General features: G+C 60.2%; 52 protein-coding genes (1 of these 52 running past the window's edge). 21 read left to right on the forward strand and 31 right to left on the reverse strand.

Going from position 1 to position 56,555, the window contains the following annotated elements; genetic code table 11:
- Positions 1-362 precede the first annotated feature (362 nt).
- Positions 363-1,058: an aquaporin Z gene (gene aqpZ, locus ACIPL2_RS22735; RefSeq protein ID WP_401359949.1), complete on the forward strand. Its 696-nt coding sequence runs from the start codon at positions 363-365 to the stop codon at positions 1,056-1,058.
- A gap of 15 nt (positions 1,059-1,073) precedes the next feature.
- Here the strand turns inward: aqpZ and ACIPL2_RS22740 are convergent, their stop codons facing one another.
- Positions 1,074-2,198, reverse strand: a complete 1,125-nt coding sequence (locus ACIPL2_RS22740; protein ID WP_401359951.1) for a GNAT family N-acetyltransferase — start codon at positions 2,196-2,198, stop codon at positions 1,074-1,076.
- A 285-nt stretch (positions 2,199-2,483) separates the two neighbouring features.
- Here ACIPL2_RS22740 and ACIPL2_RS22745 point away from each other — a divergent pair, with 285 nt between their 5' ends.
- A complete protein-coding gene (locus tag ACIPL2_RS22745) occupies positions 2,484-3,800 on the forward strand; it encodes a putative porin (protein WP_401359953.1) in 1,317 nt (438 codons plus the stop codon).
- 221 nt (positions 3,801-4,021) lie between these two features.
- Here ACIPL2_RS22745 and ACIPL2_RS22750 read toward each other — a convergent pair whose 3' ends face one another.
- From ACIPL2_RS22750 to aceK, 3 genes are all read right to left on the reverse strand, one after another.
- Complete coding sequence (locus tag ACIPL2_RS22750) at positions 4,022-5,143, reverse strand: beta-ketoacyl-ACP synthase III (protein WP_401359955.1); 1,122 nt, start codon at positions 5,141-5,143, stop codon at positions 4,022-4,024.
- Between the two features lie 432 nt (positions 5,144-5,575).
- Positions 5,576-9,487 (reverse strand): ATP-dependent RNA helicase HrpA, encoded by a 3,912-nt coding sequence (gene hrpA, locus ACIPL2_RS22755; RefSeq protein WP_401359957.1) that lies wholly within the window; start codon positions 9,485-9,487, stop codon positions 5,576-5,578.
- A gap of 185 nt (positions 9,488-9,672) precedes the next feature.
- Positions 9,673-11,391 carry a bifunctional isocitrate dehydrogenase kinase/phosphatase gene (aceK, locus tag ACIPL2_RS22760; RefSeq protein ID WP_401359959.1) on the reverse strand — a complete coding sequence of 573 codons (1,719 nt, stop codon included), beginning with the start codon at positions 11,389-11,391 and terminating at the stop codon, positions 9,673-9,675.
- A gap of 177 nt (positions 11,392-11,568) precedes the next feature.
- On the opposite strand from aceK, the gene ACIPL2_RS22765 reads away from it, so the two are divergent.
- Positions 11,569-12,477: a DMT family transporter gene (locus ACIPL2_RS22765; protein ID WP_401359961.1), complete on the forward strand. Its 909-nt coding sequence runs from the start codon at positions 11,569-11,571 to the stop codon at positions 12,475-12,477.
- 124 nt (positions 12,478-12,601) lie between these two features.
- On the opposite strand, the gene ACIPL2_RS22770 is transcribed toward ACIPL2_RS22765, so the two are convergent.
- From ACIPL2_RS22770 to ACIPL2_RS22795, 6 genes are all read right to left on the reverse strand, one after another.
- The gene (locus ACIPL2_RS22770; protein WP_401359964.1) at positions 12,602-14,182 is read right to left on the reverse strand and encodes an aldehyde dehydrogenase (NADP(+)); all 1,581 of its coding nucleotides are present in this window, start codon (positions 14,180-14,182) and stop codon (positions 12,602-12,604) included.
- Positions 14,183-14,261: 79 nt separating this feature from the next.
- Entirely contained in the window at positions 14,262-15,257 is a 996-nt protein-coding gene (gene araD1 / locus ACIPL2_RS22775) for an AraD1 family protein (RefSeq protein ID WP_401360282.1), read from the reverse strand.
- A gap of 52 nt (positions 15,258-15,309) precedes the next feature.
- Entirely contained in the window at positions 15,310-16,485 is a 1,176-nt protein-coding gene (locus ACIPL2_RS22780) for an L-rhamnonate dehydratase (protein WP_401359966.1), read from the reverse strand.
- Between the two features lie 451 nt (positions 16,486-16,936).
- Positions 16,937-17,941: a 4-hydroxythreonine-4-phosphate dehydrogenase PdxA gene (locus tag ACIPL2_RS22785; protein ID WP_401359969.1), complete on the reverse strand. Its 1,005-nt coding sequence runs from the start codon at positions 17,939-17,941 to the stop codon at positions 16,937-16,939.
- Complete coding sequence (locus ACIPL2_RS22790; protein ID WP_401359972.1) at positions 17,938-18,909, reverse strand: amidohydrolase family protein; 972 nt, start codon at positions 18,907-18,909, stop codon at positions 17,938-17,940. Before ACIPL2_RS22790 ends, ACIPL2_RS22785 begins: the two co-directional genes overlap by 4 nt.
- Entirely contained in the window at positions 18,902-20,245 is a 1,344-nt protein-coding gene (locus ACIPL2_RS22795; RefSeq protein ID WP_401359974.1) for an MFS transporter, read from the reverse strand. Before ACIPL2_RS22795 ends, ACIPL2_RS22790 begins: the two co-directional genes overlap by 8 nt.
- Before the next feature lie 457 nt (positions 20,246-20,702).
- On the opposite strand from ACIPL2_RS22795, the gene ACIPL2_RS22800 reads away from it, so the two are divergent.
- From ACIPL2_RS22800 to ACIPL2_RS22815, 4 genes are all read left to right on the forward strand, one after another.
- Complete coding sequence (locus tag ACIPL2_RS22800) at positions 20,703-21,716, forward strand: Bug family tripartite tricarboxylate transporter substrate binding protein (RefSeq protein ID WP_401359976.1); 1,014 nt, start codon at positions 20,703-20,705, stop codon at positions 21,714-21,716.
- Between the two features lie 53 nt (positions 21,717-21,769).
- Positions 21,770-22,303 (forward strand): tripartite tricarboxylate transporter TctB family protein, encoded by a 534-nt coding sequence (locus tag ACIPL2_RS22805; protein ID WP_401359978.1) that lies wholly within the window; start codon positions 21,770-21,772, stop codon positions 22,301-22,303.
- On the forward strand, positions 22,300-23,829 hold the full coding sequence (locus tag ACIPL2_RS22810; RefSeq protein WP_401359980.1) for a tripartite tricarboxylate transporter permease: 1,530 nt from the start codon (positions 22,300-22,302) through the stop codon (positions 23,827-23,829). Before ACIPL2_RS22805 ends, ACIPL2_RS22810 begins: the two co-directional genes overlap by 4 nt.
- Positions 23,830-23,898: 69 nt before the next feature.
- Positions 23,899-24,840 (forward strand): LysR family transcriptional regulator, encoded by a 942-nt coding sequence (locus ACIPL2_RS22815; RefSeq protein ID WP_401359983.1) that lies wholly within the window; start codon positions 23,899-23,901, stop codon positions 24,838-24,840.
- Positions 24,841-24,877: 37 nt separating this feature from the next.
- Here ACIPL2_RS22815 and ACIPL2_RS22820 read toward each other — a convergent pair whose 3' ends face one another.
- Positions 24,878-25,741, reverse strand: coding sequence for a DMT family transporter (locus ACIPL2_RS22820; protein WP_401359985.1), 864 nt, complete (start codon positions 25,739-25,741; stop codon positions 24,878-24,880).
- 434 nt (positions 25,742-26,175) lie between these two features.
- Between ACIPL2_RS22820 and ACIPL2_RS22825 the strand changes: the two genes are divergently transcribed.
- Both ACIPL2_RS22825 and ACIPL2_RS22830 read left to right on the forward strand, forming a co-directional pair.
- A complete protein-coding gene (locus ACIPL2_RS22825) occupies positions 26,176-26,721 on the forward strand; it encodes a hypothetical protein (RefSeq protein ID WP_401359987.1) in 546 nt (181 codons plus the stop codon).
- Positions 26,718-26,918, forward strand: coding sequence for a hypothetical protein (locus ACIPL2_RS22830; RefSeq protein ID WP_401359989.1), 201 nt, complete (start codon positions 26,718-26,720; stop codon positions 26,916-26,918). The genes ACIPL2_RS22825 and ACIPL2_RS22830 overlap by 4 nt, the downstream gene beginning before the upstream one ends.
- 58 nt (positions 26,919-26,976) lie before the next feature.
- Here the strand turns inward: ACIPL2_RS22830 and ACIPL2_RS22835 are convergent, their stop codons facing one another.
- Together ACIPL2_RS22835 and cysK are read right to left on the reverse strand one after the other, a co-directional pair.
- A complete protein-coding gene (locus tag ACIPL2_RS22835) occupies positions 26,977-27,915 on the reverse strand; it encodes an aspartyl/asparaginyl beta-hydroxylase domain-containing protein (protein WP_401359991.1) in 939 nt (312 codons plus the stop codon).
- A 267-nt stretch (positions 27,916-28,182) separates the two neighbouring features.
- Positions 28,183-29,157 carry a cysteine synthase A gene (cysK, locus tag ACIPL2_RS22840; RefSeq protein ID WP_401359993.1) on the reverse strand — a complete coding sequence of 325 codons (975 nt, stop codon included), beginning with the start codon at positions 29,155-29,157 and terminating at the stop codon, positions 28,183-28,185.
- A 127-nt stretch (positions 29,158-29,284) separates the two neighbouring features.
- Between cysK and ACIPL2_RS22845 the strand changes: the two genes are divergently transcribed.
- Positions 29,285-30,361, forward strand: a complete 1,077-nt coding sequence (locus ACIPL2_RS22845) for a DUF748 domain-containing protein (protein WP_401359995.1) — start codon at positions 29,285-29,287, stop codon at positions 30,359-30,361.
- Here the strand turns inward: ACIPL2_RS22845 and ACIPL2_RS22850 are convergent.
- Complete coding sequence (locus ACIPL2_RS22850; protein WP_401359997.1) at positions 30,358-30,861, reverse strand: DUF2442 domain-containing protein; 504 nt, start codon at positions 30,859-30,861, stop codon at positions 30,358-30,360. The two genes, ACIPL2_RS22845 and ACIPL2_RS22850, sit on opposite strands and share 4 nt — an antisense overlap.
- Positions 30,849-31,079 carry a DUF4160 domain-containing protein gene (locus tag ACIPL2_RS22855; RefSeq protein ID WP_401359999.1) on the reverse strand — a complete coding sequence of 77 codons (231 nt, stop codon included), beginning with the start codon at positions 31,077-31,079 and terminating at the stop codon, positions 30,849-30,851. The genes ACIPL2_RS22850 and ACIPL2_RS22855 overlap by 13 nt, the downstream gene beginning before the upstream one ends.
- Before the next feature lie 203 nt (positions 31,080-31,282).
- Here ACIPL2_RS22855 and ACIPL2_RS22860 point away from each other — a divergent pair, with 203 nt between their 5' ends.
- Entirely contained in the window at positions 31,283-32,128 is an 846-nt protein-coding gene (locus ACIPL2_RS22860; RefSeq protein ID WP_007898718.1) for a MoxR family ATPase, read from the forward strand.
- Positions 32,129-32,157: 29 nt separating this feature from the next.
- On the forward strand, positions 32,158-33,336 hold the full coding sequence (locus ACIPL2_RS22865; RefSeq protein WP_027925858.1) for a VWA domain-containing protein: 1,179 nt from the start codon (positions 32,158-32,160) through the stop codon (positions 33,334-33,336).
- A gap of 123 nt (positions 33,337-33,459) precedes the next feature.
- Here ACIPL2_RS22865 and ACIPL2_RS22870 read toward each other — a convergent pair whose 3' ends face one another.
- The 4 genes from ACIPL2_RS22870 to ACIPL2_RS22885 all read right to left on the reverse strand — a co-directional run bounded on the left by ACIPL2_RS22870 (position 33,460) and on the right by ACIPL2_RS22885 (position 37,186).
- On the reverse strand, positions 33,460-34,386 hold the full coding sequence (locus tag ACIPL2_RS22870; RefSeq protein ID WP_401360004.1) for a biotin-dependent carboxyltransferase family protein: 927 nt from the start codon (positions 34,384-34,386) through the stop codon (positions 33,460-33,462).
- Positions 34,383-35,087, reverse strand: coding sequence for a 5-oxoprolinase subunit PxpB (gene pxpB, locus ACIPL2_RS22875; RefSeq protein WP_401360006.1), 705 nt, complete (start codon positions 35,085-35,087; stop codon positions 34,383-34,385). The genes ACIPL2_RS22870 and pxpB overlap by 4 nt, the downstream gene beginning before the upstream one ends.
- Positions 35,084-35,836: a 5-oxoprolinase subunit PxpA gene (locus tag ACIPL2_RS22880; protein ID WP_401360008.1), complete on the reverse strand. Its 753-nt coding sequence runs from the start codon at positions 35,834-35,836 to the stop codon at positions 35,084-35,086. Before ACIPL2_RS22880 ends, pxpB begins: the two co-directional genes overlap by 4 nt.
- A gap of 63 nt (positions 35,837-35,899) precedes the next feature.
- Positions 35,900-37,186, reverse strand: coding sequence for an MFS transporter (locus tag ACIPL2_RS22885; RefSeq protein ID WP_401360011.1), 1,287 nt, complete (start codon positions 37,184-37,186; stop codon positions 35,900-35,902).
- Between the two features lie 146 nt (positions 37,187-37,332).
- Here ACIPL2_RS22885 and ACIPL2_RS22890 point away from each other — a divergent pair, with 146 nt between their 5' ends.
- The gene (locus tag ACIPL2_RS22890; protein WP_401360013.1) at positions 37,333-38,244 is read left to right on the forward strand and encodes a LysR family transcriptional regulator; all 912 of its coding nucleotides are present in this window, start codon (positions 37,333-37,335) and stop codon (positions 38,242-38,244) included.
- A gap of 133 nt (positions 38,245-38,377) precedes the next feature.
- Here ACIPL2_RS22890 and ACIPL2_RS22895 read toward each other — a convergent pair whose 3' ends face one another.
- From ACIPL2_RS22895 to ACIPL2_RS22905, 3 genes are read right to left on the reverse strand one after another with little or no spacing between them, the layout of a single operon-like run.
- On the reverse strand, positions 38,378-38,920 hold the full coding sequence (locus ACIPL2_RS22895; RefSeq protein WP_059403963.1) for a DUF2937 family protein: 543 nt from the start codon (positions 38,918-38,920) through the stop codon (positions 38,378-38,380).
- Between the two features lie 12 nt (positions 38,921-38,932).
- Positions 38,933-39,709 carry a class II glutamine amidotransferase gene (locus tag ACIPL2_RS22900; protein ID WP_401360017.1) on the reverse strand — a complete coding sequence of 259 codons (777 nt, stop codon included), beginning with the start codon at positions 39,707-39,709 and terminating at the stop codon, positions 38,933-38,935.
- A gap of 33 nt (positions 39,710-39,742) precedes the next feature.
- Positions 39,743-40,240: an MFS transporter gene (locus ACIPL2_RS22905; protein ID WP_401360019.1), complete on the reverse strand. Its 498-nt coding sequence runs from the start codon at positions 40,238-40,240 to the stop codon at positions 39,743-39,745.
- Positions 40,241-40,431: 191 nt separating this feature from the next.
- Between ACIPL2_RS22905 and ACIPL2_RS22910 the strand changes: the two genes are divergently transcribed.
- Both ACIPL2_RS22910 and ACIPL2_RS22915 read left to right on the forward strand, forming a co-directional pair.
- The gene (locus ACIPL2_RS22910; RefSeq protein ID WP_401360022.1) at positions 40,432-42,486 is read left to right on the forward strand and encodes a S9 family peptidase; all 2,055 of its coding nucleotides are present in this window, start codon (positions 40,432-40,434) and stop codon (positions 42,484-42,486) included.
- A 197-nt stretch (positions 42,487-42,683) separates the two neighbouring features.
- Positions 42,684-43,157 (forward strand): cyclic nucleotide-binding domain-containing protein, encoded by a 474-nt coding sequence (locus ACIPL2_RS22915; protein ID WP_401360024.1) that lies wholly within the window; start codon positions 42,684-42,686, stop codon positions 43,155-43,157.
- Here the strand turns inward: ACIPL2_RS22915 and ACIPL2_RS22920 are convergent.
- Positions 43,154-43,444 carry a hypothetical protein gene (locus ACIPL2_RS22920; RefSeq protein ID WP_401360027.1) on the reverse strand — a complete coding sequence of 97 codons (291 nt, stop codon included), beginning with the start codon at positions 43,442-43,444 and terminating at the stop codon, positions 43,154-43,156. The two genes, ACIPL2_RS22915 and ACIPL2_RS22920, sit on opposite strands and share 4 nt — an antisense overlap.
- A 93-nt stretch (positions 43,445-43,537) precedes the next feature.
- On the opposite strand from ACIPL2_RS22920, the gene ACIPL2_RS22925 reads away from it, so the two are divergent.
- From ACIPL2_RS22925 to ACIPL2_RS22940, 4 genes are all read left to right on the forward strand, one after another.
- Positions 43,538-44,224 carry a spermidine synthase gene (locus ACIPL2_RS22925; protein ID WP_401360030.1) on the forward strand — a complete coding sequence of 229 codons (687 nt, stop codon included), beginning with the start codon at positions 43,538-43,540 and terminating at the stop codon, positions 44,222-44,224.
- A 49-nt stretch (positions 44,225-44,273) separates the two neighbouring features.
- A complete protein-coding gene (locus ACIPL2_RS22930) occupies positions 44,274-44,648 on the forward strand; it encodes a YajD family HNH nuclease (RefSeq protein ID WP_059406653.1) in 375 nt (124 codons plus the stop codon).
- 192 nt (positions 44,649-44,840) lie between these two features.
- Positions 44,841-45,311, forward strand: a complete 471-nt coding sequence (locus tag ACIPL2_RS22935) for an RNA methyltransferase (protein ID WP_007944014.1) — start codon at positions 44,841-44,843, stop codon at positions 45,309-45,311.
- Positions 45,312-45,403: 92 nt separating this feature from the next.
- Positions 45,404-45,781, forward strand: coding sequence for a DUF2892 domain-containing protein (locus tag ACIPL2_RS22940; RefSeq protein WP_401360035.1), 378 nt, complete (start codon positions 45,404-45,406; stop codon positions 45,779-45,781).
- Between the two features lie 102 nt (positions 45,782-45,883).
- On the opposite strand, the gene ACIPL2_RS22945 is transcribed toward ACIPL2_RS22940, so the two are convergent.
- Together ACIPL2_RS22945 and ACIPL2_RS22950 are read right to left on the reverse strand one after the other, a co-directional pair.
- On the reverse strand, positions 45,884-47,113 hold the full coding sequence (locus ACIPL2_RS22945; RefSeq protein ID WP_401360038.1) for a hypothetical protein: 1,230 nt from the start codon (positions 47,111-47,113) through the stop codon (positions 45,884-45,886).
- Between the two features lie 36 nt (positions 47,114-47,149).
- Positions 47,150-47,599, reverse strand: coding sequence for a YcgN family cysteine cluster protein (locus ACIPL2_RS22950; protein ID WP_401360041.1), 450 nt, complete (start codon positions 47,597-47,599; stop codon positions 47,150-47,152).
- A gap of 279 nt (positions 47,600-47,878) precedes the next feature.
- Between ACIPL2_RS22950 and ACIPL2_RS22955 the strand changes: the two genes are divergently transcribed.
- A complete protein-coding gene (locus ACIPL2_RS22955; RefSeq protein WP_401360043.1) occupies positions 47,879-48,472 on the forward strand; it encodes a nitroreductase family protein in 594 nt (197 codons plus the stop codon).
- 169 nt (positions 48,473-48,641) lie between these two features.
- On the opposite strand, the gene ACIPL2_RS22960 is transcribed toward ACIPL2_RS22955, so the two are convergent.
- The 6 genes from ACIPL2_RS22960 to ACIPL2_RS22985 form a co-directional block, all read right to left on the reverse strand.
- A complete protein-coding gene (locus ACIPL2_RS22960; protein ID WP_401360045.1) occupies positions 48,642-49,574 on the reverse strand; it encodes a D-2-hydroxyacid dehydrogenase in 933 nt (310 codons plus the stop codon).
- A 121-nt stretch (positions 49,575-49,695) separates the two neighbouring features.
- The gene (locus ACIPL2_RS22965) at positions 49,696-49,989 is read right to left on the reverse strand and encodes a YcgL domain-containing protein (protein WP_401360047.1); all 294 of its coding nucleotides are present in this window, start codon (positions 49,987-49,989) and stop codon (positions 49,696-49,698) included.
- Positions 49,986-51,119, reverse strand: coding sequence for a ribonuclease D (gene rnd / locus ACIPL2_RS22970; RefSeq protein ID WP_401360050.1), 1,134 nt, complete (start codon positions 51,117-51,119; stop codon positions 49,986-49,988). The genes ACIPL2_RS22965 and rnd overlap by 4 nt, the downstream gene beginning before the upstream one ends.
- Before the next feature lie 123 nt (positions 51,120-51,242).
- Positions 51,243-51,905, reverse strand: coding sequence for a class I SAM-dependent methyltransferase (locus tag ACIPL2_RS22975; protein WP_401360053.1), 663 nt, complete (start codon positions 51,903-51,905; stop codon positions 51,243-51,245).
- Positions 51,906-51,978: 73 nt separating this feature from the next.
- Entirely contained in the window at positions 51,979-53,628 is a 1,650-nt protein-coding gene (locus ACIPL2_RS22980; RefSeq protein WP_401360056.1) for a phosphoethanolamine transferase, read from the reverse strand.
- A gap of 168 nt (positions 53,629-53,796) precedes the next feature.
- The gene (locus ACIPL2_RS22985) at positions 53,797-55,179 is read right to left on the reverse strand and encodes a glutamine synthetase family protein (RefSeq protein WP_401360058.1); all 1,383 of its coding nucleotides are present in this window, start codon (positions 55,177-55,179) and stop codon (positions 53,797-53,799) included.
- A 511-nt stretch (positions 55,180-55,690) separates the two neighbouring features.
- Here ACIPL2_RS22985 and ACIPL2_RS22990 point away from each other — a divergent pair.
- Positions 55,691-56,555 carry the 5' portion of a cyanate transporter gene (locus ACIPL2_RS22990; RefSeq protein WP_401360060.1) on the forward strand. 320 nt of this gene lie beyond the right edge of the window, so 865 of the gene's 1,185 nt are visible here — the first part of the coding sequence; it begins with the start codon at positions 55,691-55,693; the stop codon falls past the right edge of the window.

A 56,555-nucleotide genomic window follows, 5' to 3' on the forward strand; every position in this document is an offset into this window, starting at 1 on the left:
CGGCCATGGATGGCCGATGGCGGCGGGCCCCCGGAGCAATGCCGGAGTGAGGGCATGCCGAGCCTAAGCGAGGCACCGAATGGAGGGGCAAAGCGCTTTGGTTACTTTCGACTGGGCCGGCTTCCGGATTTTCGAAAGTGACCCGCCGTAAGGGCGGAACCAAAAGCAGCCGTTACCGCAGAAACGGATATGCCCCCAATCCAACCCCCACCAACCACACCCCCCAGCACTTCCCATACCCACTGGAAATCCACAAAAACCCTGCTGTAATCACCCAAGGTTCCGGAGCGGAGCCTGTCGTAAATCTGCAGGATGCAAAACTCGACACAGTCTCGATAGGGAAGCCTATCAAGGACGTTCTCATGTCTCTGCTCAAACGTTCAGTCACTGAGTTGTTAGGCACTTTCTGGCTGGTATTGGGGGGTTGCGGCAGTGCGGTGTTGGCCGCGTCTTCTCCGCTGGGGATCGGGGTGCTTGGCGTGGCCCTGGCCTTTGGTCTGACGGTGCTGACCATGGCCTTTGCCATTGGCCATATCTCCGGCTGCCACCTCAACCCCGCCGTGTCCGTCGGTTTGTTTGTCGGCGGTCGATTCCCGGCCAGGGAACTCCCTGCCTACATCATCGCCCAGGTGATTGGCGGGGTTATCGCTGCCGCCTTGCTCTACTACATCGCCAGCGGCAAGGAAGGCTTTGATCTTTCCGCCGGCCTCGCCTCCAACGGCTACGGTGAACACTCCCCAGGGAAATACTCGATGGCCGCAGGCTTTGTCTGTGAGCTGGTGATGACCGCCATGTTCGTGCTGATCATCCTCGGCGCCACCGACAAACGCGCCCCCGCCGGGCTGGCACCCATCGCCATCGGCCTGGCCTTGACGCTGATCCACCTGATCTCGATTCCCGTCACCAACACCTCGGTCAACCCGGCCCGCAGTACCGGGCCGGCGCTGATCGTCGGCGGCTGGGCCATCGCGCAATTGTGGATGTTCTGGGTAGCGCCACTGCTCGGTGCAGTGGTCGGCGGCGTGACCTATCGATGGTTGGGCAAGGAAGGCAGTTAAAGCCTTGGCAAAGGATCAGTCTTGTCGGTAAGGCAAGGCGGTCCTCGCCTCCTCGGCATACGCCAGTACCCCGACGCGCTCCTGCTGCAGAAAGTCCTTCACCGCCGCCTTCAATCCCGGATGCCTCAGGTAATGCCAGGAATGCGTGATCACCGGTTCAAATCCGCGAATCAACTTGTGCTCACCCTGGGCGCCGGCGTCGAAACGCTGGAAGCCGTTGGCAATCGCATAATCCATGCCCTGGTAGAAACAGGTCTCGAAGTGTAGCCGGTCGAACTCCGCCAGACAGCCCCAGTAACGGCCGTAAAAACTGTCGCCACCCACCAGGCTGAAGGCCATCGCCACCGGCCGCGAGCCTTGCTTGGCCAGCACCACCCGAATCGATTCGGGCATGCGCTCCGCCAACAGGCTGAAAAATGCCCGCGTCAGATAGGGCCTTTGCCGACGCACCGCGTAGGTATTGGCGTAGCAGGCATAGACAAAATCCCACTGCGCCTCGTCCAGTTGCCGACCTTCAAGCCATTCGAAGTCGATGCCCTGCCCCGCCACTTGTTCGCGCTCTTTGCGCATCTGTTTACGCTTGCGCGAACTGAGAACGTCGAGGAAATCCTGAAAATCCCGATAGCCACGGTTCTGCCAGTGGTACTGACAGCCGATGCGCTGTAACCAGCCCGGCTGCTCGGCCAACGCAGCATCAGTGAACGGGTCCGTGAAGTTGATGTGGGCGCTGGAAAGCGCTTCGATCTCCAGATAACCGGGCAGGCCATTGAGCAGTTCGAAACCGTCCTCAACCGTGGACGCCAGTAACCGCGGCCCGCTGACCGGGCTGAACGGCACGGCGCTCAGCAGCTTGGGGTAATACTCGATTCCGGCACGCTCACAGGCATCCGCCCAGGCGTGGTCGAACACGTACTCGCCGTAGGAATGCCACTTGCGGTAACTGGGCAGTGCGGCGATCAGGCGACCACCTTCGATATGCAGCAGATGCTCGGGCTGCCAGCCGGAATGGGGGCCAACGCTGCCGCTGTCTTCAAGCGCGCCGAGAAACGCGTGACGCAGAAAGGGCTGATTCTCGGGCACCAGCGCGTCCCACACTTGCGACGCAATGTCAGACAGGCTTTGCAAACGTTGCAACGGCATCAACTTCCTCTCCACTTCTTCGCGTTTAAAGCCTCGCGAGTATCGCTTATCGCCCTCCATTGCACACGATCAATTCGACGACAGCGCTCTGGATCAATAGTTCGCGACGACTTTGCATCGTCATCGAGATGCCATCACATTGCCACCGCTCTGTCATAAACGATCGCGATACTGGCGCCTGTTTTTAGAGCGTCGGGTTCTACCCCCGGCCACTGTTTTCCGTCCATCAATGGTCGGTTGTGCCCTGGATGGCCCAGTCATCCACTCTCATCTTCGGAGATTGATATGCGTCTTGCTTCCACGAAAACTGCGGCAGCCCTGTGTGGTGGTCTGTTGCTGGCCATGAGTGTTCCGGCCAGCGCCGCAGTCGACGCCAAACTGCTCGATATGCTCAAGGCAAACGGCTCGATTACCAACGCGCAGTACAGCGAACTGCAAGCCGAGCTGGCCAGGGACCAAAAAGACCAGCAGATCGCCCGTCAGGCTCAACAAGAGACCAACGAGCAGATCGCCGCGACCGCGAAGAAAACCAACGAACTGAGCACCTTCGACCAGAAACTGGCGTGGGCTGCCAAGACCCAATTCAAGGGTGATGTGCGTTTCCGTCAGGAAACCGTTCACAACGATGGCGTTTCCAACAACAAAGACCAGGATCGTCAGCGCATCCGTGCTCGTCTGGGCGCCTATACCGAGATCAACCCGCAAGTCGACACCGGCATCCGTATCGCCACCGGCAACAACGACGACCCTCGCTCGACTAACCAGAGCCTGGACAACTACTTCGACAAGAAGTCGATCTGGCTGGACCAGGGCTACGTCGACTACCACCCCGACTTCGCCAAGAACCTGCACATCGTTGGCGGCAAGATGCCACAGCAATGGGTGAGCATGGGCGACATCATCTGGGATAGCGATATCAGCCCGGAAGGTCTGTCCCTGGCTTACAAATACCCGTTGGGCGCCAGCACCGAGCTGTTCGGTAGCGCCGGTCACTACACCCTCAAGGACAACGTCGACGGCGACGGCGTGCAGTTCAAGCACGACCTGCGCCTGTACGCCGGTCAGTTGGGTGCGCGCTTCGCCCTCACCGACAACCTGAAATTCACCCTGGGCGGCAGCGTCTACGGCTACGACAACGACGACGACATCACCCCGGTCGCTGGCGTGATCCCAGGGCAACTGGCGATCAACGGCAACAGCCCGAACGAGCAGTTCAAGCTGTACGAAGGTTTTGGTCAGCTGGACGTCGGCGGTCTGCCACTGCCCCTGTCGATCTACGGTCAGTACGTCAACAACAAGGATGCCAGCAACGATCAGGACTCTGCCTGGTTGGCCGGTATCAAGACCAAGATCTACGGCTTCGCGGTGGACTACAACTATCGCGACGTACAGCGTAACGCGGTGGTCGGCGCCTTCACCGACTCCGACTTCGCCAACGGCTTTACCGGTTCGCGCGGCAGCAAGTTGAAAGTGAGCTACGAGTTGGACAAGAACTTCAACCTCGGCGCGACGTACTTCATGGCGAACTCGGACTTCACCAACGCCAACCTGAAAGACTCGGACATCAACACCCTGCAACTGGATGCCGAAGCCAAGTTCTGATTCCCGGCAACACGACTCGGGCAAGGAAGCCTGAGCTATTTTTACAGCCTCGCGTTAGTGCACCGGTCCCCATCATCCGTCCGGTGCAGCAACGCGAGGCTGTTTTGTTTGCGCCCAAAAAAGATCGCAGCCTCGTTGCACTCGACAGCTCCTACAGGGGATGGCGTACGCCGTGTAGGAGCTGTCGAGTGCAACGAGGCTGCGATCTTTTAACGGCGAAATCAGCGCTTGCGCAGGATCACGCTACCAATCGAATAACCGGCGCCAAACGAGCTGAGCACGGCCAGCGAACCGGCGGCCAGGTCATCCTGGTTCTTGTGAAACGCAATCACGGAACCGGCGGAGCTGGTGTTGGCGTAGGTGTCGAGAATCACCGGGGCTTCTGCTTCGGTGGCTTCGCGTCCCAGCAACTTCTTGACGATCAGGTGATTCATGCTGAGGTTGGCCTGGTGCAGCCAGAAGCGTTTCACGTCGCTGATGTTCAGCTGGTTTTCTTCCAGGTGCGTAGCGATCAGCTCGGCGACCATCGGGCAGACGTCGCGGAACACCTTGCGGCCTTCCTGCACGAACAGTTTGTCCTTGGCCCCGATGCCCTCTTCCGCCGCGCGGTTGAGGAAACCGAAGTTATTGCGGATGTTGTTGGAGAACTTCGTCAGCAGTTTGGTACTGACGACATCGAACTGATACTTGGACGTCGCCAGGTCGGCACGTTCGATGACCACCGCGGTCGCGGCGTCGCCGAAGATGAAGTGGCTGTCACGATCGCGGAAGTTCAGGTGACCGGTGCAGACTTCCGGGTTGACCATCAGGACCGCCCGGGCCTGGCCCAGTTGCACGCTGTTGGCGGCGGCCTGAATACCGAAGGTCGCCGAGGAGCACGCGACGTTCATGTCGAAACCGAAACCCTGGATGCCCAGCGCTTCCTGGACTTCGATGGCGATGGCCGGGTAGGCGCGTTGCAGGTTTGAGCAAGCGACGATCACGCCGTCGATGTCCGCGGCGGTCTTGCCGGCGCGTTGCAAGGCTTGTTCGGCGGCGCCGATGGCCATCTGGCAGAGCACCGACCACTCGTCATTCGAGCGCTCCGGCAGGCGCGGCGCCATGCGTTGCGGGTCGAGGATACCGTCCTTGTCCATGACAAAACGGCTCTTGATGCCCGACGCTTTTTCGATAAACGCCGCGCTGGACTCGGTCAACGCTTCGATGTCGCCGCGCGCGATGGCGTCGGCGTTGTCGGCGTTGAATTGCGCGACGTAAGCGTTGAAAGACTGCACCAGCTCTTCGTTGGAGATGCTGTTGGCCGGGGTGTACAGGCCGGTGCCGCTGATGACGACGTTATGCATGGTCGTTTCTCTAATCTGGTCAGGCAGAAAGTGTTGGCACCGACGTACCAACACACAAAGGGTCTGTTCCCGTCACGGGAAGCACACCTGGCATCGCATTATTCCGATCGCCCATTACCCGTGAAGGCTCAAAACCGCGGGGCCGGCGTTTATAGGCGCGAAGTTTGCCATAAACATTGGGTTTTGGCGCCTTTTGCTGGATCAAACGCTGCGGGACTGTGGGACTGTGGGACTGTGGGACTGTGGGACTGTGGGACTGTGGGACTGTGGGACTGTAGGAGCTGTCGAGAGAAACGAGGCTGCGATCTTTTGACCTTCCGTATCAAGATCAAAAGATCGCAGCCTCGTTTCACTCGACAGCTCCTACAGTGGATCGTGTTGATCGTGTTGATCGTGTTGATCGTGTTGATCGCAGTGATCGCAGTGATCGGGTCAGGGTTCGACTTGGGTCCACTGTTTGTTCAGGCGTTTGTCGGAGATCGGCACCTTGGTCCCCAATTGTTGCGCGAACAGCGAAACCCGGTATTCCTCCAGCCACCAGCGATACAGCTCCAGTTGCGGATCGCGCTTGCCTTCCTGGGCGTGTTTGTTGGCGCGGGTCTGGTATTGCGTCCAGAGGCCGGACAATTCGCCGCTCCAGACCCGATCCCGCTGCACCTGGGCGCCGATTTTCTCGAAGCGCTGCTCGACCGCCTTCAGATAACGCGGCAATTCCTTGAGCCACTGTATCGGCGTTTCGCGGACGAAGCCCGGATAAACCAGATGACTGAGCTGCTGCTTGATGTCGTTCAGGGCCACCGCTTGCGCGAGGTCGATCTTGCCCTTGAAGCGTTTTTGCAGGCCGTGCCAGAGCTTGAGAATCTCCAGCGTCAGCTTTGCCAGCCGCTCGGCGTGCTCGGTCCAGCCACCGCGTTTGCGTTCGGCCAGTGACGCCAGTCCGGCGCCATCACGCGGCAGCGGGTCTTCACCCTCGAGAATGCAACTGTCGAGGCTGGCCAACAGAATGTCTTCGACCAAACTGTCGACACGCCCCATGTCGCGGTACATCAGGCCCAACTCGGTCAACCCCGGCAACTTGCCGCGCAGGAATTTCGCCGGTTCCGCCAGTTGCTGCATCAGCAAACGCTGCAACGCGCGGCGATGCTGGAACTCGGCTTCGGCCGGCGTGGAGAAGCGCCCTTCCTTGACCGTGCCGCTCTCTTCCACCAGCGCCGGATACACCGTCATCGACAGCCCGGCAATCTTCTGCTGGGTTTTTTCGGCAACGGCGGCAAACACTTTAGGCTCCACCGGTTGCTGGTTTTTCGCGGTTTGCGGCACGGCCAATGCCGCTTGGCTGGCCTCGGCAAAGCGCGCCGTCAATTCAGCCAAATCACGCCCTTCACCGAGAAACTTGCCCTGGCCATCGACGATTTCCAGGTTCATCCGCAGGTGACTGTCGACCTGCTGCGACGCTTCGGCCCAGGCCTCGTCGCTGACTCGCGCGCCGGTCATGCGCAGCAACTCGCGACCCAACGCCTGCGGCAACGAGCCCTCGGCGAAGGTGATGCGCTGCAACGCGGCTTTGACGAAGTCCGGCACCGGCACGAAGTTCTTGCGCAGCGCCTTTGGCAAGTTGCGCACCAGCGCAATGCATTTGGCTTCGATGACGCCCGGCACCAGCCATTCCAGGCGTTCCGGCGGCAACATCGGCAACAGCGGCGCCGGCACACGCAAGGTCACGCCGTCGCGCGGATGGTTCGGTTCGAAGTGGTAACTGAGCGCCAGCTCCAGATCGCCGATGTGCAAGGTGTCCGGGTAATGCGCGGCGGTGACTTCACTGGCCTCGCGGGCCAGCACGTCTTCTTCGCGCATGATCAACAGCTGCGGGTCTTTCTGGCTGTTGACCCGATACCAACTGTCGAAGGTCGCGGTCTGGTGGATCTCCGCCGGCAGCCGCGCGTCGTAGAAGGCGTACAAGGTTTCTTCGTCGGCCAGAATGTCGCGACGGCGGGCCTTGGCCTCCAGTTCGTCGAGCTGTTCGAGCAACTGCGCATTGGCCGACAAGCATTTGGCTTTGGATTGAATCTCGCCGCGCACCAGGCCTTCGCGAATGAAAAACTCACGGGACACCACTGGATCGATCGGCCCGTAATGCACCGGCCGGCGACCGACCACGATCAGCCCGAACAGGGTGATCTGTTCAAACGCCACGACCTGTCCGCGCTTCTTCTCCCAATGGGGTTCGAAGTGGTTTTTCTTGATCAAATGCCCGGCCAGCGGCTCGATCCAGTCGGCGTCGATCTTGGCCACCATCCGCGCGTAAAGCTTGGTGGTTTCCACCAGTTCGGCGGCCATCAGCCATTGCGGACGCTTCTTGCCGAGGCCCGAAGACGGGTGAATCCAGAAACGCCGCTGACGCGCGCCGAGATAATCGCCGTCTTCGGTTTTCTGGCCGATCTGGCTGAGCAGGCCCGAGAGCACGGCTTTGTGCAGTTTCGGGTAATCCGCCGGCTCTTTATTGAGGCTGAGCTGCATGTCGCGGCAGATCAGGCTCAATTGGCGGTGCGAATCACGCCATTCGCGCAGACGCAGGTAATTCAGGAAATTCTTGCGACACCAGTTACGCAGCGGACTCGCCGTCAACGCCTGGCGCTGTTCTTCGAAACCACGCCACAGATTGACCAGCCCGGCGAAGTCCGAGTCGACGTCTTTCCACTGCGCGTGCGCCTGATCCGCCGCTTGCTGACGCTCCGGCGGACGCTCGCGCGGGTCCTGGATCGACATGGCGCTGGCGACGATCAGCACTTCCTGCAGGCTGCCGAGTTTCGCCGCTTCCAGCAGCATGCGGCCCATGCGCGGGTCCACCGGCAACCGCGCCAGATTGCGGCCCAACGGCGTCAGCTGGCTGTTGCGATCGACCGCCGAGAGTTCTTGCAGCAGGTTGAAACCGTCACTGATCGCCTTGCCATCCGGCGGCTCGATAAACGGAAAATCAGTGATCTCGCCGAGGCGCAGATGCAGCATCTGCAAAATCACCGCCGCGAGGTTGGTACGAAGGATTTCCGGGTCGGTGAATTCCGGACGCCCGATGAAATCTTCTTCGCTGTACAGGCGGATGCAAATGCCTGGCTCGACGCGTCCGCAACGACCTTTACGCTGGTTGGCGCTGGCCTGGGAAATCGCTTCGACCGGCAAACGCTGGACCTTGGCGCGGTAGCTGTAGCGGCTGATGCGCGCAGTGCCGCTGTCGATCACGTAACGGATGCCTGGCACGGTCAGCGAGGTTTCCGCGACGTTGGTGGCCAGCACCACGCGACGGCCCGGGTGCGACTGGAAAATCCGCTGCTGCTCGGCCGGCGACAACCGCGCGTACAACGGCAGGATTTCGGTGTGCTTGAGTTGGGCCTTGCGCAGCATGTCGGCGGCATCGCGAATCTCGCGCTCGCCGGGCAGGAACACCAGCACATCGCCGGGGCTCTTGCGCTCGCTGCGTTCGAACGCGGCGATTTCGTCGAGGGCGGCGAGGATCGCCTGATCCACGGTCAAGTCGTCCTCGACACGGTTGCCCTCTTCGTCCTGCTCCAGGGTCAGCGGACGGTACCAGGTGTCCACCGGGAAGGTCCGACCGGAGACTTCGACGATGGGCGCATCGTCGAAGTGCTTGGAAAAGCGCTCCAGGTCGATGGTCGCCGAGGTGATGATGACTTTCAGGTCCGGACGACGCGGCAGCAGGGTTTTCAGGTAACCGAGCAGGAAGTCGATGTTGAGGCTGCGTTCGTGGGCTTCGTCGACGATGATCGTGTCGTAGCGCTCGAGGTAGCGGTCGTTCTGGGTTTCCGCCAGCAGGATGCCGTCGGTCATCAGCTTGATCAGGGTGTTGGAATCGCTCTGATCCTCGAACCGCACCTGATAGCCGACCAGCGCGCCCAAGGGCGTCGCCAATTCTTCGGCGACCCGGCTCGCCACGCTGCGGGCGGCGATTCGACGCGGCTGGGTGTGGCCGATCAGGCCATGCTGGCCGCGACCGATTTCCAGGCAGATCTTCGGCAACTGGGTGGTTTTACCCGAACCGGTTTCGCCGGCGATGATCAGCACCTGATGCTTGAGCAACGCGGTTTTGATTTCATCGCGCTTGGCAGCGATCGGCAGGCTGTCGTCGTAACGAATCACCGGCAGGCTGGCCCGCCGCGCCAGCACCTGATCACAGGACGCTTGCAGACGCGTTACCCACTGGGCCAGCTTGGCCTCGTCAGGTTTTTTGCGCAGCTCAAGCAACTGCCGCCGCAGCCGGTGGCGGTCGGCGAGCATGGCGTGATCGAGGTTTTTCAGCAGTTTGTCGATTGAAGGCGATTCGTCAGTCATCAGGTACGCAAAAGTCGTCTAGTGGCGCAGGTTGCGGATTGTCGCAGATTTTACGACCGCTGCGCGGCCGATCGCGGGCAAGCCCGCTCCCACATTCAATCTATGACGACCACAAAATCGGAGGCACCACGGTCAAATGTGGGAGCGGGCTTGCCCGCGATCGATTGCGCAGCAATCGCAGAGAACTACTCGTTATCAAGGCCTTTGCGCCGATACGGGAACACGTCGATGACCTTCCCGCCCCGAATCGCCTCTTGCAGGCTTTTCCAGTAATCGGCGTTGTACAACTCGCCATGCAGCTGGTCGAACAGCTTGCGCTGCCCCGAATCGGCGAACAGAAACGGCGGAAACTCCTCGGGAAACACGTCCAGCGGACCGATCGAATACCACGGCTCTGACGCCATCTCATCTTCAGGCGTACGCGGTTGCGGGATGTGGCGGAAGTTGGCCTCGGTCAGGAAGCAGATCTCGTCGTAGTCATAAAACACCACCCGCCCGTGACGGGTCACGCCGAAGTTCTTCAGCAGCATGTCGCCAGGGAAAATGTTCGCCGCCGCCAGTTGCTTGATCGCCAGGCCGTAATCTTCCAGCGCCTCGCGTACCTGAGCGTCGTTGGCGTTTTCCAGGTACAGGTTCAACGGCGTCATCCGCCGCTCGGTCCAGCAGTGGCGGATCAGCACCGTGTCGTCTTCCACCGACACGGTGGACGCTGCGACCTCAAGCAGTTCTTCCAGGCACGCCGGATCGAACTTGCTCAGCGGAAAACGGAAGTCGGCGAATTCCTGGGTATCGGCCATGCGCCCGACGCGGTCGACGCTTTTCACCAAACGGTACTTTTCGATCACCGTGGCGCGGTCGACGTTTTTCGACGGCGAGAACCGGTCCTTGATAATTTTGAATACGGTATTAAAACCCGGCAGGGTAAACACGCTCATGACCATGCCGCGCACGCCGGGGGCCATGATGAACTGGTCGTCGGTGTTGGCCAGGTGATTGATCAGCGCACGGTAGAACTCCGATTTGCCGTGCTTGTAGAAGCCGATCGAGGTGTACAGCTCCGCGATGTGCTTGCCCGGCAGGATACGCTTGAGAAAACCGATGAACTCCGCCGGCACCGGCACGTCGACCATGAAATACGAGCGGGTGAACGAGAAGATGATCGACACGTCCGCTTCATCGGTGATCAACGCGTCGATCTGAATCCCGCGACCTTCGCGGTGCAGCAGCGGAATCACCAGTGGCCATTGTTCGTCCTGGGTGTAGATGCGCCCCACCAGGTACGCGCCCTTGTTGCGGTAGAGCACGGAGGAAAACAATTCAACGCTCAAATCCGGGTCCTTGCAGACCCAGTCCGGCAGGTTCTCGCGCAGTTGCGCCTCGAGGCGGCGCAGGTCGCCGGCCAGGTTGGCGTAGTCTTCGCTGAAACGGTAATCGGCAAAAATGCTCGCCAACATGCTGGACAGCTGACCCTGAGGCTTGTACGTACGGGTTTGCGCGGCGCGGGCACGGCGCAGGCTCGGCCGGGTGGTGTGGATGAACATGCAGCCGTCGCTGATCAGGTCATGGCTGAACAGCCCGCAGAAGATCGAGTTGTACCAGGTCTCCGACAGTTCATCGTCGAAACGCAGGTCGATCAGGGTGATGTACGCGCTTTTGACCAGCGGCCAGCAACTGACGTCCAGGGTTTCGGTGTCGAACGCGACGCGCAGGCGGTCGACCGTTTCGCTGACTTTCTCTTCGTACAGATTGATCCGCGCGGCCGAGGCGATTTGCGTCTCCTGCCACTTGGCCTGTTCGAAACGCGATCGGGCACCGTCGGTGATCTGCCGGAAATGCTCGCGGTAATCGTCAAAGCCATCGAGGATCAGTCGGGCGATATCGGCGGCTGGCCATTGCTGCGGCATGGTGAGACCTCGGCGGGAATGTCGGAAGCCTGAGCTTAGCCAGTGAAGCGGGTGCAGGAGAAGCGTAATTTTGCGCGAGGCCCTGGAATGCGCCTGGCGAATTCGTTGCTCGTTTTTCGGTTGCCATCGATAAGGCACTCGGCAACACTCTCGGCCCCATGAAGGAAGGAGTGCACCGTGAGCCCTGTCGATGTTGTTCGTATGCTGTCGCTGGCGGCTATCTGGGGTGCGAGCTTCTTGTTCATGCGCATCATCGCCCCAGTGATTGGCACAATCCCCACCGCGTTTTTCCGGGTGTCGATTGCGGCGGCCGGGTTGCTGGTGATCCTCGGGCTGATGCGTATCAGCTGGGATTTCAAAGGCAAACTGAAGACCGTGATGCTGCTCGGGGTGATCAACTCCGGGATTCCGGCGACGCTCTATTCCGTGGCGGCGCAAGTGCTGCCGGCCGGGTATTCGGCAATTTTCAACGCCACCACGCCGCTGATGGGCGTGTTGATCGGCGGTTTGTTCTTCAGTGAAAGACTGACTGCCGCCAAGCTCGGCGGGGTATTCCTCGGGCTGTTCGGCGTCGGCATTCTCACCCGGGCCGGCCCGGTGGCGTTCGACCTGCAACTGCTGATGGGCGCCCTGGCCTGCCTGCTTGCCACCACTTGCTACGGATTTGCCGGGTTCCTTGCGCGCCGCTGGCTCGACCAGGCCGGAGGGCTCGACAGCCGACTGTCGGCGCTGGGCAGCATGCTGGGGGCGACGTTGTTCCTGTTGCCGCTGTTCGGCTACAGCGTGATCAGCCAGCCACCGGCGAGCTGGGGCGGCTGGAGTGTCTGGTTGTCATTGCTGGGGTTGGGGTTGGGCTGCACGGCGCTGGCGTACATTATTTACTTCCGTTTGCTCTCGTCGGTGGGGCCGGTGAAGTCGATGACCGTGACCTTCATGATCCCGCCGTTCGGGGTGTTGTGGGGGGCGCTGTTGCTGGATGAGCCGTTGTCGATGGCGCACCTGTATGGCGGGGTGTTGATTGCGGCGGCGTTGTGGATGGTGTTGAAGCGGGCGGTGGTGAAGGCTGCCGAGGTGACTGCCCGATAGCTTTTTGGTGTTGCTGATGGCGCCTTCGCGAGCAAGCCCGCTCCCACATTCGACCGAGTTCCTACTGGAAAAAGGCGATCGAATGTGGGAGCGGGCTTGCTCGCGAAGGCGCCGGCTCAGACAACTACAAAGCGGACTGACTCACCTCGCCATCCACCAACCGCCGAATCCCCAGCGGATTAGCGTTCTGCAACGCCTCGGGCAACAACGCATCTGGATAATTCTGGAAGCACACCGGCCGCAGGAATCGATCAATCGCCAAGGTTCCCACTGAAGTCCCCCGCGAATCCGACGTCGCCGGGTACGGCCCGCCATGCACCATCGCCTCGCACACCTCGACCCCGGTCGGATAACCATTGAACAAAATCCGCCCGACCTTTTCCTGCAACGACTGAGCCAGCCAGCGGTACTCCAGCAGCTCCTCGGCCTCGCCAATCAACGTCGCCGTCAATTGCCCACGCAAGCCGTGCAACGCCGCCGCCAACTGCGCCCGATCCTCGACTTCAATGACGATGGTGGTCGGTCCGAATACTTCTTCCTGTAGCAATTGATCGCCCTTGAGCAACAGGCTGACATCAGCCTTGAACACCTGCGGCTGCGCCTGACTGCCCTGTTGCGGCTTGCCCGCCAGATGCGTCAGCCCCGGATGTTCGTGCAGTTCACCCAGGCCTTTGCTGTAACTGACCAGCGCGCCGGCGTTGAGCATGGTTTGCGCCGGTTGCTGGTTCATGCTGGCGCAAAACGTCTCCAGAAAAAGGCTGAACTGCGGCGAACGCAGACCGATGACCAGGCCCGGATTGGTGCAAAACTGACCGCAGCCAAGCGTCACCGATCCGGCCAGTTGCGCAACGATTTGCTCACCTCGAACTTTGAGCGCTTCGGGCAGCAGGAACACCGGGTTGATGCTCGACATTTCGGCAAACACCGGGATCGGCTGTGGCCGCGTCGCTGCCATGTGGCACAGGGCATTGCCGCCCTTGAGCGAGCCGGTGAAGCCCACTGCCTGAATCGCCGGGTGCTTGACCAGCCACTCACCGACACCCCCGCCGTAGATCATGTTGAACACGCCGGCTGGCATTTCGGTGCGTTCGGCGGCGCGGATGATCGCGTCCGCCACCCACTCGGCGGTTGCCATGTGGCCGCTGTGGGCCTTGAACACCACCGGGCAACCGGCGGCCAGCGCTGCAGCGGTATCGCCACCGGCGGTGGAAAACGCCAACGGAAAGTTGCTGGCGCCAAACACGGCGACGGGGCCCAGGGCGATGCGGTACTGACGCAGGTCCGGACGCGGCAACGGCTGGCGGTCCGGCAAGGCGCGGTCGATGCGCGCACCGTAGAAATCACCGCGCCGCAGGACCTTGGCGAACAGGCGCATCTGAGCGCTGGTGCGTGCGCGTTCACCCTGGATACGCGCGGCCGGCAAAGCGGTTTCGCGGCAGACGGTGGCGACGAAGTCATCGCCCAACGCATCGATCTCATCGGCGATGGCATCGAGAAACTGTGCACGTTTTTCGGCGCTCAGTTCGCGGTAGATCGGGTATGCAGCGGCCGCCGCTTTGGCCGCCGCCCCCACCTCGGCTTCGGACGCCTGGAAGAAGGTGCCCGGCAGCGGTTCACCGGTGGTGGCGTCGAGGCTTTGCAGTTGCAGCGTTCCGTTAGCGCTGCGACGGCCGCCGATGTAGTTGTGTCCGAGTAGCGTGGTCATGAGTGAGTCCTTGAACGTCTGTCTAGCCGAAAATGTGTGCCGTGGTGTTCAAACGCCAACCTCCTTCTGATGCTCGCTCCTACAACGTGCGGACCTGGCCGATTGGCAGCGGCTGGGCGCTTTCGCCGATGCCGTTTTCCAGCGGTGCGCCGAACTCATCGAGGCTGATCTGGAAGCGATCACCCGGCTGGGTTTTCACCCCATCGGCAAACGACAGCGTGGCGGTGCCGAAGTAATGCACGTGAACATCGCCGGGGCGCAAAAACTGCGCGTACTTGAAGTGATGGAATTCGAGGTTGGCGAGGCTGTGGCACATGTTGTCTTCGCCGCTGAGAAATTCCTTTTCCCAGAGCGTTTCGCCGTTGCGCGTGATGCGGCTGGTGCCCGCCAGGTGCCGGGGCAATTCACCGACGCGCAGTTCCGGGCCATAGGCGCAGAAGCGCAGTTTCGAATGCGCGAGGTACAGGTAGTTGCGCCGCTCCATGACATGGTCAGAGAACTCGTTGCCCAAGGCAAAACCGACGCGATACGGCAGGCCGTCGTCGCCGATCACATACAGGCCGGTCAGCTCCGGCTCCTCACCGGCGTCTTCGGCAAACGGCGGCACCGGGAAGTCCGCGCCGGGGCGCACGACGATGCTGCCATCGCCCTTGTAGAACCATTCCGGTTGCGCACCGACCTGACCGGCCGCCGGTTTTCCACCCTCCAGGCCCCATTTGAAGATGCGCATGGTGTCGGTCATGCCGGCTTCGACCGCGCCATCCTGCTGGTGCATTTTGTCCCGTGCCGACGCGCTGCCCAGGTGGGTCAGGCCGGTGCCGCTGATCAGGCAATGGGCCGGGTCTTCGTGGTCCAGCGGCGGCAGGACTTTTCCCTGCTGCAACAGCTGCGCGTAATCCGGGCCTGGCTCGGTGCCGCGTTGCGCGACTTCTTCTTGCAGGCTGCGTTTGGCGCGGATCGCCGCGAGTGCCAGTTCACGGGTGCTGCGGGTGTCTTGCAACACCAAGACATGTAAGCCCTCGACGACGCCGACCTGGCGCTCACCGGCAGTGTTTTCGAATTGAATCAGGCGCATGACGGCCTCCAGAAAGTCAGGGATGGCGCCACTCATGAGCGGCGCCTCAAGGTCACTCGATGATGTTGAAGTCACTCAAATATTCATCGGAGATTTCCAGGCCCAGGCCCGGCGTGTTGTCGTCGAGCTGGATGTAGCCGTTGACCGGTTGCGGCTCGCCCTTGAACACGTAGTAAAAGAGTTCGTTGCCGACCTCGACGTCGAACACCGGAAAGAACTCGGCCATCGGCGAGGCGGTGGTGGACATGGTCAGGTGGTAGTTGTGCATTTGCCCGGCGTGCGGGATGACCGGCACCGACCAGGCTTCGGCCATGGCGTTGATCTTGCGCGCTGCGGTGATGCCGCCGACGCGGTTGGTGTCGTACTGGATCACGTCGACCGCGCGGCGTTCCAGCAGGTCTTTGAAGCCGTAGGAAGTGAACTCGTGCTCGCCACCGGAGATCGGCATGATCCCCATTTTTTTCAGCTCGATGTAGCCCTCGATGTCGTCGGCGATCACCGGTTCTTCGAGCCAGCGCGGTTCGAACTCGGCGAGTTTAGGCAACATGCGCCGGGCGTATTCGAGGGTCCAGCCCATGTAGCACTCAAGCATGATGTCGATGTCCGGGCCGGCCAAATTACGCAAGGCGCGCACTTGCTCGATGTTTTTGCGCATGCCCGCCGGGCCGTCTTTCGGCCCGTAACCGAAGCGCATTTTCAGCGCGGTGAACCCTTGGTTCAGATAACCCTGGGCTTCTTCGAGGAACAGGTCGAGGTTGTCGTTGGCGTACAGTTTGGAAGCGTAGGTCCAGATCTTTTCCTTGGTCCGCCCACCGAGCAGTTTGAACACCGGCTTGTTCACCGCTTTGCCCATGATGTCCCAGATGGCGATGTCGATGGCCGAGATCGCCGCCATGCCGATACCTTTGCGGCCCCAGGCGTGGCTCTGGCGGTACATCTTCTGCCAGATGTATTCGTTGTCGAACGGGTCTTCACCCATCGCAATCGGCGCCAGGTAAGTGTCGATGATTTCCTTGGCCACACGCGGCGCGAGGGCGCAGTTACCGATGCCGACAAGACCGGTGTCGGTCTCGACTTCCACCACCAGCCAGCCGTGGAAACGGAACGAGCCCATGGCATCGCCGCGCTCGAACAGGATGTCGCTGGCGTTGGTGCAGAAGTGCGCTTGAGGGGGAACGACTTTGCCTTTCCACTCGAAAACGCGGGTACGGATGGCTTTGATTTTCATGAATACAATTCCTTGCGCTGCCGGCTTTTTGTAGTTGTTGAGTCGCTGCGCAGAGCCGCTCGGCTGAACCGGTTCCGGGCATTCGATGGAGCGACTTTAGCCAGCGCCCGGGGGCTGCGGATAATCACTTATGCGTATCCGGCGATAACCTGGGGTGATCGCATTAATGGGTTTTCGCCTAGATGGGGTTATCAGCCACAACACAAAAAAATGTGGGAGCGAGCCTGCTCGCGATAGCGGTCGTTCAGACACTTATTCAGTGACTGACAGACCGCTATCGCGAGCAGGCTCGCTCCCACAGGGGATTTGTATTGATCACAAAATCGAGCAGCAACTCCAATCAAAAGTGGGAGCGGGCTTGCTCGCGAAGAGGCCGTGTCAGTCGACATTAATGCCGCCTGACACACCGCTTTCGCGAGCAAGCCCGCTCCCACAGGGGAACTGCGTTGTCTCAGTAGCTGTTGGCACCCATCCGGCAGGCGATTTCGAAGGCCTGGCGGATCGCCCCGACATTCGCCTTGCCCTGCCCTGCGATGTCGAACGCCGTGCCATGCGCTGGCGTGGTGATCGGAATCGGCAGCCCGCCCTGCACCGTCACGCCACGGGAGAAGCCCATCAACTTGATCGCGATCTGTCCCTGGTCGTGATACATGGTCACCACGGCGTCAAAGGCACTGGCATCGCCCTGGACCTTGAGGAAAATCGTGTCCCCCGGATACGGCCCTTCGGCGGCAATGCCCAGCGCCTGTGCCGAGCGAACGGCCGGGCCAATGATGTCCAGTTCTTCGCGACCGAACGAGCCGTTGTCGCCGTTGTGCGGGTTCAAGCCACAGACGCCGATGCGCGGTTTTTCCAGGCCGTTGCGCTTGAGCGCGGTGTCGATCAACTGGATCGCTTCCACCACCCGCGCCTGACTGAGCATGCCCGGCACTTCGGCCAGCGCCACGTGCGAGGTCACCCGCGACGTCCAGAGGTTGTCGAGCACGTTGAATTCGCAGAACGGCCCGTGGAAATCCAGCAGCTCGGCGAACCAGTGCAATTCATCGCTGTGAGCCATGCCGGCCATGTGCAGCGACGTCTTGTTCAGCGGCCCGAACAGCACGGCATCCGTGGTGCCGGCCTCGGTCAGGCGCAGGGCTTTTTCCAGGGTGTCGAGGCTGTAGCGACCGCCGATGACACTGGCTTCACTGCGCGGAAATTCACCGAGGGTATCGCCGCGAAAGTCATAGAACAGTGGCGTGTCATCACGAAACTGCAACTGATCCAGCGACTCCACGCGGCGGTAAGGAAACTCCGTCCCGGCGATGCGCATGCCACGACGCATTTCCGCCTCATCGGCAATCAGAATCACGTTGGCCTGACTGCGCGCCTCAGGCTCGCCCAGCAGGCGTGCGATCAGTTCCGGGCCGATGCCTGCCGGGTCACCCAGGACCATGGCGATGGTGGTTTTTTTCATGCTTCACTCCTCAAGGGTTCAGGCCATGTCCGCGCAATAGCGCAAGGCTCGCAGCGATAAACCCGCTGCGCGTTGCTGTAGAAAAGACGCTCCTGATCGGCCTGCGCCAGATCAGCAACGATGGATTTGAAACCGCTGTAAATGTCGTCGAACGAGCCGCACAGGCTGTCCACCGGAAAGTTGCTGGCAAACATCACCCGGGCGGTGCCGAACATGGCAATCACCTCGCGCACGATCCACGTGTTGTCCTTGGCACGCCACGCCTGGCCGGCCTGGCCAAGCCCGGAAATCTTGACCTGCACGTTTGGCCAATCGGCCAGCCGCGCCATTGCCAAACGCCAACCCGCCAGACCTTCGGCGCTGCGGTCACTGGGCAATCCTGCGTGGTTGAGAATGAGTGTGGTGCCAGGGAAATCCCGGGCCAGGCGTTCGGCTTCATGCAGGTTCCACCAGGGTGTCTGCAAATCGAAATGCAGCCCCAAGCCTTCGAGCGCGGCGAAACTGCGGCGCCAATGTTCGTCGCTCATCAGGCTGCGCACATGGCCAACTTGCGCGGGCGCGGTCGGGCCGCCAGGTTTGTGGCGAACGCTGCGCACGCACTTGAAACTTGCTTGCTCAGTGAGCACCGCGATGGCGTCCGGGTGATCGAGCCAGGCTTGCGCGACGACCGCATTCGGTACGCCGTAACGGGTAGCCAGTTGCTCGATGAAACGGGTTTCGCCAATCGGGTCCTGCGGGTTCCATTCGGTCTCGACGTACACGGTTTGCACGACGTTATGAGCACCGGCATCGGCGAAATAATCCTCGGGAAAATAACGACGCTTGATCGCGCTGTAGTCACCGTAGCGAAACGGGATGTTGGCGTCGGGCGCCAGCCACGGATGGTCGTTGATCGACGGGTCCCAGAAGTGATGATGGGCATCGATTATCGGTCCGGTCCATGCGGTATTGGATAGGGGCTCAGCCATGGCGCACCTCGTCGAGACTGATGAACAATGTCGCTAGAACAAACACCGCCGAACACACCGCAAAGAACCCCAGCACCGGGGCAAATCCACCGGTCATTTGCAGAATGATCCCCACCAGAATCGGCACTGCAATGCCGCCAGTGCTGCCGGCCATGTTCATCACGCCGCCGATCAGCCCGACCCGCGCCGGGGCCGCCAGCAACGCCGGGAAGCTCCAGTAGAGGCTGCCCCACATAAGAAAAAAGGCGGTCATGGCCAACAGCGCCACGGCCGCAAAAGGATTGCTCAGGGTTGGCAGCAACAGGAACGCGCCGAGGGCTACCAGACCGGAAAACGCCAGCAGGCTCTTGACCGCCACGCCACGACTGATGCCTTTTCGGATCAACCCGTCGCAAAGGAAACCGCCCGTCAATGAACCCAACGCGCCACAGACGAAGATCACGAACGTCGCCGCGCCGATGCCTTTGATATCGAAGCCGCGAGCCTGCGCCAGATAACTCGGGCCCCAGGTCAGCAAGCCGAAATAGACCATCGCCCAACTGGCCCGACCGATCAGCAAACCACTGAGGGAACGGGCCGCGATGCCCAGGCCTTTGACCGGCACACGCGCCGCTTCAGCAGCCGGCGTGGCGCGCCCGGCGTTGATCTTGTCGAGTTCTTCGGCATTCACTTGCGGGTGGCTGGCCGGGTCGTCTCGCAGATAACGCCGCGCCAGCCAGGCCAGTACCAGCGTTGCGATACCGGCGATGACAAACGCCAGCCGCCACGAATCCAGCGAAGCGATCAGATAGGCAATGATCAACCCGCCCAGCGCCACGCCCAACGGGCTGCCGCTGTCCATCAGCACTGCGCCGCGACTGCGCTCGCTCGGCGCCAGCCACAGGGAAATCAGCTTGCCACCCGAAGGAAACAACGGTGCCTCGGCGGCACCCAGTGCGACGCGGGCGAACAGCAACGACAACCCGCCCGTGGCGAACGCGGCCAGCACCTGAAACGTGCCCCACAACCCGGTGGACCAACTGATGACCCGGTGCGGCCCGAAGCGATCGATCAGCCAGCCGCCAGGAATCTGCAGCAACGCATACGCCCAGAAGAAGCTGCTGAGGATCAGCCCTTGCAGGCTCGGCGACAGGGAAAATTCATGGGCGATGGTCGGCATCGCGATGGACAGCGAAACCCGGTCGATCAGGTTGACCATGGTCAACGCGAAGATGATCGCGAAAATCCGCCAGCGCACGCTGCTGGCCTTGACGGCGGAGCTGTGCGTGGGTGCCGCCGCGGCCTGCGGCTGGATATCCGCGCCGGCCACGTTCAGGGATGCACTGGAACGAGCCATAGTGCGTACCTCTTTTATTATTTTTGTGGAGACAGCAACGCCACTTCCTGGCGACATTTGCGAGCACTATCGAAGGCTCGCTGATAACCGTCTAATCAAAACTTGAAATCAGGCGATAGCCTCGGGTTATGTCATGCCCAGCTTTCAACGACCTTTCAACGTGGCCACGCCTATTTTCTGTAGGAGCGAGCTTGCTCGCGATGGTCTTCAACGAAAACACGTGCTTCCTGAACAAACGCGGTGCCCTTGAGTCCATCGTCGGATCGCCGCCCGGAGCAAGCTCGCTCCTACAGTCGTTAGTCGCTAGTCGTTTGCCGAGCTATAACCCCAGGCTATCGGTGTATGTATTGTTTTGACTAGACGCGACGCCTGCGGCTTCACACACTCAGGCCAGGCTTGCAGCTTTTGAGCACCGACAAGTCACTCATAACAACTACAAAAACGAGGCCCTTCCATCATGCGAAATGCATTCGTCCGTCGCACATCCCGTCTGTTTCTTGGCTGCACGCTGGTCGCCGCTGGCGCCCTTCCCGCCCTCGCTCAAGCCTGGCAACCGGACAAGAACGTCGAAATCGTCGTCGCCGGTGGCCCCGGTGGCGGCACCGACCAGCTCGGTCGGTTGATCCAGTCGATCATCACCACGCACAAGTTCCTCGACGTGAATACCATCGTCCTGAACAAGGGCGGCGGCAACGGCGCCGAAGCCTTTCTCGACTTGAAAATGAACAAGGGTGATGCCGAGAAACTGGTGATCGGCACCAACAACATCTACCTGTTGCCGCTGGTCTCCAAGCTCGGCTACCAATGGCAGGAACTGACCCCGATCGCCGCCGTGGCCGAGGACGACTTCATTCTCTGGAGCTACAAAGGCGCGCCATGGAAGGACGCCAAAAGCTTCTACGAAGCGGTCAAGGCTGATCCATCGAACCTGCGCATGGGCGGCAGCCAGTCCAAGGATGTCGACCAGACCCTGACCCTGCTGCTGAACCAAACCACTAACAGCAAACTGGTGTACATCCCGTTCAAGAGCGGCAGTGAAGCCGCGACCCAACTGGCCGGTAAACACATCGCCGCCAACGTCAACAACCCCAGCGAAAGCATCAGCCAATGGCGCGGCGACCAGGTCGAACCACTCTGCGTGTTCAGTAAAGAGCGCATGGGCTATACCGAGAAAGTGGCGGGTGACAAATCCTGGGCCGACGTTCCGACCTGCCACGAACAGGGCCTGGGCATCGATCAATACCGCTTCCCGCGCACCGTGTTCATGCCCGGCGAAGTCACCGCCGAACAGCGCGCGTTCTATGTCGAGCTGATGCGCAAAGTCACCGAAACTCCGGAGTTCAAGGCCTACGTCAAGCAGAACGCGCTGGTGCCGACCTTTCTCGAAGGCGAGCCGCTGACCGCCTACATTGAAAAGGACACCGCCCGCGTCACGCCGGTGTTCAAAGAGGCCGGCTGGCTGAAAAACTGAGTTGTGCACGGCCGTCCGCATACGCACGGCCGTCACCTGCTGGAGGTGTTTTCATGTCCCATTCTTCGGATTCACCGGCGCTGGTCGGCACCCGCTGGGTCGAACTCGGCCTGGCACTCTTCACCACGCTGATCGGCGCGGTGGTGATGTTCGGCAGTCTCGAACAGGGTATCGGCTGGGGCGATTCCGGCCCTGAGCCGGGTTACTTCCCTTTCTACATCGGCCTGATGCTGAGCGCCGCCAGCGTGGCCAACGGCGTGTTGACCCTGGTGCGCTGGCACGCGCTGAGCATTTCATTCGTCAGCCGCAGCGCGTTCAAGCAAGTGTTGTCGGTGTTCATTCCGATTGCGCTGTTCGTTGGCGCAATGCCATTCACGGGCATCTACGTCGCTTCGGCCTGCTTCATCGCCTGGTTCATGTGGCGCGACAAGGTCCGCGCCAAGCCTTACGGCAAATGGATGATCGGCAGCGTATCCCTCGGCGCGGTGCTGGCCAGCTACCTGATTTTCGCCCTGTGGTTCAAGGTCCCGCTGGATGCCGGCCCGATGGGCGACTGGATTGCCCTGGCCGGGAGAAATTTCAAATGAGCGAATTCGATTCCCTGCTGCAAGGCATGAACCTGATCCTGACCCCAGGCCACATCGGCCTGATGGTGATCGGCGTGCTGCTGGGCATTCTGGTCGGCGTGTTGCCCGGCCTCGGCGCCCCCAATGGCGTGGCGTTGCTGCTGCCGCTGACGTTCACCATGTCGCCGGTGTCGGCGATCATTTTGCTCTCGTGCATGTATTGGGGCGCGCTGTTCGGCGGCTCGATCACCTCGATCCTGTTCAACATCCCCGGCGAGCCCTCATCGGTGGCAACCACCTTTGACGGCTACCCGATGGCCCGCGAAGGCCGCGCCGCCGAAGCCTTGACCGCCGCGTTCAGCTCGGCGTTGATCGGTGCCCTGTGCGGGGTGTTGCTGCTAACGTTCCTGTCGACAAAGATTGCCGCATTCGCCATGTCGTTCAGTTCGCCGGAGTTCTTTGCGGTGTACCTGTTGGCGTTCTGCACCTTCATCGGCATGAGCAAGAACCCACCGCTGAAAACCGTGGTGGCGATGATGATCGGATTCGCCATGGCGGCGGTCGGCATGGACACCGTTTCCGGCAACCTGCGCCTGACCTTCGACCAACCGATCCTGATGACCGGTATCAGTTTCGAAGTGGCGGTGATCGGCTTGTTCGGCATCGGCGAAATCCTTTGTACCGTTGAGGAAGGCCTGGTGTTTCGCGGCGAGCATGCGCGCATCACGCCCATGGTGATCCTGCGCACCTGGGCCAAATTGCCGCGCTACTGGTGGACCATCGTCCGTAGCACGCTGGTCGGTTGCTGGATGGGCATCACGCCGGGCGGGCCGACGGCAGCGTCGTTCATGAGCTACAGCCTGGCGCGGCGTTTCTCCAAGCAGCGCGATAACTTCGGCAAGGGTGAACTCGAAGGCGTGATTGCCCCGGAAACCGCCGACCACGCCGCCGGCACCAGCGCCCTGCTGCCGATGCTGACCCTGGGGATTCCCGGTTCGGCGACGGCAGCGGTGATGCTCGGTGGCTTGATGATCTGGGGCTTGCACCCTGGCCCGACGCTGTTCGTCGAGCAGCATGATTTCGTCTGGGGCCTGATCGCCAGCATGTACCTGGGCAACGTCGTGAGCCTGATCGTGGTCTTGGCCACCGTGCCGCTGTTTGCCTCGATCCTGCGCATTCCGTTCTCGATCATCGCGCCGATCATCATCATGGTCTGCACCATCGGTGCCTACTCGGTGCACAACTCGTTCTTCGACGTGGTGTTGATGCTGGGCTTTGGCGCGCTGGGTTATCTGTTCAAGAAACTCGGTTACCCGATCGCTCCGCTGGTGTTGGCGGCGGTGCTGGCGGACAAGGCTGAAGACGCGTTCCGCCAGTCGATGCTGTTCTCCGACGGGCACTTGGGGATTTTCTGGTCCAACCCCTTGGTCGGCAGCCTGACCACGGCAGCGCTGTTGATGCTGTTCTGGCCGCTGATTTCCAAGGCACTGCAAACCCTGATGGGCTTGCGCAAACCTCAAGTCGCCAAGGCAAAATCGGTGCTGTGACACAGCAATGCTGGCAACGCCTGACATTTGTTGTCAGGCTTGCCGCAGTCCCTTTTGCGAGCACGGCCCATGACCCGAATTCCTGCTGCCAACGTGATCCACAGTCGCCTGCGTCTGCGCCAACTGCGGCTGATGCTGGCGTTACAGGAATTCGGCTCGTTGCGCCGCGCCGCCGATCACATCGGCATGACTCAACCGGCCGCCACCAAGATGCTCCACGAAGCCGAGGACTTGTTGGGCGTCGAACTGTTCGAACGTCTGCCTCGGGGCATGCGCTCCACCCCGTTCGGGGAAACCGTCATCTACTACGCGCGCATGGTGTTTGCCGAACTCAGCGGCATGCGCGAAGAGTTGGTCGCACTGGAATCCGGCAACCTCGGGCGAGTCGCGGTCGGGGCGATTCCGGCGTTGGCCTCAGGGCTGTTGACCCGGACCATCGCTACCTTGAAACAAAGCCATCCACGGTTGTCCATGAGCATCCAGGTCGACACCAGCGACGTGCTGGTGCAGGCCCTTTTGCAGGATCAACTGGATATCGTCCTGGGGCGGATTCCGGTCGGCGCGCGGGCCGAAGAATTGCTGTTCGACAGCCTCGGCGAAGAGGCTTTGTGCGTGATCGCCGGCGCGCAAAATCCACTGGCGCAGGAGAAACAACTGAGCTGGGCAGAACTGCAGCACATGACGTGGGTGCTGCAACAGCATCCAAGCCCGATGCGCGCGATCATCAATCAGGTGTTTCACAACGCGCGGGTCGACATCCCCAGCAGCATCGTCGAAACCACGTCGATCATGACCTTGCTCTCATTGATACAGCAGACCGACATGCTCGGTGTCACGCCGGTGTCGGTGGTCGAGGATTATCCCGGTCGGGATTTGCTGGCGGTGTTGCCGATCAAATTCGAAGCACGGCTGCCGCCGTATGGCCTGATCACCCGGCGTCATCGCATTCAATCGTCGGCGATGCAGGCGTTCATGAATTCGGTGCGGGCCGAGCATGCGCTGGTCAAATAAAAAAGGCCCGGAGCGCATGCCCCGGGCCTTTTGGTTTTTACGCTGTTTTACGGAACACGAAGATTAAACCGACGATGATCAGCAGCATGCCAAGCAAGCTCAAAGCCGCCAACCGGTTACCGAATATCAGGTAGTCCATGACCGCCGTCACCGCCGGTACCAGGTAAAACAGGCTGGTGACATTCACCAGATTGCCTCGCGCGATCAAGCGGTACAGCAACAAGGTCGCCAACACCGACACCACCAACCCCATCCACAACACCGGCACAATGAAACCGCTGCTGTGTTCGAAATGAAACGGCTGGAACGGCACGAAAATCCCGCAGAGCAACAGCCCGGCGAGGTACTGCACCGGCAGCGTACCGAGGGGATTGTCGGTGATGCGTTTCTGCATGATCGAGCCGAACGTCATGCTCGCCAGCGCCAGCAAACCGAAGAGCATGCCGGCCAGTGACATGCCCGCCAGACCGATGCCCTGGTAGACCACCATGATCAACCCGGCCAGGCCCAGCGCCAGACCGAACATCCGGCTCCACGAACGCTGACGCTCCATCAGCACCACGGTGAGGATCGGTTGCACACCCATGATCGTGGCCATGACACCGGGCGTCACCTTCAGGTCGAGGGCCAGCAGATAGAAAATCTGGTAAGCCCCCAGCAACACCACGCCCGTGGCCATCGCATACAACATTGGCTTGCCGCCCTTGGGCCGTTTCAACTTGAGCAACGGCACCAGCAGCACCAGGCCGCACAGTGCGATGGCGAATCGAAACAACAGAAAGGCAAACGGTGATGCGTGGGCCAGGCCCCATTTGGAAAAGATCGCCCCGCTGCTCCACAGCAAAACGAACAGGCTCGTGGACGCCGCCGCGAGCGCGGACTTTTTAGAAAGGACAAACATGAATACCACCTGTAGTCAGGCAAAAAGCCAACTCAGCCGAAGCTGAAATTCAGTAGTTTTTTATGGCGGGCGCGGGGAACAACCAAGAGCAGCTGATCAACCCGAAACGCCAACGCCCGGCGGTGATACGACTGCGCACACCGGCGTGCTACTGACAGGTGGAGGGTAATGACTGATCTGCACAGGCTGCTGATTCCCGCACGGCACGACGCCAGCGTTGACCGCTGAATCGACTACCGCGTTGATGAGGGATGCAGGCATTGGGCTGATCTTTTTTGATGGAGAGGAAAACACTGAGCGCCGACTATAACCAGCGACTGACATGGATTGCAATCACTTGGTCAAAAGGCCAGTAACGACAGCAAAAGAAGCGCTGCTTACTCTACATGAAATGAAATCGCCCGCTCTGGGGGACATGGAATGCAAGAGATCGAATGCCAAGGGAACGGACGCATCTGCGGTATCAGTTGTATAGGTCGAGGGCTAGAAAGCTTGCAGCCGCTAGCATTGCCAAGCTGCAAGAGGGGAAGGAACAGTTCGGCTCTACCGTCCTCGATTTATCGAAGGTTCGATTTGAACCGATTGACGCACAAGCATTGAATGCCTGTTCGTGCTGGGATGATCCGTATTTTTTATGGCATGAAGTTGTTGGATGGAAAGCGAAGGAGCCTTTAGCGCTGGATCTATCCATCTGGTTCGATGAACAACTGTGCGGACTTTGCTTCGCAAACCCTAACAAAAGTCGGCAACGACTTCGCATCGTGCGACTGGAAGGACGACCAGGAGAAGTCCATCCTTTGAAAAAACGAATCGTGACGTTGGCCATATTGGTCATTGAGCACTACGCCACAATTATCGGGAGTAGATTTATCGAAGTTCAGGAGCCTCTGAAAGGTGCGATTCCGATCTATCAACAACATGGCTTTTATTTCGATGCTGAACGGCAACTTGTCAAAGCCGTGGAAAGCCTAGTATCGTGAAAATTGCTCAAATAATGATCAATAGCGGAGGAAAAATGAGTAAATCCAGTAAGAAATCTCCTACAAAAAAAAGCTCATCCGCACTGGCAAGAAAACAGACCGCCCTAGTGCTCACAGACAGTCAGCGGCGCATTCTACAAATACTTGCGACGGGCATCGAAGGTGAAGAACCTAATGTGCTTGCCGGACGCCGATGAAAATCATGGCCAAAAAAAACCGCTCTCAAAGGAGCGGTTCTTTATTTCGTGATCGCGATTACCCAAACAACCAATACCCCAACAACGTCAGCACCACCACCGCCAACACCGGCCGCAGCACGCGGTAGGCCTTGGGGTTGCGACGTTTCCACTGTTTGACCACGCCGCTGAATTTATCGCTGGAGTTCTTGCTCCAGGCATAGGCCTGGTTGATTCCGCCAACGCGTTCATCATCAAGGTTCTGCGGCGCAGTCGCGCGGCCCAGACAGCCACTGATCCAGCGGTTGATCCGAGTCATGACGCGGTTGCTCAGCGGTCGTTCAATGTCGCAGAACAGGATGACCCGGGTCTTGTCGGTTTCGTTCTTGACCCAATGCACGTAGGTCTCGTCGAACATCACGTCTTCGCCATCACGCCAGGCGTAGACCTGACCGTCGACAAAAATGCGGCAATCATCAGAGTTCGGCGTCGACAGCCCCAGGTGATAACGCAGGGAACCGGCAAACGGGTCGCGGTGCGGGTTGAGGTGACTGCCGCCCGGTAGCAGCGCGAACATCGCGCCCTTGACGTTGGGAATGCTGCTGACCAGTGCCACGGTTTTCGGGCACAGGGCTGCGGCCGATGGCAGGGGTTTGTCGTACCACTTGAGGTAGAAGCGCTTCCAGCCTTTCTTGAAAAACGAGCCAAAACCGGCGTCGTTGTTCTTTTCGGCGGCGCGAATGTAGCCCTCGTCGAACAGGTGCATCGCTTCGTCGCGGATGACTTCCCAATTGTCCTTGAGCACGTCCAGTTCCGGGAACTTGCTGCGGTCCAGGTAGGGTTTGGACGGTACGCCGGAGAACAGGTACATCAACGCGTTGTAAGGCGCGAACAGCGCCGAATGGTTGACGAACTGACGCAGGACCGGCAATCGCGCCTTGCCGCGTAGATGAACATAGAGAGTGCTGCCGAGGAACAGCAGCAACAGCGACGCCTTCGCGGCAAAGGAAAAGGTCATCCACAACTCCTTGAGAATAAACAACTCTGCACAACGCCATTTACCCGACGTGGCGGCCGGCCATGATAAACATTACCGGCTGCGGGAAAAACCCGCATAACTCAACATTCAGTGTTAAGAATTGCGCAATAAAGCACTTCTTAACATAAAGCACCTGAACAGGGGCTGACCTGAATCAGGTTATTCATTTTTCAGACTGTTGCGCGGCATTCGCGGGCAAGCCTCGCTCCTACAGAAGCGAGGCTTATTCGCCAGCCGAGCTGAGTGTTACTGGTGGTTCTCCTGTTCTGTAAACAGATCACTGAACAACATGCTCGACAGGTAACGCTCACCGGAGTCCGGCAGGATCACTACGATGGTCTTGCCCTGCATCTCCGGTGTTTCCGCCAGGCGTACGGCCACAGCCATGGCAGCGCCGCAGGAAATACCGCACAAAATCCCTTCTTCCTGCATCAAGCGCAGGGCCATGGTCTTGGATTCCTCATCGCTGACCAATTCGACCCGATCAACCATCGACAGGTCCAGGTTCTTCGGCACAAAACCGGCGCCGATGCCCTGGATCTTATGCGGGCTTGGCTTGATCTCTTCACCGGCCATCGCCTGGGTAATCACCGGCGATGCCGCTGGCTCCACCGCCACCGAGATGATCGGTTTGCCCTGGGTATTCTTGATATACCGCGAAACCCCGGTAATGGTTCCACCGGTTCCGACACCGGCCACCAACACATCCACAGCACCGTCGGTGTCGTTCCAGATTTCCGGGCCGGTGGTTTTTTCGTGAATGGCCGGGTTGGCCGGGTTTTCAAACTGCGACGGCATGAAGTAGATCGTCGGATCGCTGGCGACAATTTCACCCGCCTTTTCGATCGCGCCTTTCATGCCTTTGGCCGGCTCGGTCAGCACCAGTTCGGCGCCAAGTGCTTTGAGTACCTTGCGTCGCTCGATGCTCATGGACGACGGCATGGTCAACATCAGTTTGTAGCCCCGAGCAGCCGCCACGAAGGCCAAGCCAATCCCGGTATTGCCGGAAGTCGGTTCGACGATGGTCATGCCAGGCTTGAGTTTGCCGGTGCTTTCAGCGTCCCAGATCATGCTCGCGCCGATCCGGCACTTGACTGAGTATCCGGGGTTACGCCCTTCGATCTTGGCCAGGATGGTAACGCCGCGCGGCGCGATGCGATTGATCTGCACCAGCGGTGTATTGCCAATGGAATGGGCGTTGTCAGCGAAAATACGGCTCATGGCTGGGTCCTTATACAGCGTTGAATAAGGTCCCCACGGTATGCCTGTTGCCCGTGGGCGTCCAGTCGGGTCGAACGTCCGCTGAACGCCGCAGTCAATGGCTTTACATAGCCGGAGAACTGCCACCATGAAGCGTCGATACAGTTGGCCCCTGTGGAACCTCGCGGGCCTCGTCGTGCTGCTGGTTGCCCTGCACGTCGCCCTGCCCTACATGGTGCGCAACTACCTGAACGAAAAACTGGCAGACATGGGCGACTACCGTGGCCAGATCACCGACGTCGACCTGGCGCTGTGGCGCGGCGCCTACAAAATCAATGGGCTGAAAATCGTCAAGGTCGATGGCAAGGTTCCGGTGCCCTTCGTCAATGCGCCGCTGATCGACCTCTCGGTCAGTTGGCACTCGCTCTGGTATGACCATGCGGTGGTGGCCGAGGTGCAGTTCATCAAACCCGAGGTGAACTTCGTCGACGGCGGGGCTAACAAACAGAATTCCCAGACCGGTCGAGGCACCGACTGGCGCGCGCAATTGGGCAAGTTGCTGCCGATCACCCTCAACGAAGTACGCATTGACGACGGCAAGATCAGCTTTCGAAATTTCAACTCCAAACCGCCCGTGAATATGAACGCGACCCAGGTCAACGCCAGTATTTTCAACCTGACCAACGTGGTCGACACTAAAGGCAAGCGTGACGCTCGCTTCGAAGGCAAGGCGCTGCTGCTGGGGCACGCGCCCTTGGAAACCACCGCGACCTTCGATCCGCTGAGCAATTTCGAAGACTTCGAATTCCGCCTGCGGGCCAAGGACATCGAACTCAAGCGCATGAACGACTTCGCCTCGGCGTATGGCAAGTTCGACTTCAACGCCGGACACGGTGACGTGGTGATTGAGGCGCAGGCCAAAAAAGCTAAATTAACCGGTTACATCAAACCTCTGCTGAAAGACGTAGACGTGTTCAATTGGCAACAGGACGTGGAAAACAAGGACAAAGGGCTGTTCCGCTCCATTTGGGAGGCCATCGTCGGTGGCGGCGAAACCGTGCTGAAAAACCAGGGCAAAAACCAGTTTGCAACCCGCGTTGAACTGAGCGGTAACGTGCATCAACAAGATATCAGCGCGTTCCAGGCGTTTTTGCAGATTTTACGCAATGGTTTCATCCAGGCGTTCAATGCCCGCTATGAACGGCCAAAACCGGAGGCCGGTTAAGGTTTGCGCGTGACGGTGTAGCGACCGGTGTCTTCCGCCGCCCGTGCCGGGTTCGCTTGCTGCTGCAGGAAGTCCCAGCCCAGGCAGGCCAGCGCCAACGATCGGGGCACGGCTTCACGACCACTGCTGTAGCGGGTAATGCTCCGGGCACTGACACCCAGCGCCTCGGCGGCCTGATTGAGCGGTAAGCCGGTGCGAGCACGCCAGTCGATGAAGATCCGGGTGTTTTCGTCCGAGGCGTTTTGCGCGAGCGCATCCAGATACAGGGTGTCGGCGCCAATCTGGATGTCCCGTTCAGGCCACTCGACACACCAACCCTCATCGCCCAGGGTTGCACGGTTGAAAGCATGATCCACAAGTAAGGGTTGCAACCCTGGAAAGGCGTGCAAATCGCGACTCAAATCGAGCGTCAGCTGCTGACCGTCGATAAAAGTCAGGGCAAGGCGGTAATCCGGCAATGCCTGCACGGCCGACAGCCGTGGGCGCTTCATGGGTAACATCGTTTCCAATCCTCCAGCAATTGCGCCTGATGGGCCCTGACCCACTCCAGCGCTTCCTTGATAATCAGTGGCGGCGCCTTGCCCACCATCACAGTGATGGTTTCCAGGCTGAGCATCACGTCGAGCCCACCCCCAGTGAGGTGGACATGGGGCGGCGGATGATCCTTCTCGCGCAACTGAATGCGATACGTATCTCGAAATCGATATTTAGTAGACATGCCCGGCAAGCTATCGCCAATATGGCGATAGCTCAATACTGGCCAGCCGCCGAGACTGAGTCAAGATGTGACGCCCCATTCAGAGACTGAATAAGCCGTCTGCGTTCACAGTCGACCGGGCACCGCGTTATAGTCGGGTACTACAACTTATTGCGCCCCGCCCTGCCTCGTTCAGGTCGGCGTTACCGTTCGAGGATTAGCAGATGAAGTTCGAAGGCACCCAGGCCTACGTCGCCACCGATGACCTGAAGCTGGCGGTCAACGCCGCCATCACTCTGGAACGTCCATTGCTGGTCAAGGGCGAACCGGGCACCGGCAAGACCATGCTCGCCGAGCAACTGGCCGAGTCCTTTGGCGCGAAGCTGATCACCTGGCATATCAAGTCCACCACCAAGGCGCATCAGGGCCTGTACGAGTACGACGCGGTCAGCCGTCTGCGCGACTCGCAACTGGGCACCGAAAAGGTCCACGACGTTCGCAACTACCTGAAAAAGGGCAAGCTCTGGGAAGCCTTCGAATCCGAAGAGCGAGTCATCCTGCTGATCGATGAAATCGACAAGGCCGACATCGAGTTCCCGAACGACCTGCTGCAAGAACTCGACAAGATGGAGTTCTACGTTTACGAGATCGACGAGACCATCAAGGCCAAGAAACGCCCGATCATCATCATTACCTCCAACAACGAGAAAGAGCTGCCGGACGCCTTCCTGCGCCGTTGCTTCTTCCACTACATCGCCTTCCCGGATCGCGTCACGATGCAGCGGATCGTCGACGTGCATTACCCGAACATCAAGAAAGACCTGGTCAGCGAAGCGCTGGACGTGTTCTTCGACGTGCGCAAGGTCCCGGGCCTGAAAAAGAAGCCATCGACCTCCGAACTGGTGGACTGGCTGAAACTGCTGATGGCCGACAACATCGGCGAAGCGGTGCTGCGCGAACGCGATCCGACCAAGGCCATTCCGCCACTGGCTGGTGCCCTGGTGAAGAACGAACAAGACGTGCAATTGCTTGAGCGCCTGGCGTTCATGAGCCGTCGCGGCACTCGCTGAGCCCTGATCAACAAGTCGAGGCTAACGCCATGCTGCTCAACCTGTTCAATGAAATGCGCGCCGCCAAGGTACCGGTCTCGGTGCGCGAGCTGCTGGACCTGATCAACGCGCTGAAACAGCGCGTGACCTTCGCCGACATGGACGAGTTTTATTACCTGTCCCGGGCGATTCTGGTGAAGGACGAAAAGCATTTCGACAAATTCGACCGGGCCTTTGGAGCCTACTTCAATGGCCTGGAAAAGCTCGACGATCACCTCCAGGCGCTGATCCCGGAGGACTGGCTGCGCAAGGAATTCGAACGTTCCCTGACCGACGAAGAGCGGGCAGCGATCCAGTCCCTGGGCGGTCTGGACAAACTGATCGAAGAATTCAAGAAACGCCTGGAAGAACAAAAAGAACGCCATGCCGGCGGCAACAAATGGATTGGCACTGGCGGCACCAGCCCGTTCGGCTCCGGTGGCTTCAACCCTGAAGGCATTCGGGTTGGCGATGCCGGCAAGCGCCAGGGCAAAGCGGTCAAGGTCTGGGATCAACGCGAGTACAAGAACCTCGACGACTCGGTCGAGCTGGGCACGCGCAATATCAAGGTCGCTCTGCGGCGATTGCGCAAATTCGCCCGCCAGGGGGCGGCGGAAGAGCTGGACATCGATGGCACCATCGACCATACCGCCAAGGATGCCGGCCTGCTGAACATCCAGATGCGACCGGAGCGGCGCAACACCGTCAAGCTGTTGCTGCTGTTCGACATCGGCGGCTCGATGGACGCCCACGTGAAAATCTGCGAGGAATTGTTCTCGGCCTGCAAGACCGAGTTCAAGCACCTGGAGTACTTCTACTTCCACAACTTTATTTATGAATCGGTGTGGAAGAACAACATGCGCCGCACGTCGGAGCGCACGTCGACCCAGGACCTGCTGCACAAGTATGGCGCCGACTACAAAGTGATTTTCATCGGTGACGCCGCCATGGCGCCCTACGAAATCACCCAGGCCGGCGGTAGTGTCGAGCACTGGAACGAAGAAGCCGGTTACGTGTGGATGCAGCGTTTCAAGGAGAAGTACAAGAAGCTCATCTGGATCAATCCGTACCCGAAAGATACGTGGGGTTATACGTCTTCGACCAATATCGTCAGGGACTTGATTGATGACCAGATGTACCCGCTGACGTTGCGGGGGTTGGAGGAAGGGATGCGGTTTCTTTCCAAATAGAGATTATCGTTGTTTGTACTGCCGCCTTCGCGAGCAAGCCCGCTCCCACACTTGATCTCGGTCGTGCACATATATTGTGTTCACTAGAGATCAAATGTGGGAGCGGGCTTGCTCGCGAAGCTTTTAACGGTTCAAAAACCGACGCAAATATTTGACGTGTCCGCGATGCGCCACCTCCTGCACCACCGGTTTCAACCGCACCGTGGCCCCCGGCAGACACTGCGCCAGCCGCGCCAACGCCAACGGCGTCAACGCCCCCAATCGCGGATAGCCGCCGATGGTCTGCCGATCATTGAGCAACACAATCGGCTGCCCATCCGGCGGTACCTGCACCGCGCCCAGCGGGATGCCTTCGGAAATCATTGGTTTGCCCTGGTACTGCAACGCCGTTCCCAGCAAACGAATGCCCATCCGGTCGGCCCGGCTGTCGAGGGTCCAGGCATTGTTGAACGCGTCGAACAAACTCTGGCCACTGAACTCGCCGATTTGCGCACCGAGCACAAGGTCAAGCGGCGCATCCAGTTTGAAATTCGGTACATGCTCGAGCGGCAATTCCCGCAGCAACAACAACGCGCTGCCCGAATAGCTCAGTGACGCGCCTTTGGCCAACGCCCGGCCCAGGCCATCCAAGCCACCCAGTTCCTCACGGACCACCGTCGCGCTGCTGCCCAATACCTTGGGCGCATCAAATCCGCCCGGCGCGGCCAGGTAAGCCCGAGCGCCGAGCAACGGCTGAGTGAACTGCAATCGCTGGCCCTTGTTCAGCCTGAAACTGCGCCATGGCGCCAACGCTTCACCATCCACCAGCGCGCCCAGATCCGCCCCGGCCAGCGCCAGCACGCAATCGTCCTCGGCCACCACGGTGAACCCGCCGAGGGTGATTTCGATCACCGGCGCATCCAGCCCATTGCCCAGCAGCCAATTGGCCCAGGACATCGACCGCCAATCCAGCCCGCCGCCCTGAGTCACGCCCAAGTGCCGCACGCCGAAACGGCCCGCGTCCTGCAACAGGCACAGCGGCGTACTGGCTTCAATCGATAGACGGCTCATGCCTGCGCCTCCAGTGGTGTGTCGTCACCGCCCAGGTTGATGAACTCGGCGTGGCTGACCGCTTCGAAGCGCACCGTGTCGCCCGGTTGCATCAGGCTGTAGCCGTCGCGTTCGCGGTCGAACAGTTTGGCCGGTGTGCGGCCGATCAGGTTCCAGCCGCCGGGAGAGACCACCGGATAAGCCGCGGTCTGGCGTTCGGCGATGCCGACACTGCCGGCAGCGACCTTTTTGCGCGGGGTATTCAGGCGCGGCGCGGCGAGTACTTCCTCCACCAGCCCCATGAAGGCAAAACCCGGCGCGAAGCCCAACGCGAACACCTGATACTCACGTTCGCTGTGGCGGCGGATCACCTCCTCCACCGATAGCCCGCTGCGCTTGGACAACAGGCTCAATTCCGGGCCGACGCTCAAGTCGTACCAGACCGGCAGCACATGGCATCTGCCGCCAGTGCTGGCGTTCGGCGACAGATCGATCAAGGCTGCGGCGATTAATTCCCGGGCTTGGGACGGATTCAGCGCAGTCAGATCGTAATGCACCATTAACGTCGTATAGGACGGCACCAGATCGATCAGATGCCCGGCGAACGCCGCACGCAGACTTTCGCTGGCCGCGAGCATCCACGGCATGTTGGCCTCGGCAATCTCATCGAACAGACGCACCATCAGGCAATCCAGCGCGACCACTTCCACCCGCAGTTTCATAGCGCGCTCTGCTGGTTCAAGGCGTCACGGATACGCCGCACGGCGGCGACCGAACTCGCGTTGTCGCCGTGGACGCACAGGGTATTGGCCTGCAAGTGCAAGGGGCTGCCATCGCTGGCGATCAGATCGCCGCCACGGGCAATGGTCAGTGCCTGCTGAATGATTGTCTCGGGATCGTGATGCACCGCCCCCGGCAATTGCCGCGAGACGAGCATGCCGGCGCTGTCGTAAGCGCGATCGGCGAAGGCTTCGAACCACAGGGTCACGCCGTATTCGTCGCCCATTTGCTGGGCGGCGCTGTTGTCGCGAGTGGCCATCAGCATCAGCGGCAATTGCCGGTCGTAGGACGCTACGGCCTGCAGCACTGCGCGCAATTGCGCCGGGTTGGCCATCATGTCGTTGTACATCGCACCGTGGGGTTTGACGTAACTCAGGCTTCCGCCCTGGGCCCGGCAGATGCCGTCGAGGGCGCCGATCTGGTAATGCAGAATGTCTTGAAGTTCCTGGGCGGTGTAGGCCATGGAACGCCGGCCGAAGCCCACCAGGTCTTGATAGGCCGGATGCGCGCCGATCTGCACGCCATTGCTCAGGGCCAGGCTGACCGTCTTGCGCATGATGCTCGGGTCGCCAGCGTGGAAGCCGCAGGCGATGTTGGCGCAATCGATGTAGGGCATGACCTCGGCGTCCAGACCCATGGTCCAGTTGCCAAAGCTTTCGCCGATGTCGCAGTTCAATAGCAGGCGGCTCATGCTGAACACTCCTGTAGGCATATTGTTTTTTTACTGCCGGGCAGATACCCCGCAGATTATCAGTTACTCGGCGTCCAGTTGCTTGCCACGGGTTTCCGGCAGGCTCAGCGCCGCGAGAATGACCACCCCGTAGGAAACCGCCGCGAAAGCACCGATGCCCACACTCAATGGCACTTTCTGGCTGAGCAAACCGATCAGCAGCGGGAACAACGCCGCCAGCGCCCGGCCGATGTTGTAGCAGAAGCCCTGGCCCGAGCCGCGAATCCGCGTTGGAAACAGCTCGGTCAAAAACGCGCCCATGCCGCTGAAAATACCCGAAGCGAAGAAACCCAGCGGAAAGCCCAGCCAGAGCATCACAGCGTTGCTGACCGGCAATTGGGTGTAGAGCAGAACGATGGTGAACGAGCCGACCGCGAACAAAATGAAGTTCTTCTTACGGCCAAGGATGTCAGTCAAATACGCGCTGATGACATAGCCGACGTAGGAACCGACAATCACCATCGCCAGGTATCCGCCCGTGCCGAGTACGCTCAAGCCGCGTTCGTTCTTCAGAAAAGTCGGCAGCCAGGACGTGATTGCGTAGTAGCCGCCCAGTGCGCCGGTGGTCAGCACCGAAGCGCGGATCGTGGTGAAGAGGATGCCGGGGGCGAAGATCTCGTAGAACTTCGCCGGGTTGCTCGGTTCCTGTTTGGCTTTGGCTTCGCGATAAATCTCAGGGTCTTTGACCAGACGACGCACGAAGATCACGAAAATCGCCGGAACGATGCCGAGAATGAACAGTGCGCGCCAGGCGTCTTCCGGCGGCATGATCGAAAACAGCAGCGCATACAGAATCGCCGTAAGCCCCCAACCCAGCGCCCAACCCGATTGCACCATGCCCACCGCTTTGCCGCGGTCCTTGGCGCGAATCACCTCGCCCATCAGCACCGCACCAGCGGTCCATTCACCGCCGAAACCGAAGCCCATCAAGGTGCGGCTGATCAGCAATTGCTCGTAGTTCTGGGCGAAGCCACACAAAAACGTGAAGAAGGCGAACCACAGTACGGTGAGTTGCAAGGTGCGTACGCGGCCGATGCGGTCGGAGAGAATCCCCGCCACCCAGCCGCCGATGGCCGAGGCAATCAGGGTGCTGGTGTGGATCAACCCGGCTTCACCGGTGGTGATGCCCCACATGGCAATCAGGGTCGGCACCACGAAGCTGAGCATCTGGGTGTCCATGCCGTCCAGGCCATAGCCGATCTTGCAGCTCCAGAACGTGCGGCGTTCCTGCTGATTGATGTTGCGATACCAGTCGAAAGGTCCCGGGCGGGCCGTGGCTTTCGGGATGGCTGTGGTGTCGGGCGCACTCATGGCAAATCTCCGCGCTGATTTTATTGGTATTGTTCTGAGCCCCGACGACGCCTATCGTGGGAACCGGATGCGTCGATTTTTGGGCGCCCGGCCCTGCTGCGTCCAACTAATAAAAACCCGGCCCAGGCATAAGAAAAGTTGATCGCATGAACCTGAAGTTTCTCGAGACCTTCGTCTGGGTCGCCCGACTCAAGAGTTTCCGCCTCACCGCAGACAAACTCTTCACCACCCAGGCATCGATTTCCAGCCGCATCGCGGTGCTCGAAAGCGAGCTCGGCGTGAAGCTGTTCCTGCGCGATTCACGCGGTGTGAGCCTGACACCCGAAGGCTTGAAAGTGCTCGAATACGCCGAGCAGATGATGGACACCATGCAAGCCCTCAAGCAGTCGATCGAGACCCGTTCGAGCAAGGTCGGGCGCGTGCGGATCGGCGTCATGGACACGGTGATTCACACCTGGCTGAGCCCGTTGGTGGCGCAGATGATGGATCACTATCCCCTGGTGGAAATCGAGCTGGTGGCCGATACCTCGCTCAACCTCTGCGATCAACTGCAAAAAGGCTTTCTCGACCTGATCCTGCAAACCGACCTGCTGCGTCAGGAAAGCGTGCGCAGCCTGGAACTGGCCAGCCATCCCATGGGCTGGATCGTGGCCAGTAATTCGATCTACAACCGTGAGTATTCGGGCATCGCTGACCTGGCTCGGGAACGGATCATTACGTACTCGAAAAACTCCCATCCACATCAGGAAGTTCTCGCCCTGATGCAGGCCGGTGGCGTGATGGCGCCACGGCTGAACTGCGTGAATTCGGTGTCGGCGATTACCCGCCTGCTGCGGGACGGTTTTGGTATCGGCGCGTTGCCGCCGGTGCTGGTGGCCGAGGAACTGGCGCGGGGCGAATTGACCTTGCTGGCGATCGATCAACGGCCGCCGAATTTACAGGTGGTGGTGTCATGGCGCACGGGCGTGGAGTGGGTCGAGGAGATTGTTGCGTTGTGCCAGCAAGTGCTGAAGGGGTATGCGCGCAAGGTAGGTGAAAGCTACATCGTCCTGGCCTGATACACCGCAGCCCTTGTAGGAGCGAGGCTTGCCCGCGAAGGCGGCGTGTCTGCAACATTAATGTCGACTGACACGCCGCCTTCGCGGGCAAGCCTCGCTCCTACAGGAAGCGGCGATCTTTTGATCTTTTTTCTTACAACCCCCGCACATCGCGATCTTCGATCGGCCGGCTCTGGCGCAGGCGTTTGCCGCCCAGCACCACCCAGTCGATCAATCGGAACAGGCACTCGATGCCGAACGACAGCAGCAACGCGCCACTCATGCCCCAGATCATCGCTTCCGGCGTCAGCAGGATCTGGTAGCTGTAGCCGTTCCAGGTTTCCTTGCGGATATCCGGGTCGGCGGCCAGGGCCACTTGCAGGAAGCGGATGTACCACGGGCCCTGCATGGCCTGGAATTGCTTGTCGAGGGCGATCTGACGGGTGAGCAAGGTGCTCAGGCTGTCGGCATCGCTGCGGAAAATCGGATCTTCACTGGCGCGGTAATGGGCCACCAACGCCTGCATGTCACCCTTGAAAAACTGATTGGCCGTGCCCTGAAAACCACTCAAAGAGGTCTGCGCTTCAATCAAATGCGCTTCGACCCGCTTGGCGTAATCGCTGATGAATCCCGGCACCTGGACACCGATCAACAGGCCCGCGGCGAACAACACCAGCCGTAGATAACTGAGCAACATGGGGCAGAGTCCTTATTCGGTCTTGCCCTGGCTGACGCATTCGCCGCGTCGCCAGAGGCTCCATTGGCCCGGTTCGTACCGGGTCCAGGTTTCGTTTTCAGTCAGGGGTTCGGTGGCGATCACCGTGACCACATCGTTGGGCGTGGTTTCGGCCTGGAAGTCGACGATCACATCGACATCCTTCAAGCGCGCCGGGCCGAACGGCGCGCGACGGGTGATCTGCGCCAATTTGGTCGAGCAATAGCAGAACAGCCAATCGCCATCGCTGAGCAGGCAGTTGAACACGCCTTTGCTGCGGTATTCGGCGCAGGCGGCCACCAGCCCCGGCAGCAGCGCTTCGATCTCGACCGGTTCGGGGAACTCGGCGCGTACCCGGTTGAGCAAATCGCAGAACGCCGCTTCGCTGTCGGTATCGCCGACCGGGCGATAGAAACGCTTTATCGGTTCAAAATCCGCGAGCTGGCCGTTGTGGGCGAAACACCAGTTGCGCCCCCACAGTTCGCGCACGAACGGGTGAGTGTTGGACAGGCAGACCTTGCCGACGTTGGCCTGGCGGATGTGGCCGATCACCACTTCGCTCTTGATCGGGTAGCGCTGCACCAGGTTCGCCACTTCCGACTCGCTGCTCGCGGCCGGGTCCTGGAACAGTCGCAGGCCACGGCCTTCATAGAAAGCGATGCCCCAACCGTCACGGTGCGGCCCGGTGCGCCCACCTCGCTGCATCAGCCCGGTGAAGCTGAACACGATATCGGTCGGCACATTGGCGCTCATGCCCAACAATTCACACATGTTCGGACTCTCGATTCAAGGCAAGGGGCAAGGTTACAACCGTGGTTCTACGCGCATACGCTGAGGGTTGCTCGGCACCGGTGGACGACCGTAGCGATCATCACCGGCACCGCCAAAGGGTTGATCGTCTTCAGGTTCGTCGACCTGGGCCGCAGCCTTGGCGGCAGCCGCCTGTTCCTTGCGAGCCCGGGACGCGCGCTCGATCGGGAAACGGATCGCCACGAACACCAGGTAAATGCCGAAGGCGATCATGCCGTACATCAACAGGTCGGAAATCGCCCGCCAGGCGTTGTTGCCGACCTTGAAGGCAAGGTCCAGGGTCGTAATGGCGATGGCCGGGGCAACTTTTTCCTTGACCGGGTCGATGATGGTCGGGCTGAACAGCAACACGGCCATCAGCAGCCGCAGCGGCTCACGCAGCCAACGCCACATCCAGCGGGTCAAGCGCATCCACACCAACAGGCAGCCCAAAGCGGCAAAGGCGTAGAGGCCCCAAGCGATCAGATAGTCGTTCTCGGTCATGGTGTCCATGGCAAGGCAGGCAAAGAGGCGCTTATAGTAACGACTTTTCGCACATCAGGCTTGCCCATGTGGGAGCGAGCCCGCTCGCGAAAGCGGTGGATCAGCAAACATTGATGTTGAATGTGCTGACCCCTTCGCGAGCAGGCTCCCTCCCACAGGTTGCGAAGCCCTCTATTCCGTACATTGTTCGAGAGCACTTCATGCCCCTATCCGCCAACGTTTCCGACGCACCCATTGCCCACAAGGCTGAAGGTTCTGACCCGTATGCCTGGCTGCAGGAGCGCGACACCCCTGCGGTACTCGACTACCTGAACGCTGAAAACCGCTACCAGGAGGCGCAAACCGCCGATCAGGCCGAACTGCGCGAAACCCTGTTCGAAGAGATCAAGGGCCGGATTCTCGAAACCGACCTGTCGCTGCCCTCCCCGTGGGGCCCGTACCTGTATTACACGCGCACCACCGCCGGTGACGAATACGCTCGTCACTATCGCTGCCCGCGCCCGGCCGACGACAGCCTGCAGCTCGACGAGCGCCAGGAACAACTGCTGCTGGACCCGAACGAACTGGCCAAGGGCGGTTTTTTCTCCCTCGGCGCCTTCAGCATCAGCCCCGACCACCAGCGCCTGGCCTACAGCCTCGACACCACCGGCGATGAGATTTACACGCTGTTCGTGAAGGAGTTGTCCAGCGGCCGTGTCAGCGAACTGGAATTCCAGGACTGCGACGGCAGCATGACCTGGGCCAATGACAGCCTGACGCTGTTTTTCGGCGAACTGGACGACACCCACCGCCCGCACAAACTGTTCCGCTATCGGCTGGACGGCACGGCGGCCGAAGAGGTGTTCCATGAGACCGACGGTCGCTTCTTCATGCATTGCTACCGCTCGAGTTCGGAGCAGCAACTGCTGTTGTCCGTGGGCAGCAAGACCACCAGCGAAGTCTGGGTCCTCGACGCGTTTCAGCCGCAACAGGCCTTTACCTGCATCGCGCCGAGGGTTGAGGACCACGAGTATGACGTCGACCACGGCGCCCTCGACGGCGCATGGACCTGGTTCATTCGCACCAACCGCGACGGCATCAACTTCGCCTTGTACACGGCGGTCGACACCGGCGCCGCGCCGACCGAAGCCGACTGGCAGAACCTGATCCCGCACAGCACCACAACGATGATCGAAGGCATGAGCCTGAATACCGGGGCCATGACCCTGAGCCTGCGTGAAGGCGGCTTGCCGATCATCGAAGTCTACCCGCAAGACCTGCCGAGCTACCGTGTGCAACTGCCGGACGCGGCCTACAGCCTGCACGTGCAGAACAGTCTGGAATTCGTCAGCGACAAGATCCGCTTGCGTTATGAGGCGTTGAACCGGCCGGCGCAAATCCGCCAACTTGAGCTGGGCAGCGGCGAGCAAAAAGTTCTCAAGGAAACCCCGGTGCTCGGCCCGTTCGATGCCGACGCCTACGTCAGCCAGCGCCTCTGGGCGACTGCGCCGGACGGTACGCAAGTGCCGATCAGCCTGGTGGTCAAACGTGAAGCCCTGGGAAAACCGACACCGCTTTATCTGTACGGCTACGGCGCCTACGGCGAAAGCCTCGACCCATGGTTCTCCCACGCCCGCCTCAGTTTGCTGGATCGCGGCGTGGCGTTTGCCATCGCCCACGTGCGTGGCGGCGGTGAACTCGGCGAAGCCTGGTACCGCGCCGGCAAGCAGGAACACAAGCACAATACGTTCAGCGACTTCATTGCCTGCGCCGAACACCTGATCGCCAACGGTTTCACCACCTCGAAGCAACTGGCGATCAGCGGCGGCAGCGCCGGTGGATTGTTGATCGGTGCGGTGCTCAATCAGCGTCCGGAGCTGTTCGCGGCGGCGATTGCCGAAGTGCCGTTCGTCGATGTGCTCAATACCATGCTCGACCCGGACCTGCCGCTGACCGTCACCGAATACGACGAATGGGGCAATCCTGAAGAGCCGGACGTGTATGAGCGGATCAAGGCCTACGCCCCGTACGAAAACGTCACCGCGCAGGCGTATCCGGCCACGCTGGTGATCGCCGGCTATAACGACAGTCGCGTGCAGTATTGGGAAGCGGCGAAGTGGGTAGCCAAATTGCGCGCAACCAAAACCGACAACAATCCGCTGCTGCTCAAGACCGAATTGGGTGCCGGGCATGGCGGGATGAGCGGTCGTTATCAGGGATTACGTGACGTAGCACTCGAATACGCATTTGTTTTCAAGGTTCTGGGCATCGCCTGAGGAACTTGGCCCGGCGTCCCGGTCTTAAGACCTGACACCGGGCCAACACTACCCCTGTAGGAGCGAGGCTTGCCCGCGAAGAGGCCGCAACATTCAATATCAATGTCGGCAGTAATATCGCCTTCGCGGGCAAGCCTCGCTCCTACAGGGGGTTTGTATGTTCCGGAAAACAGACACAACAATAAAGACCGCACGACATGTCAGAACCGACCTTACTGAACAACGAAATTCGCGACTGGCTGATGGACTGCGGCCTGTTCGATCAACTGCTGCCCGCCGACTTCGCCGCCGCATCCGGCTACTTCAGCATCAGCACCATTGCCCAGGGCGAAGAGATCTTTCACGAGGGCGATGCCGGCAGCTTCATGTGCATCATCCACACCGGCCAGGTGGCGGTGCAGAAAACCAGCAGTGACGGGCAATTGGTCACCATGGCGACCCTGCGCAGCGGTCGCGCGTTCGGCGAAATGGCCGTGCTCGACGGCGAACGACGCTCGGCCAGTTGCGTGGCCGCCAGCCACTGTCAGTTGCTGAACCTGGGCAAGGACTCACTGGAAAAGATGCTCAACGACGCACCGAAAATCGCCGCCAAGATCATCCGCGCCCTCGCCGTTTCCCTCTCCAGGCGCTTGCGCATGGCCGATGGGCAACTGCTCTTGCAGCAGATTTAACCGCCTGGCGATTTATTTTTTGTGCCGTTCGGCTCAATTCCCGGCACCGGCTGGTCCTTGGTCGGCGGGCTGGGCATTTCGATCGGCACCAACGGCGGGCCACCACTGCCGGCGCCGGCTTTGGGCAATGGCGCAGGGCTGATTTGTGGGTACGGGGTGGGCGTCGCAGTGCCGGGCGAACCGGGCATCGGCTGGGGACTGGTCGGTATGGTTTGCAGCTCCTGGGCCTGCACTGCAGTTATCGAGAGCGCGGCCAAGGCAATGACCGTTAGAATGGTGCGCTTCATCAATGGCTCCGTTAGCCTTGTTGTCTGTTTGCAGGCTACTCCCAACTGCCTCCATTTGCCTTCCCTTATGCCCATTCTTCTCAAGAGAGCTCCATGAAACGTTTCGTTCTGCTCGACACCGCTCCCATTCCTGAAAACGGCGGTGCCCTGTGCCTGTTCGAATACGGCGATGATTTCGTCATCAAGATTCAGGGCGGCGACGGCGGGCAGTTGATGAACACCCGCATGCACGGCTCCGAAGATGCTCTGGCCGAGATCCCGTGCCGCAAGGTGGCCGGTCGGCCAAACTCGCGGGTGCTGATCGGCGGCCTGGGCATGGGCTTCACTCTCGCCTCGGCCCTCAAGCATCTGGGCAAGACCGCTGAAGTGGTGGTCGCCGAGCTGGTGCCGGGCGTGGTGGAGTGGAACCGCGGGCCGCTGGGCGAAAAAGCCGGGAACCCGTTGCTCGACAAGCGCACGGTGATCCGCATGGAAGACGTGGCCCATGTGCTGCAAGCCGAGCCGCAAGGGTTCGATGCGATCATGCTCGACGTCGACAACGGCCCCGAAGGCCTGACCCAGAAGGCCAACAGCTGGCTTTACTCCGCCGGTGGCCTGAGCGCCTGCGCCAAGGCCCTGCGGCCCAAGGGTGTGCTGGCGGTCTGGTCGGCCAGCGCCGACCGGCAGTTTTCCGACAAACTGAAAAAGGCCGGCTTCAAGGCTGAGGAAGTCCAGGTCTTCGCCCATGGCAACAAGGGCACCCGCCACACCATCTGGATTGCCGAGAAGCTCAAGGGCTGAGCTAAACTCTGTTCATAACCGTCATTAGTCTTTTTACAAAGGTGAACCCATGAGTTCGTCAACGCCCCCGACCAACACGTCGAAACTGGACCGCATCCTCGCCGACAATCAGCGCGACAAGGAAATGGGTTACCGCGACAAGGCCCTGAAGATGTACCCGCACGTGTGCGGCCGCTGCGCCCGTGAGTTCTCCGGCAAGCGCCTGAGCGAGCTGACCGTGCACCACCGCGACCACAACCACGACAACAACCCGCAGGACGGCTCGAACTGGGAATTGTTGTGCTTGTATTGCCACGACAACGAACACTCGCGGTATACCGATCAGCAGTATTTTGACGAGGGTTCGCTGAGCAGCCCGAAAATCGCCAAGGCGACGCATAACCCGTTTGCGGCGTTGGCGGGGTTGATGAAGAAGGACGACTGAAGATCTTCAGCGCCTCGATTGGCCCCTTCGCGAGCAAGCCCGCTCCCACATTTGATCTGCGGTGTACACACTTCTAATGTGGGAGCGGGCTTGCTCGCGAAGGCGGCCGCCCAGACACCACCAATCTACAATCTGACCGCCCTCGCCCAATCCCCGTATAATTGCCGTTTTTTCCCCGAAGGCACCCCGCTCGTGGCAGACAAACGGTACAGCTGCATTGGTTTGTATAACCCCAAATCACCGGAAAACGTCGGTTCGGTGATGCGCGCCGCTGGCTGTTATGGCGTGGCGTCGGTGTTTTACACCGGCAAGCGTTATGAACGCGCCGCCGACTTCGTCACCGACACCAAGCGTGTCCACTACGACATTCCGCTGATCGGCATCGATGACCTGAAAAAAATCCTGCCATTGGGCTGCGTCCCGGTCGCCGTGGAACTGGTCGACGGCGCCCGCTCCCTGCCGGAATACACTCATCCCGATCGCGCGTTGTACATCTTCGGCCCGGAAGACGGCTCGCTGGATAAAGAGATCCGCGACTGGTGCGAAGACGTGGTCTACATCCCGACCACCGGCTGCATGAACCTGGCAGCCACCGTCAACGTCGTGCTCTACGACCGCATGTCCAAAGGACTCAACACCCGTTCTGGCGCGAAATTCCGCTGAAACGCTGCACATTCGATGGAACAAGCCGCCCGCCTCGGCAGTCAGCTTAATTATCTATTCTTGAAGCAGACCTTCCCGTCAGGAGACAGATCATGAGCGAACTCAAACGCGTAGAACGCATCGAATCCACCCCGTTCCAGACTCATCCCGACCAGAACGTCCACGGTTGGGAGCGCATCGGCTCCCTCGCCGGTGGCGTGGTCATGGTCGGCAAAGGCCTGCGCCGTGGCGGTGTGTTCGGCTTGATTCAAGTGGCGATCGGCGGTGTGGCACTGGCGCGCGGTATTACCGGGCACAGTTCGGCCAAGAGCCTGCTGGAGAAAAGCCGTCAGGACATGAACAACGTGCGGGCGAAGATTCAGCGTGCCGGGGAAGAGTTGAACAAATTGAAGGCAAATGCCGAGGCGGCGACCAATACCGCTACCGTGACGGGCAATGATTCTTTGACGTCGCCCAAGACCGGGGTTTGATCCGAAGGCTCCTTCGCGGGCAAGCCTCGCTCCTACAGGGGATGTGTCGATTTCGAAACGACATATCCCCTGTAGGAGCGAGGCTTGCCCGCGAAAGCGGTATTACTGAAGCAACTCGGTATCCAACACTTTGGAAGACTCGCCAATAACGCTGTCCGCGAGCTGCACGAATTCCTTGGTATTTACACTTCCCAAATGCATCACCCCACGCAACACATCATCCAGCGAGCGCTTGTTGCGGGTCTTCAGGCGAATCTCGCGATCCAGTTCCTGTAGCAACACCACCGCTTTCGCCACCTGCGCGGGGCTGACCTGCTCGCCACGCAACGTCGTGACTTTCTGGCTGTCCTTGACCAGCTTGCCGTGCAGGTTTTCATAGCGCTCATCACTCATGCCGCCCGCGCGGCGCACCAGTTCGATGGCGTAATACTCGGCAAACCCTTCGCTGATCCAGTCGCTGCGCTGCTGGTCGTTGATCCGCCCGAACACCTGGGCCAATTCGCGCACCAACACACTGGTGCCGCTTTCACTGACCAACGGCAAACGCGTGTTCAGATAGATCGATTCGCGCGCCGCCAGGCTGCCGCGCCACATCGGGTCGTTGGCGCCGACAATCAGCAGTTTGGCCGGATGACGGGGGAACACCTCTTGCACGTGCGGCCAGACAAACGTCAGCAGCGTCAGCACATCCATGCGGCGCATGCCCTGGCCCTGAGGCGAGGCGACGGTAACCTCGGTTTCCCCGAGTCGAGTACGCCGGGTGCCGAGATGGCCGGCGAGCATCCAGCCCGTAGGCCGGTCGAACAGTCGCGAAACGTTGTCGATGCGGAACTTGTTCTTGCCGATTCGCGGCCAGGCGGTCTCGACGCTTTTCCAGCCGCTGGGCAATTCGAATTCAAGCCGTGAGACCAACTCGATGCCGTCCTGCTGATCGAGTTTGGCCGCCGGCACCAGATCGTCGCCGCGCATCAACGCCCAGGTCGGGGTCATGCGCGTGTCGAAGCTGCCGCTCTTGCGCCCGTGGCTGATGCGCACGCGGTAAGTCAGGCTGGCCTTGTCGGCGGCCGGACGCCAGACACCTCGGGTTGCTTTGCCCGGCGTGAACTGCCATTCCCCGTCGGCCTTGAAGTCGCTGTAGTGGCTGCCGTCGCCGAGGTCGAAATCCAGGCTGCGCACCGCCGAGCCCTGGGCCAGGGTCAGACGCACTTCCGCCTGATCGCTTTGCGGCAACAGGCGCACGTGGTAATCCAGATCGACTTTCTTCGCCGCCCACACGGACGAACTCAGGGCCAACCATCCAACGGCCAACGCCAGCCGCAATCCCACAGCCATACACACTCCTTCGTGAAACGTTAAATCGCCGGGCGTTTAACCCGCCCGGAAAATCAGATGATCTTCCCAATCGTCTTCCGGCACGCTGCCTTCGGCAAGCATTCGCCCGGACTGGGAGATACGTTCGTGATGCACCGCATCGCGATCACCGCACACCAGATGGTGCCAGAGCGGCAAGTCCTTGCCTTCGCTGACCAGTCGATAACCGCAGGTCGGCGGCAGCCATTTGAACTCATCGGCCTTGCCCGGTGTGAGCTGGATGCAGTCCGGCACGAAGTCACGGCGGTTGGGGTAATCGCTGCACTGGCAGGTTTTCAGGTCCAGCAGTTTGCAGGCGATGCGCGTGTAATAGACGCTGTTGTCGTCTTCGTCTTCGAGCTTTTGCAGGCAGCAGAGGCCACAGCCGTCGCACAGCGATTCCCATTCCTCCGGATCGAGTTGATCGAGGGTTTTGCGCATCCAGAACGGTTCGACTTTGGCGACCATGGTTCAACATCGACATCAGGTGGTGAAAAGGCCGCCAGTCTAGTGCCCGCAGCCTCCTGGGCCAAGCATTGGCGACTGCCGGTAGAACGGCACTTGTCAGTTCTTGCGCCGCCAAGTAGCTTTGCCAGTCGCAAGGAGCCAAGCCTGCGTGCCATTAACGCTCAACCGCGTTGCATTCAGGTAAATTGCCACGGCTCTCGAAAAACCTCATCGCTCAGCTCAACTGCGCCCGCAGGTTTCAAACGCCCTTCCCTTTCAAACGTAGCAAGGAATCGATTGATGAGTGCTAATCCACGCGTTGCCGACTATGCCATCCACCCGCAATTCACCGATCGCTGGTCGCCCCGCGCCTTCACCGGCGAAACCATTCCCGAGGAAACCCTGCTGAGCGTCTTCGAAGCCGCACGCTGGGCGCCATCGGCCTACAACTCGCAGCCTTGGCGGTTTCTCTACGCGCGTCGCGACACGCCGAACTGGGAGCGTTACCTGGGCTTGTTGAACGAATTCAACCGCAGTTGGGCGCAACACGCCTCGGCACTGGTGATCGTGGTATCGAAAACCACGTTCGCGGTGCCTGGCGCCACTGAAGAAACCCCGGCCCTGTGGCACACCTTCGACACCGGTTCGGCCTGGGGCCATCTGGCGCTGCAAGCGAGCATCAGCGGCTGGCACACCCACGGCATGGCCGGTTTCGATCAGGAATTGACCCGCAAGGAGCTGAACATTCCTGAAGGCTACGCGCTGCACGCGGCAGTGGCGATCGGCAAACTGGGCGACAAGTCGACGCTGGCGGATTACCTGCAAGCGCGGGAAGAGCCAAGCCCGCGTCGTCCGTTGAGCGAGTTGGCGGCTGAAGGCGACTTCACCCTTTAAGCCCCACCACAAAACCAATGTGGGAGCGGGCTTGCTCGCGAAGGCGATGTGTCAGTCGATACTAATGGTGACTGACACATCGCCTTCGCGAGCAAGCCCGCTCCCACATTTAATCTTTGGTGTACACAAATAATGTGTTTACCGCAGATCCAATTTGATTGCGGTGGACTCAATACCCGCGATTGAAATCCACTTCTCCGCGCAACGCTTCACCCGCCTGATACGCCCGCAGGTTCTCGACAAACAGTTTCACCATCATCGATGGCGAAGTCGGTGCCGAGCTGTGGCCGGTCAGCAGCAAGCCCCAGGCGGTCCAGAACGGATGGCGTTGCGGCAACGGCTCCTGACGGCAGACGTCGATCACGGCGCCGGCCAGATGACCTTCTTTCAAGGCCTCCACCAGGTCCGCATCGACCACCGCCACACCGCGTCCGACGTTGATGAACAACCCGGTCGGCTTGAACTGCTTGAACAGCGCCGCGTCGTACAGGTCATGCGTGTTCGGCGTATTGGGCAGCAGATTGATCACGTAATCCACTTCACCCACCAAACGCGGCAGGTCGGCCAATGCGCCGACTTCGACAAACGGTGCCTGCTCGCGGGCTTCGCTGGCGATGCCGTATAACTCGACGCCAAACGGCACCAGGAACTGCGCCACGGTCTGGCCGATATCACCGGTGCCAACGATCAACACTTTGCGCCCGGCCAGGCTTTGGCCCTGGCGGCTGTCCCACTTGCGCTCGACCTGGCTGACCAGGCGTGGCAGCACTTCGCGCTCGTGGCCGAGCATGTAGGTCAGCACGTATTCGGCCATGACCTGACCGAAAATCCCCACCGCCCGGGTCAGGCGATAGTGGCGTGGCAAGCCGTCGGCCAGCAGCGGCGTGATGCCGGCCCAGGTCGATTGCAGCCATTGCGGCTCGTGGCCCTGACGCAGCAGGGTCGCCAGCAGGTCCGGCTGGCCGAGCCAGATCGGACAATCAGCCGCCTGGCTGGCCAGTTCGGCGGAATCACCACTGGTCAGCACTTCCAGCTCAGGCGCTGCCTGACGCAACAGTTGGGCGTACACAGGGTGGTCGTGTTCAGCAATCAGAACGCGCATGGCTCAAACCTTTCAAAAGCAGTGCAGACGGTCACCGACGGAGTACTGCTCCATCGTCGCGACCGTCGCCAAATATCATTCCAGTGTTTCACAAAGGCTCTGAACAGAACCTGACTAGCGATCACATCGGGTCGTTGCGGCGCAGCAATTCTTCCGGCAAGTGCTCGATGTACTCGTCTTCGGCCGGTGGCATTTGCAAGTGATAGCCCTGCTTTTCAAGGTTCTCCAGGACCACGGTGATGTCCTCGCGCGACAGTTTGCGCTCGGGGGTCAACACTAGGTCGAAAGCGTGATGAGGTTTGCCGAAGGCCGCCATCAGACTGTCCGGGACGCGTTCCAGTGCATCGCTTTTGAGCACATAGAGGTACATCTCGTTTTTCTTCAGGCTTCGGTAGATGGAGCAAATACGTTTCAAGGCTGTTCTCCGGCGGTGGCCAGGCTGTCGAGCAGCGCCTGGCCCATCAATTCGCGGCGCCAGCCACGCAGCGAATCAGGCAATTGGTAAGGACCATTGGGGTAGCCGCTCTTGAGCAGCGCTTCCAGGGTTTTCTTGCGCAGCATCAGCTCCGGCGCAATGTTCAGGCGCTCGGCTTCGGCCTGGCCGATCGCGCGCAGTTGCTTGACCAGCGTGGCGGCATCGACCGGCAATGGCTCCGGTACGGCTGGCGGCCATTGATCTGGCGACACACTGCCAGAGCGCTTGATCAGATCAAGCAGAAATTCGCCGTCCTGACGCACGGTACGCGGGTGCATGTCTTCGATTTTCGCCAACGCGCCGAGGTTGTCCGGCTGCGTCCGCGCCAGCGGCCACAGGGAATGCTCACGGACGATGCGATTGCGCGGCAGATCACGGGCACGGGCCTCGCGCTCGCGCCAGGCACAGAGTTCACGCAGCACGGCGAGTTGAGCGCGGGACAGCTTCCAGGCCAGTTTGGCGTCGCGATAGACCTCGTACGGGTCGACCTCACGGCGCAGGTTGGCCACCAGCTCGGCGCCGTCTTCCAGGACCCAGGCGTATTTGTCGTCAGACAGCTTCGGACGCAGCTGTACGAAAACTTCCGCCAGGTGCAAGGCATCTTCGGCGGCGTAGCTGATCTGGGTGTCGGACAGCGGGCGTTGCAGCCAGTCGGAGCGGGTTTCGCCCTTCGGCAGGTCGATACCGAGCACTTCCTGCACCAGCCGCGAATAACCCATGGAGAAACCGAGGTTCAGGTAAGCCGCGGCCAGTTGGGTGTCGAACAACGGTGCCGGCAGGCTGCCGGTCAGGCGCAGCAGGACTTCGAGGTCTTCGCTGCACGCGTGTAAAACTTTGACCACGGCCGGGTTTTCCAGCAGCGCGGACAACGGCTGCCAGTTATCGATGGTCAGTGGATCAATCAGGTAAGCGCGTACGCCATCGCCGATCTGCAGCAAACCTGCAATCGGATAAAAGGTGTCGACCCGCATGAATTCGGTGTCGAGGGCAACGTAGGGCAGCTGCTGCCACTCGGCGCAAAACTGACCGAGGCTATCGTTGTCGCGAATCCAGTGAATATCGATGGCCACACGGCTCTCCCTTGAAGAATGGCGCGCAGTATATATCGCCCCCGGCGATTTCCGCGCATCCACTGAACAAGAGCTTTAGCGAAAATGCCGGCCAGATAGCAAGAAATGTCTGACAAAGGGAGGTTAGCTGGCCTTACGCAGTACATAGACGCGCATCCGCGCGCAGCCCGGCAGGAAATCCTGATAGCTGATCACACGCAAACCCGCCTGCTTGAACTCGGCTTCCACTTCGGCTTTGCTGACCAACTGACGGGGCGCAGCGCCGTCTGTGTGGGTGCGCCGCCGTTTGAAATGAGCATCGACCCGTGCCGCGACAATCACCGTATCGCGACTGACCCGGCGGAATTCGCCCAGCATCGCCAGACGATGCTCGGGGCTGGCGATGTGTTGAAACAGTTGCATGCAAAAAATGCAGTCGACGGCGTTGGCGGACAAGCCGATGGTGAATGCGGAGCTCTGAAAGGTCTTGACCCGCTGCAACAGGTTCTGCGGATGGTGGGTCTGGGCGTGATTGAGCATGTCCTGGGACGGATCGGTCGCCAGAATCACCCGGTTCGCATGCTCGGCCAGTACCGGCCAGAAGCGCCCGACACCGCACGCGACATCGAGAATAAGCCCCGGCTCGCCGGCCACCTTGAGCGCATTGCGCACCAGTTGCTCGTCACGCCAGAACGTCAGGCGCCCAGCCAGGCCACGCGGTTGCGGCTGCAGACAGACGCGGGCGTGTTCCTGATCGTAGCGCCGGGCGAACTCAAGCTCGATGGCGGATGGCGGCTGAGCGGACATGTGCAAGGGCTCTTGGTGGAAACGTTACCGGCCGCAGGTTAGCGGCCGGTGCGTGAAAAAAAGGTCGAAGCGTTCACTCTTTGGCCAACACGCCATCGATCGTGGCGCCGCGGCACCCGGCGAACATATCCAGATCCTGGTTATAGACCTTGCTGTTGACCTCCAGCAAACCCAGCATCGAATGGAACAGGTTGTCCTGGCTCAAAGGCTTGTCACGACTCAGTTGCAGACAATGCGTGTCCACCGAGAAGGACTTTTGATAACTGTCGGAGAACCACGCCAGCATCGCCACGTGTTTTTGTTGCTCCGGCGCCAGCATGTAAGGCGTGCCATGGAGGAACAAGTTGTACTCGCCCAGGGACTCGCCGTGGTCCGACAGATAAAGCATCGCGGTGTCGACTTTGTCCTGGTTGCTGCGCAACAGATCGATCAGGGTCGACAACACATGGTCGGTGTACACCAAGGTGTTGTCGTAACCGTTGACGATACTTTCGCGACTGCAATTGTTCAGCGCATTACTTTCGCAAACCGGGGTAAAGCGTTCGTACTCTTTCGGGTAGCGCTTGAAGTACTCCGGCCCGTGACTGCCCATCTGGTGCAACACCAGCACCGTGTCTTTATCCAGGGTGTCGATGAAGTGCTGCAGGCCTTGCAGGAGAATTTCGTCGCGGCATTCGCTGTTGGCGCACAACACCGGGTCCTTCAGGTTACTGACGTCGTCGAGGGTCACCCGATCGCAAGTGCCTTTGCAGCCCGACTGGTTGTCACGCCAGATCACCTCAAGACCGGCGCGCTTGAGCACATCCAGCAAGCCTTCTTCGTTCTTTGCCTTGCTGGCGTTGTAATCCTTGCGCCCCATATTGGAGAACATGCACGGTACCGAGACCGCCGTTTCGGTGCCGCAGGAATGCACATCGGTAAACGCGATCAGGCCGGCTTCTTTGTCCAGTTTCGGCGTCGTATCGCGGTTATAACCGAGGATTCCGAAGTTCTCGGCCCGGGCACTTTCGCCCACGACCAGCACGGTCAGGGATTTACGCCCGTGGGTTTGCCAGGCGGGGTTTCTCTGGGCATCTACGCCAATGGCGACAAAGGGTTGCCGGGCCGAGACGACCTGTTCACGCAGATAGCCGACCGACGCGCCGATGTAGTTGCTGGGCACCACCATCAGGCGCAACTCATGGTGGTTGCGAAACAACGAAGACAAGCCTTGGTAGTTAACCAGTGCGACACCACCGATTACCGCAACCGATGCCACGGTCACGAGCACTTTGCTGAGTAGTTCACGGTGCCAACGACGGTAATTAACCGGTGTTTTCCACAACAACCAGGACGGTATAACTCCGAGAACAACAATATAAACAAGCAACTTGACCGAGAGTAAGTCGCGCACTTCCGTGGCATTGGTTTGTGCAAAGTTACGCAACATGCCGGTGTCAATCAAAACACCGTACTGACCCATGAAATACGCCACGCCCGCACTGACCATAAAGATCAATGTCAGGACCGGTTTCATCACCGGCCGGAAAGCCAGCAGGGTCAGGACAATATTGAAGGTCGCCAGGATCATCACCCCGAACGCCACGCGCATGACCAAGCCTTTGCCGTCAGACGCCGTGATTTCGAACAGGTGCTGCCAGAGGACGAAATTGAAACCCACTAATAACAAGGCGCTGGCAATCAGTGTCACCCACTCGGGGCGCACGGCTTTAATCTTCAACATGATGATCGGCTGTTCCTGAAAAGAAGTGCCCTCGGTAAATGTGAAAATTTCATTTACCGCGACAGCACTTATGGTAGGTAGCCTTCCATCAATTTTTTGTGAAAAAGAAGCCAACGATTAGTTGGCTCATGGCATTAAGCCAAAACTTCGTATGTATTTGAGAATGGTTCAGGCCTGGTTCAGGTACCAACGCCAATCCTGCTCACCTACCTCGCCCATGAACTGTCGGTACTCGGCACGTTTCACCGCCAGGTACACGCCGAGGAACTCAGCGCCGAACGCCTCCCGCGCCCAACTCGAACCCTCCAGCGCCCGCAACGTAGTCAACCAGTCCGTCGGCAACAGTTCCGTGGCCTGGGCGTAACCATTGCCCTCCACCGGCGCGCCAGGGTCGAGTTGTTCGCGTATGCCGCGATGAATCCCGGCCAGGATCGCCGCAGCCGCCAGATACGGGTTGGCGTCGGCGCCACAGATGCGGTGCTCGATATGCCGGGAGAACGCCGGCCCGCCGGGTACGCGCAAACTCACGGTGCGGTTGTCGACTCCCCAGGTGGCCGCCAACGGCGCATAGCTATTCGTTTGGAAACGGCGGTACGAGTTGGCGTTTGGACAGAAAAGCAGCAGCGAATCGAGCAAGGTGCCGAGCATGCCGCCGACCGCCTGCCGGAGCAGTGGCGTGCCGTCCGCGGCTTCGCTGGCAAACAGATTGTTGCCGTCCTTGTCCGCCAGGCTGACGTGCATGTGCATCCCGGTGCCCGCTAGGTCGTCGAAGGGTTTGGCCATGAAACACGCGGTCATCCCGTGCTTATGCGCCACGCCCTTGACCAATCGTTTGTAGCGCACCGCTTCGTCCATTGCCTGTAGGGCATCGGTGCGGTGTTCGAGGGTAATTTCCACTTGCCCCGGCGCGTATTCGGAAATCGCCGTGCGCGCCGGAATGCCCTGGAGTTTGCAGGCACTGTAGAGATCGGCCAGGAACGGTTCGATCTGCTCCAGTTCACGCAAGCCGTAGACCTGAGTGCTTCTCGGTCGCCCACCGTCGACATCCCGTGCCGGTTGCGGTCGACCATTACTGTCGCGCTGCTGATCCAGCAAGTAAAACTCCAGCTCCGCCGCCATGACCGGGTAATAGCCGTCGGCCTGCAAGCCTTCAATCACTTTCGCCAGCAGATGCCGTGGGTCGGCAATGGTCGCGGGCATGCCTTCCTTGGGGTGCATGCTGACTTGCACCGCCGCGGTAGGAATCAAGCGCCATGGCATGCGCGTCAGACTGCCGCTGATCGGGTAGGCCCGGCAGTCGATATCACCCACATCCCAAACCAGCCCGGAATTTTCCACGTCATCGCCATTGATGGTCAGGCCCAGAATCGTGCTCGGCAATGGCCGTCCGCTTTCGTACACCGCCAGCAACTCATCGCGATGCAGCAACTTGCCCCGAGGCACGCCGTTGTTGTCGAGGATGAACAACTCGAACATCTCGATATCCGGGTTCTGTTCAAGAAAGGTCAGGGCTTCTTGCTTCGTGGCGAAGGAGGTCGTGGCAAAACTCATGGGTATTCTCTTATTTCCGCGTCAGGCAAACGCACAGGCGCCGCCGCTTTGATCCCACGCGCAGCGCGGGACCTGTAGGAATTATCAACGGGAAATGCAGGCATCCGGTGGGCGCGCGTGACGGCAGTGCCACAGCGCCCAAAAGGCTAATTCGGAGGGAAGTGCGACTGGACAATCGTCCATAGAGAAGACCGCAGCAAACAGATGAGCAGCAGCGTCACACGGGCGGTTAAGGCGTTAAATCGGGATTTGAAGAACTTTGGGTGTGGGTTGGCTAAACATTCCATAGCCCACCTAAATCTAATGTGGGAGCGGGCTTGCTCGCGAAGGCGGTGTGCCCGTCGATACTCATGGTGACTGATGCACCGCCTTCGCGAGCAAGCCCGCTCCCACATTGGATATGTGGTGCGCCTCATCTATTTAATTTCTAAATACCACCCTCGACTTTCTGGTTTGCGGCCCTGCCGGCCTGGCGCGCCTAATCGGCTCCTTAATATTCAAGGTCCGATTGATGGAAAACGTTCGCGCAACCACCCGCCCTGCCCTCTGGCTGATGTTCAGCATCATCCTCGTCGCCCTGAACCTGCGCCCGTCCATGGCTGCAGTCGGGCCTTTGCTGTCGGCGATGCGTGGCGACATTGCGCTGAGTTTCAGCCTGGCCTCGTTGCTGACCATGCTGCCGGTGATGGCGATGGGATTGGCGATGTTCTTCGGCCTCAGCGTCAGCCAGCGCCTCGGCGAACAGCGCACCGTGGTGCTCTCGTTATTGATCATCGGAGTAGCGACGGTGTCGCGCCTGTTTCTCGATTCGGCGGCCGAACTGATCCTCAGCGCCGTCCTGGCGGGGATCGGTATCGCGCTGATCCAGGCGTTGATGCCAGCGTTGATCAAATCCCGTTTCAGCGACAACGTTTCCGTGTGCATGGGGCTTTACGTCACGTCGATCATGGGCGGCGCGGCGATCGCGGCCTCCTTCGCGCCACTGGTGATGAGCCGCACGGGCAGTTGGCGCGTGGGGTTGTCGATCTGGGCGGTGCTTGCCGTGGTGGCGCTGCTGTTCTGGTGCGTCCAGCGTTCGGCGATGCCGGCAGCGGTTTCGAAAACGTCAGGGAACGCGTCCTTCTTCAACAATTCCCGCGCCTGGTTACTCGCGATCTTCTTCGGCCTCGGCACGGCGTCCTACACCTGTGTGCTGGCCTGGCTAGCGCCGTACTACGTGGAAAAGGGCTGGAGCGAACAAAACGCCGGTTTGTTGCTGGGCTTCCTGACGGCCATGGAAGTCTTGTCCGGCCTGCTGACGCCGGCCATCGCCAATCGCAGCCGTGACCGACGCTGGGTGCTGGTGGTGTTGCTGACGCTGATCATGGCCGGCTTCT

Source organism: Pseudomonas sp. NPDC086251 (assembly GCF_044746405.1).
GTDB lineage: Bacteria > Pseudomonadota > Gammaproteobacteria > Pseudomonadales > Pseudomonadaceae > Aquipseudomonas.

What these genes read in the sequence shown, in the direction of transcription:
- ACIPL2_RS22745 (WP_401359953.1), top strand. Translation starts at nt 2,484, where the DNA reads ATGCGTCTTGCTTCCACGAAAACTGCGGCAGCCCTGTGTGGTGGTCTG.
- ACIPL2_RS22905 (WP_401360019.1), bottom strand. Translation starts at nt 40,240, where the DNA reads ATGGACACCATGACCGAGAACGACTATCTGATCGCTTGGGGCCTCTAC.
- ACIPL2_RS22820 (WP_401359985.1), bottom strand. Translation starts at nt 25,741, where the DNA reads ATGTTTGTCCTTTCTAAAAAGTCCGCGCTCGCGGCGGCGTCCACGAGC.
- ACIPL2_RS22890 (WP_401360013.1), top strand. Translation starts at nt 37,333, where the DNA reads ATGAACCTGAAGTTTCTCGAGACCTTCGTCTGGGTCGCCCGACTCAAG.
- ACIPL2_RS22770 (WP_401359964.1), bottom strand. Translation starts at nt 14,182, where the DNA reads ATGACCACGCTACTCGGACACAACTACATCGGCGGCCGTCGCAGCGCT.
- ACIPL2_RS22940 (WP_401360035.1), top strand. Translation starts at nt 45,404, where the DNA reads ATGAGCGAACTCAAACGCGTAGAACGCATCGAATCCACCCCGTTCCAG.
- ACIPL2_RS22855 (WP_401359999.1), bottom strand. Translation starts at nt 31,079, where the DNA reads ATGTCTACTAAATATCGATTTCGAGATACGTATCGCATTCAGTTGCGC.
- ACIPL2_RS22910 (WP_401360022.1), top strand. Translation starts at nt 40,432, where the DNA reads ATGCCCCTATCCGCCAACGTTTCCGACGCACCCATTGCCCACAAGGCT.
- ACIPL2_RS22860 (WP_007898718.1), top strand. Translation starts at nt 31,283, where the DNA reads ATGAAGTTCGAAGGCACCCAGGCCTACGTCGCCACCGATGACCTGAAG.
- ACIPL2_RS22845 (WP_401359995.1), top strand. Translation starts at nt 29,285, where the DNA reads ATGAAGCGTCGATACAGTTGGCCCCTGTGGAACCTCGCGGGCCTCGTC.
- ACIPL2_RS22985 (WP_401360058.1), bottom strand. Translation starts at nt 55,179, where the DNA reads ATGAGTTTTGCCACGACCTCCTTCGCCACGAAGCAAGAAGCCCTGACC.
- ACIPL2_RS22900 (WP_401360017.1), bottom strand. Translation starts at nt 39,709, where the DNA reads ATGTGTGAATTGTTGGGCATGAGCGCCAATGTGCCGACCGATATCGTG.
- ACIPL2_RS22980 (WP_401360056.1), bottom strand. Translation starts at nt 53,628, where the DNA reads ATGTTGAAGATTAAAGCCGTGCGCCCCGAGTGGGTGACACTGATTGCC.
- ACIPL2_RS22960 (WP_401360045.1), bottom strand. Translation starts at nt 49,574, where the DNA reads ATGCGCGTTCTGATTGCTGAACACGACCACCCTGTGTACGCCCAACTG.
- ACIPL2_RS22850 (WP_401359997.1), bottom strand. Translation starts at nt 30,861, where the DNA reads ATGTTACCCATGAAGCGCCCACGGCTGTCGGCCGTGCAGGCATTGCCG.
- ACIPL2_RS22925 (WP_401360030.1), top strand. Translation starts at nt 43,538, where the DNA reads ATGAAACGTTTCGTTCTGCTCGACACCGCTCCCATTCCTGAAAACGGC.
- ACIPL2_RS22915 (WP_401360024.1), top strand. Translation starts at nt 42,684, where the DNA reads ATGTCAGAACCGACCTTACTGAACAACGAAATTCGCGACTGGCTGATG.
- aceK (WP_401359959.1), bottom strand. Translation starts at nt 11,391, where the DNA reads ATGCCGCAGCAATGGCCAGCCGCCGATATCGCCCGACTGATCCTCGAT.
- ACIPL2_RS22945 (WP_401360038.1), bottom strand. Translation starts at nt 47,113, where the DNA reads ATGGCTGTGGGATTGCGGCTGGCGTTGGCCGTTGGATGGTTGGCCCTG.
- hrpA (WP_401359957.1), bottom strand. Translation starts at nt 9,487, where the DNA reads ATGACTGACGAATCGCCTTCAATCGACAAACTGCTGAAAAACCTCGAT.
- ACIPL2_RS22950 (WP_401360041.1), bottom strand. Translation starts at nt 47,599, where the DNA reads ATGGTCGCCAAAGTCGAACCGTTCTGGATGCGCAAAACCCTCGATCAA.
- ACIPL2_RS22785 (WP_401359969.1), bottom strand. Translation starts at nt 17,941, where the DNA reads ATGAAAAAAACCACCATCGCCATGGTCCTGGGTGACCCGGCAGGCATC.
- ACIPL2_RS22920 (WP_401360027.1), bottom strand. Translation starts at nt 43,444, where the DNA reads ATGAAGCGCACCATTCTAACGGTCATTGCCTTGGCCGCGCTCTCGATA.
- aqpZ (WP_401359949.1), top strand. Translation starts at nt 363, where the DNA reads ATGTCTCTGCTCAAACGTTCAGTCACTGAGTTGTTAGGCACTTTCTGG.
- ACIPL2_RS22795 (WP_401359974.1), bottom strand. Translation starts at nt 20,245, where the DNA reads ATGGCTCGTTCCAGTGCATCCCTGAACGTGGCCGGCGCGGATATCCAG.
- ACIPL2_RS22870 (WP_401360004.1), bottom strand. Translation starts at nt 34,386, where the DNA reads ATGAGCCGTCTATCGATTGAAGCCAGTACGCCGCTGTGCCTGTTGCAG.
- ACIPL2_RS22975 (WP_401360053.1), bottom strand. Translation starts at nt 51,905, where the DNA reads ATGTCCGCTCAGCCGCCATCCGCCATCGAGCTTGAGTTCGCCCGGCGC.
- ACIPL2_RS22895 (WP_059403963.1), bottom strand. Translation starts at nt 38,920, where the DNA reads ATGTTGCTCAGTTATCTACGGCTGGTGTTGTTCGCCGCGGGCCTGTTG.
- ACIPL2_RS22815 (WP_401359983.1), top strand. Translation starts at nt 23,899, where the DNA reads ATGACCCGAATTCCTGCTGCCAACGTGATCCACAGTCGCCTGCGTCTG.
- ACIPL2_RS22825 (WP_401359987.1), top strand. Translation starts at nt 26,176, where the DNA reads ATGCCAAGGGAACGGACGCATCTGCGGTATCAGTTGTATAGGTCGAGG.
- ACIPL2_RS22750 (WP_401359955.1), bottom strand. Translation starts at nt 5,143, where the DNA reads ATGCATAACGTCGTCATCAGCGGCACCGGCCTGTACACCCCGGCCAAC.
- ACIPL2_RS22865 (WP_027925858.1), top strand. Translation starts at nt 32,158, where the DNA reads ATGCTGCTCAACCTGTTCAATGAAATGCGCGCCGCCAAGGTACCGGTC.
- ACIPL2_RS22790 (WP_401359972.1), bottom strand. Translation starts at nt 18,909, where the DNA reads ATGGCTGAGCCCCTATCCAATACCGCATGGACCGGACCGATAATCGAT.
- ACIPL2_RS22780 (WP_401359966.1), bottom strand. Translation starts at nt 16,485, where the DNA reads ATGAAAATCAAAGCCATCCGTACCCGCGTTTTCGAGTGGAAAGGCAAA.
- ACIPL2_RS22880 (WP_401360008.1), bottom strand. Translation starts at nt 35,836, where the DNA reads ATGAGCCGCCTGCTATTGAACTGCGACATCGGCGAAAGCTTTGGCAAC.
- ACIPL2_RS22885 (WP_401360011.1), bottom strand. Translation starts at nt 37,186, where the DNA reads ATGAGTGCGCCCGACACCACAGCCATCCCGAAAGCCACGGCCCGCCCG.
- ACIPL2_RS22800 (WP_401359976.1), top strand. Translation starts at nt 20,703, where the DNA reads ATGCGAAATGCATTCGTCCGTCGCACATCCCGTCTGTTTCTTGGCTGC.
- ACIPL2_RS22740 (WP_401359951.1), bottom strand. Translation starts at nt 2,198, where the DNA reads ATGCCGTTGCAACGTTTGCAAAGCCTGTCTGACATTGCGTCGCAAGTG.
- cysK (WP_401359993.1), bottom strand. Translation starts at nt 29,157, where the DNA reads ATGAGCCGTATTTTCGCTGACAACGCCCATTCCATTGGCAATACACCG.
- pxpB (WP_401360006.1), bottom strand. Translation starts at nt 35,087, where the DNA reads ATGAAACTGCGGGTGGAAGTGGTCGCGCTGGATTGCCTGATGGTGCGT.
- ACIPL2_RS22955 (WP_401360043.1), top strand. Translation starts at nt 47,879, where the DNA reads ATGAGTGCTAATCCACGCGTTGCCGACTATGCCATCCACCCGCAATTC.
- ACIPL2_RS22805 (WP_401359978.1), top strand. Translation starts at nt 21,770, where the DNA reads ATGTCCCATTCTTCGGATTCACCGGCGCTGGTCGGCACCCGCTGGGTC.
- ACIPL2_RS22930 (WP_059406653.1), top strand. Translation starts at nt 44,274, where the DNA reads ATGAGTTCGTCAACGCCCCCGACCAACACGTCGAAACTGGACCGCATC.
- araD1 (WP_401360282.1), bottom strand. Translation starts at nt 15,257, where the DNA reads ATGCGCCTGATTCAATTCGAAAACACTGCCGGTGAGCGCCAGGTCGGC.
- ACIPL2_RS22835 (WP_401359991.1), bottom strand. Translation starts at nt 27,915, where the DNA reads ATGACCTTTTCCTTTGCCGCGAAGGCGTCGCTGTTGCTGCTGTTCCTC.
- ACIPL2_RS22810 (WP_401359980.1), top strand. Translation starts at nt 22,300, where the DNA reads ATGAGCGAATTCGATTCCCTGCTGCAAGGCATGAACCTGATCCTGACC.